A 54,165-nucleotide genomic window follows, 5' to 3' on the forward strand; every position below is an offset into this window, starting at 1 on the left:
TGAGCTGGGCCGTCGGCGTGTACTTGCCCACGCCGTCCCCCGCGGCCACGGCCTTGATGAGCAAGATGTTGTTTCGTCTCGTCCGCTCGAGGGACTCGATTTCCGGGGGAAGGTCTGGGTCCTCGAGATAGGCCTCGAGGTCCTCGAGCGGGAGTTCGAACGACGCGGAGAGTCGGAATACCTGACCAGTCATGTGTACCCGTTACCCCGAGGTCGGCGCTGGGCCTCAGAGCAATCACTACTACCTACGAGCCCGTTGCTTAAATGGGTCCGGTTCCAGTGGCATCAGGTAAGCCCCGCCTAAGCCCCGAGTTAGTCGCCGATTATCCCCGCCAATCGGTGCGTTCAACTGCCCGCCCCCCACACTCCGAGCGTATGGCACGCGGGGAGCGATGGGGAGAGCCGGAGTTGCGGGAAGCAAAGCGAGCGATCGGCCGTCGGTTGCTCGAGGCGGCCCGCCAGCGAGTGACCAGTACCGACATCCTCCTGCACCTGATGGTCCTGTTTGTCGTCCCGCTCCTCCTGGCCGGACTTACCTTCCTCTCGAATTCCATCTCCTTGCTTCCGTTCGTCATTTACCCACCGCTGGCCTCGGGCACCTACACGCTCTTTGCCAACCCGGAGAGCATCTATGCCGAACCCAGGCGCTTTGTCGGTGGGATGACACTGGGTGCGTTCTCCGGCTGGGTCGCGCTCAAGATCGCCACGACGCTCTGGTATACGGTGCCGCCGGGTGAGATGGAGGTCCACGCCGGCGCAACCGCCCTCGCCGTAGCGCTCACCACCCTCTCCACCTGGGCGCTGAAACTCGAAGTGCCGGTGGCCTTCTCCGCGGCGCTTCTGGCGCTGGTGGCCGGCACCAATCTGACCTACGTCATCGCGATCGGCCTGTCCAGTTCCCTCGTCGCCGGGGTCTACCTGGTCTGGCACGACCGGATCTACGAGCAGCGGGGCCAGTTTCTCTACCGCACGGTCACGAGCGACGACCGGGTGCTCATCCCTGTTCGTGACCGACCTGCAGACGCGGAGACCGGCCAGTTCGGAGCGCTCCTCGCCGCGGCACACGAGGCCGGAACGGTCGTCCTCTACCGCGCCTCGCCCAGACAGGAGCTTCCAGCCCCACAATTCGAAGTGGAACCGACACTGGTGCCAGTACCCGGTGCCGAGGGCGAAGACCCACGGACACCCACCCCGGATATCGCCGCGGTCAACCAGGTTCGCACCGCCATCGAGGACACCGTCGATGTCCCCTGTGAAGTGGCCATCGAGCCGGGTGAACCGGACGACCCGGAGGGCATCCGCGCCGCGGCCGCGGCCCTGGACTGTGATCTGATCGTCACCAGTCACGAGGGGGCCCTGGCCGATCCGACCGATTACCTCGTGGGGATCTTCAGCGGCGACATCGACGCGATCGCCTTCCACGCGGCCGAGGAGGCGACGAGCTGGAGTCGAATCCTCGTCCTCGTCAGAGGTCCCGGGAAGACCTCCCGAGCGATGATCGACTTTGCGACCCGTATCGCGACCGCCCCCGAACGGGTGAGTGTCGCCCACACCATCGAGGAACGCGAACGACGCCGGGAGGCCGAAACCATGCTCGCTGAACTGGTCGACTCCTTCGATTCGAGCATCGAGACCCGGGTCGCCCGGGGGCCAGTCGGACGATTTCTGGAGCACAACGCCAGGTACTACGACGTGGTCTTCGTGGGATCGAGCACGGACCGGTCGGTCGCCTCCCGGATCCTCTCGCCGCCGACCTTCCAGCACCTCACCGAAGTCGAGGCCGACATCGCGCTGGTTCATCGTGGGTGATCGGCACGCAGATGGGGCTCCCCGCTCAATCACGGCCCATGACAGAAGAGCGGACGATGATCGGCGTGCACGAAATCGATGCCGACGGGACCATCGAACTCGACGAGGCGGTCTTCGAGGCCTGTCAACTCGAACGGGACAGCCGTGTCCTGGTGGTCGCTTCACCCGAGGGCGGCATCACCGTTCGGCCAGTCACGACGGAGTTTTCGCCCAGAAAAAGCGGCCAGTAGCTCAGCGGCGATCATCCCGATCAGGTTCGTCCAGCCGGCCTTCAGCCGCCAGTTCCGCGTCGATCTCCGCCTGGGTGAAATCGAAGAAGTGCTCCTCGGGAAGTTCGATGTCGAGGACCTCCAGGGTGGTCTGCCGGCCCTCGTTGTCGAAGACCTTCCAGTCCCCCCAGCCGTAGGGCGCGCCGACGATGATGTGGACCTGCCCCTGTCCGAAGGTCGCCAGGTCGGCATCGCTCGGCTGGAGGACGCCGTTTGGGTGTGAGTGGACCGATCCGACCGATCGCATGTCGTTTGGCTTCATGTGTGAGCGGACCGAGGCGCTCACCGGACTGGACTCCGTACCGGGAATCACCAGCACGTCCGTGATGACCTGGCCGGTCCGGTCGAGGCCCAGTTTGCTGGCGTCCTCGGCCCGGAGAAAGCCCATGTACTCGTTGGGATGGGTCGCCTCACAGGCTTCGAGGGTAAACTCCATCGTCTCCCTCGCGATGCCGAGGAGCTCACTCGACCGGAACAGGCGCATAGGGAGTCCTAATCGAGGGACGCCTAAAGACCTCCGGGTCGTGTAGATCACGTCCTTTAACGTGCCGGCCGGCAACTATCCGAGCAACACAGTCGATTCGATGCACACTGCAGACCTCCGTCGTGGCGTCAGGGATGTCGCCCCGCTGTTGCTCGGTATCGCTCCCTTCGGCCTGGTTGTCGGAGTCGCCGCCTCGAACGCCGGCCTCGACCTCGAACTGGCCGTCGGGATGTCGGTCCTGGTCTTCGCGGGAGCCGCCCAGCTCGCCGCCCTCGAACTGCTGCGGACGGATGCGCCCCTCGTGGTCGTCATCTCGACGGCCGCGATCATCAACCTCCGGATGCTCATGTACTCCGCCTCGATCGCCCCGCACTTCCGGGACCTCGGGGCCCGTCTGAAGGGCGGGCTGGCCTACGTCCTCACCGACCAGGCCTACGCCCTCTCGATTGCCCGTTTCGAGAACGGGCCGAACGTCGACCGGGTGTCCTACTACGTCGGCGTCGCGGTGCCAATCTGGCTCGTCTGGCAGGTGATGACCGTCGCGGGGGCCCTCCTCGGGGCCGGGGTCCCTGAATCCTGGGGGCTCGATTTCACGGTCCCGCTGGTCTTTCTGGCACTGCTTGTTCCCGCCGTAGAGGACCAGGCGACCATGGCGGCTGCACTCGTCGGTGGAAGCGTCGCGGTGATTGGAGCGGGTTTGCCGCTCAACCTGGGGCTCCCTGTCGGGGCCACGGTCGGCGTCCTGGCCGGAGCGACGTTCGAAACGGTGAGACAATGACCACGGGCTATCCCGACCCCATCGTCTGGCTTGCCATCCTCGCCATCGGCGTGCTGACCTTCGCGATCAGGGTCTCCTTCATCGCGCTGTTCGGTCGGCTGGACGAGATCCCAGCCCGGGCGAAGCTCTTCCTCCGATACGTCCCCGCGGCCGTCCTCGCTGGCCTGGTCTTCCCGGCGTTTCTCACCTTCGAAGGAGGTGGCGGCCCCGCGATGGACAAGCTTCTGGCCGGCGGGATCGCGGCGGCGATCGCCTGGCGGACCGAGAACGTCCTCGCGACGCTGCTCGCGGGGATGGGCTCGCTGTGGATACTTCGGTTCCTGGGGCTGTAGCTGGGTTGTCGATTGCCCTCGAAAAATCACGAGTTCGGTCGGTTTCGGCGAAGAGAAAAGGAAGGCCAGAACGAGAGATTACTCGTTCTGTCTCACTTACCAGCCGCCAGCCCAGCCCGAGCCCTGGCCACCCATGCCGTAGCCGCCCATGCCGTGGCCACCCATTCCGTAGCCGCCCATGCCGTGGCCACCCATTCCGTAGCCGCCCTGATGGGGTGCCTGCGAACCGTATCCACCGGGTCCGGCGCTGGGCCCGTAGTTATCGGCCGGCCCGAACCAGCTCGGACCACTCCCGGACGGACCGTACTGGCTTCGTTCGGACGCGGTCCCGCCCCACGGGACCATGTGCTCGGCCATCCCCTGGGCCACGGCTTCGACCGTCGTGCCGGTCTCTTCCTCGAAGGCGGCAACACCATCAGGGCCCATCCGCTCTTCCATCCAGTAGGCGATGGACTCCGCGCGAGTGTCAGTCGTATTCTCGGCGTCCGCGTCCGGCGAGGCGTCCCCGTACGGGTTCGATGTTTGCGTGTCGGTTCCAGAGTGGGCAAGCGCGGTCGGGGCAAATGCCCCCACGGCGAGTGCCGTAATAATCGCCCCAGTGATCAGGACGAGTGTGGTTCGTCGCATTGCAAATGAACCTATAGACCGGGGAGGGTTTGTCTCCGTGGCCGTGAACGAACTCAGGAGAACGTTGTAAAACGTTTCTCGACAGAGCTGAGCGTTTTTGAGAACAGAGACCGTTCGTCGAGCCCGGTCACTCGGTTACGCCGGGCAATTGCTCGGCCGGGTAGACACGATAGGTCCGCCCCTGCTTTTCGCGATACACGAGCCCCCGCTTTTCCAGGTCCGAGATCGTCTGGCTCACCTTGCTCTTCGAGAAGTCCGATCGGTCCCTGACCTCGATCTGGGTGAGGCCGGGCGATTCCAGAACGGGTTCGAGAATCCGCCGCTCGTCTTCGGGCAGCAGGTCGAGCAGTGCGCGCTGTGATTCGAGCCCTGCCACCGATTCCACACTCGACGTGGCGTCCGTGGGGACGTCCGTGGACTCCTCGTCTGGTTCGTGGGCAGCGGATTCGATGTCGGACGTGCCCATTTGCGGTGCCGCCTGGGTTTCGGGTTCGGTCCACTCGTCTCGCAGGACGAGATAGCCGCCGCCCAGCACCCCCGCCACCACTAGCGTGCCGACGGCGATGACCAGGGGATCTGCACCCTGTGTCGTACCCATCCCGTCCATCATCGATCCCATCATGCCGTCCATCTGGCTGTCGAAGGCCTGCTGGGCCTGGTACCGGTCCCAGGTCCACAACCCGCCCAGCAGCAGGACCGCACCCACGACGATCGCCGCCAGGCGGTCCGCGCGTCGTCTGTTCATCTTATGAAGAGGAAGGCTTCGAAGACATGAAAGCCCTCCCCTCCCGGCTGGCGGCGGACCCGGCCAACCGTGATGGGGTCGATCTCGCCACCGATGAACGATCTCTCGAACGAAAAACGATTAGCAGGCAGTATAAAATCTCTAAGCTGATTTGCACACTGCATTTTCGGGCAGGTAGATAACCCCTGGGGAGATCTATGGGGCAATAGACGATGACCGATCTACCAACCGAACCGATACGCGTTCCAGTCCGACCGAGTCCCACCCATACGACCGCCGGTTCCGGAGGTGACCGATAACATGAACAGCCTGCACAAACGGATCGGGCTGGGCGTGTTGGCACTCGCGGGACTCATCCTCCTCGTGCCGACGTTCCTCTCGGGGGCCACCGGGGGCTATGGCATGATGGGTGGTGGGTACGGCGGCATGATGGGTGGTGGGTACGGCGGCGGAATGGGACTGCTGGGGCCGTTCACACAACTGCTCTTCCTGGCACTCCTCGTCGCGGGGGCGTACGTTCTCTTCCAGGCGGTCGCCGGAGACGGTGGTCCCCGACCCGGCCGTTCCGGGGATGCGGCCATCGAGGAACTGCGGAACGCCTACGCCCGCGGTGACATCTCGGAGGAGGAGTTCGAGCGACGCCGGGCGACGCTCCGTCTCGACGGCGAGCGATGACCGACCGACGGACATACCATCTAAAGAAATTCGAATGAGGCGGCTTTGGCCACTACTTGCGCTCGCGGGAGGGATCCTCGGTGTCGTGCTGGCACAGACGAGCCTCGGACTGGGCCAGTGGCCAATACTGGCCCTTGTTGTAGCTGCCGTTCTCGTCGCGTTCACAGCGAGCGGGTCGCTCTCGATCGGCGAGGACAGCACCAGTCAGTCCACCGGAAAGGCAACGAGCCTCGAAGCACTCAAACAACGGTACGTCGCCGGCGAGATTGACGACGTCGAGTTCGAGCGAAAGCTGGAGACGCTGTTCGAGAACGAGACGGTCTCGGACGTCGAGCGCTCGCTCCAGCGTGAAACCGATTCGACGGGCGACCCGGAATCGAGCCCGGAGACGGTCGAGCCAGAACCACGGGTCGAGGATACACACCCGGAACGGCGGAAATCCCGGCACGACAGACGTTGCGGCTCCCGACGACGGTCGTGCAGGTAGTGGGCCCTCCCAACAGCCCACAAACCTATGCCCGAGCCGCTCCGAGTTTGTGGTATGCCTGATGACAAACGAGGCCGGGAGAAGCAGGCCAGGAACGCGGACCGACGACAGCGAAAGCGAGCGATCGCGTCGGAGCTCGAACGGATGGACGAGCCTGAACCCGAAATCGACGAGGGGGAACTTGCCCTCTTCGAGACCGCCCTCGAAGAGCTCGAATTCCCCGTCACGGCGACCGAGGTCGTCTTCGAGATGGGGCATCAGGAACTCGAAGGGATCGAGCAGGCCTACAGTGTCGCCGAACTCCTGCCAGCGACCGAGTCGATCTCGTTCAACCGCCCGGAGGAGGTTCGCGTACAGGTCCAGCGGCCGTCGATCGCCACGGCACTCAAACGAATCGTCGAGGAGACCGATTCCATTCAGGGAGCCTCCCTCACGGGGTCACAGCTGGAAACCTACGAGAAGACGTTCCTCGAACTGAAGGCGATCGACGCGGTCGACGATGACGAGGGGATACCCGTCCTCCGGGACTGGATCCTCGAAAGCCTCCGGGAGAACGGGGAACTTCCCGGGTCGCGGGGCGTGCGTCGCCGGGCCGCGGACTACTGCCGCGAGAACGGCTACGAGGTCCGCAACGACGAGTGGCTCGGCATCTGAAAGTCCAGATTTTTCGCTGATGGGATTCGTTCGCGAACTGGCAACCCGCCTACGGCCGCCCAACTGGGGGCTCGGCGACCTGGATCGTGTTCACCACCAGGTTTCGGATGGCCCGGCGCAATCGCGCGGTCATTGCCTGATCCGAGACGTCGACCTCGGCGGCGAGGGCCTTCGTGGTGATCTGTCGCGGGATCTCGTGACTTCGGTCGGGAGGTCCGTTTCCCGACAATGGGTTCGAAAGTCGTTCCGTTCCTCGCGTGTGCGGGTGCCTGACCGGGAAGGACAGGTCACCGAACTGGAAAACCCAGTTGAAGGCCTTGCTCGTTTTGAAACCGGTCAACGAGTTATTGAATCACAAGGGATATCGCTACACCTGGCATACAAGGGACCGGTGTCTCTCCGGAGACACTGGGGAGTGTGGGATGACGTCGGTTCTCTCCCCCCCCTGATTCCCGGGCTTCCCCTGATACTACTTCAGTCGAGTCCAAACAGTGCAGATTTCCGTGGGCACACTCCGCTCGCACCTGAAATTTCAGGTACCGTGGTTGGAAGTTGGTAACAGTACGCGGACGAAGCGAGCGCTGCTTAATCGAGTGTCGCCCGGAACACTAACTCCCGACGTCATCCCTGGCGGCGTGCCGCGTCGGCCGGGTAACCCTCGTGCCGGGCGTGTCTGTCGCGTGCCGGGGTTCTCCACCGGTCATTGCGCCCTAATAGGCCTGCTCGGGCGGGGACTACGGCACGCAGGTGAGTATCCGCGGGCATCGCGGAAAAACCTGTCCGCCGACCGGGGCCGAAACTTTTCATGGGGCTCCCCCTACCGGAAACTGTGACAGTCGACATCGTCGTGCTCAGACAGCAGTTGCAGGGACTGGACGGCGAGTCCTACGCCGCGGCCCTCGAAGAACGGCTCCCCGAAGCCGAAATCAACGTCGCACGGACACCGAGCGAGGAGCGAGCGTTGCTACGGACCGCCCAGATCGCGGCCGGGACGAACATCGACCCGGAAGCCGTCGAGAGCGCCGAGAATCTCGAACTCTTCGCCGGGACCTACGCCGGGACCGAACATCTCCCACTCGACGTCCTCGAGGACCACGGCGTCGCCGTGACCAACGGTTCGGGCGTCCACGGGCCGAACATCGCCGAGTACGTCCTCGGGAGCATCCTGGCGTTCGCTCGGGGATTCCCGACCGCCTGGCGACAGAAGGAACGCCGGGAGTGGCAGGCCTTCGAGACCCACGAACTCCAGGGGAGTACCGTGACCGTCATCGGCCTCGGCGCGATCGGCCAGGCCGTCCTCAAGCGACTCAAGCCCTTCGGCGTGCACACGATCGGCCTGCGATACACCCCGGAGAAGGGCGGCCCGGCCGACGAAATTGCGGGGCTCGAAGCAAACCCACTCCACGACGCGCTCGCACGCAGCGACTACGTCGTCGTCGCGAGTCCGCTCACCGAAACCACTCGCGGATTGATCGACGAGACGGCCCTCGAAACGATGTCGCCTGAGAGTGTGCTCGTCAACATCGCCCGGGGCCCGATCGTCGAGACCGAGGCGCTGGTGCATGAACTCCAGCGAAACGGAATCCGCGGGGCCGCACTGGACGTGACCGACCCCGAGCCGCTGCCCGCCGATCACGAACTCTGGGGACTGGACAACGTCTTTCTGACACCCCATCACGCCGGCTTCACGCCGAACTACTGGGAGCGGCGGGCAGACATTTTGGCCGAAAACGTCGAAATCGCTGAAGAAACGGGCTCCTTCGACGGGTTATGCAACCAGATTCGGTAGTTACAGCCAGCCCTCGGCGGCCAGCAGTTCGCCGTTCAGCACGCTCGCGCCGGCCGCACCGCGGATCGTGTTGTGCGCGAGGACGTTGAACTTGATCCCCGACTCGGTCTCCTGAATGCCACCGACCGCGATACCCATGCCGTCCTCGACCATGCGATCCAGTCGCGGCTGTGGCCGCTCCGGATCCTCGAAGACGGTAATGAGCGGGTCCGGGGCCGTCGGCAGGTCGATGGTCTCGGCGTCCTCGAAGGCGGCTGTGACGGCCTCGATAGAGGGGTTCTCCGCAAACTCCACGAAGACGTTCTCCAGGTGGCCGTCGATCGTGGGGATCCGGTTGCAGGAAGCGGTGACCGCAGCATCGTGGTACTGAACCTCGCCGTCGCCGAGCTCGCCCAGCAGTTTCCGGGACTCCCCTTCCATCTTCTCCTCCTCGCCGCCGATGTGCGGGATCGCGTTGTCGATGATGTCCATCGAGGAGACCCCGGAGTAGCCGGCCCCCGAGACCGCCTGGAGGGTCGCGACGTGGACCCGCTCGATTCCGAACTGCTCCAGAGCTGCGAGGGCGGGAACCATCGTGATCGTCGAGCAGTTCGGGTTCTTGATGAGCGCGCCGTCCCAGCCACGATTTGCCCGCTGGACCTCGATCAGTTCGAGGTGTTCGGGGTTGACCTCCGGAATGACCAGGGGCACGTCCGCCGCCCGGCGCTCGTTCGAGGAGTTCGAGGAGACCACGTAACCCGCCTCCACGAAGTCGTGTTCGACTTCCGCAGCCACGTCGGAGGGCAGGGAGGAAAAGAGCAAGTCGACGTCGTCGGGAATCGCGTCGGGTTCCGTTCGTCGCACCGTCTGTTCCGCGACGCGCTCTGGGATGGGCGAGTCGACCCGCCACTTGGCGGCCGATCGGTAGGACTCACCGGCACTGGCGTCACTGGCAGTCAGAACCCGCAGTTCGAACTCCGGATGATCGGTGAGAAGCTGAATGAAACGCTGTCCGACGGCGCCGGTCGCACCGAGGATGCCAACCTGAATCATACCCGGCGTTTGGCAGCCCGGCCCTAAGCCCTTCTGATTGGGAGCGATTTGCCGCTCAGTTGAGCTTGCGCGTGACGTAGCCGGCGATCCGGTTGCGGACCCCCTTTGACTCGATGTTGGTCAGGGCGGTCACGCTCTCCTTGTTGTGCTCGAAGTCATCAGCCTGGAAGGCCTGGGGATACCGTTCGAGCAGGATCGTTCCGGTCTTTTTGACGTAGTCGGGCTTGATAGCCATATCGGCGCTTACCGGCCGGCCGGGTTAAAAACATTCGTTCCTAGCTCTGCTGGACGCCCCGAAGGACCCGATCCAGCACGCGCGGATCGTCACTGGGCCGGGCCACGCTGACGGCATCTGCACCCCGTTGCAGGTAGTTTCGAGCCGTCTCCCGGTCACGAACCCCGTTGTTCGCGATGAGGAAGGCGTCGACCCGGTCGGCGATCTCTCCAATCACCGGCTCCGAGTCCATCGCGTCGACGTGCAGGATATCCGCCCCAGCCGCGGCGAGAGACTCACTGAGCGCGGGGAGAGCAACCCCGTCGACCTCCGCACGAACTTTCACACTCACCGTCGCGCCGGCCGAACTCACGATCTCGACCTGCTCGCGGAGCCGTTCGGGTTCGCGGAGTAGGGCCTGCCCGCCACCCCGATCGGTCATCTCGGGTTGCCGGCAGTGGGCGTTGATTTCGAGGACCGCGTCGTGATCCACACAGAGGGACGCCGCCCGGCGTAGCGCAGTTGGCTCGACGGCCCGGACGTTGAATCCGGGCTCGATATTCAGATCCGCCAGCTGGCCGAGCTGAGCGTCCATGAACACAAAGGGGTCGTCGGGAAGGAACTCCGAGCGATCACGCTCGGCGACCAGTTCGCGAGCAGCGTCCCGAGTCGGGTCGTCGAGGGCCAGCCCACCGAGAAACGCCAGTCCGGCCCACGGCGAGGCCGCGATCGCCCACTGGGCGTCCGACTCGCCGCTCAAACTTGCGAGCGCGAGGCGGGGTTCGAACATCAGACGACCTCCAGGGCGTCTCTGGTCGCCCTGGCGACCCGCGTCGCGTCCGCTTTCGTCTCGATTCTCGTGTCGGTGCGGATCGTGGGCCGGTCCAGGTTCGTCCCGTCCGCGGTATCGAGCACGAAGGCGTCGACGAAGGGCAGCGCCGCAGCGACCCCGGCCGTCGATGCTTCGTAGCCCTCGGCGCGCATGAGTTTCGCGGCCGGGCCCGAGAAGACCTGGTCCTCGATGAACGGCGAGACGGCGACGACGATCGTCTCGGAGAGCGCCGCGGGAACCCCCGCAAGAGCGAGCATCGGACCGAGACTCGTAATGGGGTTGGCCGGCCCGATGACGACTGGCTCCGCGAGGGCGTCGAGCACGGCCTGGGTGGGTTCGGCCGCTTTAGCGCCGCGAAACTCGACGTCCGAGACGGTCGGCTCGCCGCCGCGAGCGACCCAGAACTCCTGGAAGTGCATCTCGCCGGCCGGAGTATGAACGATGGTCGCGACCGGATCGTCGCTCATCGGAAGCACCGACACCGAGAGCCCAAAGGCCGTTGCAAGCTGTCGGGTGGCTGCCGTAAGCGAGTGACCTTCATCAAGCAGCGAAGTCCGGAGGAGGTGGACGGCCCGGTCCCGATCGCCGATGTGGAGAAACTCCGGGGCCGCAGAGAAGCGACGAAAGCGGGCCAGGTCCCGGCCGGCCGTCTGTGCTGTGTCGGGAAGGTATCGAGGGTCGTCCCCCCGGTCGAGCGCTTCCGTGAGTGCAGCGAGTTCCGTGTTGGTGGTCGCCGTATCGTCCGCCTGGCCCCACCAGCGCTCGCGGTCGAGTCGATCGCTCCGGCCATAGAGGACCGAATCGATGTCGGGACAGACCAGCAACCCCCCGAGTTCCACGTCGTCACCGGTGTTGGCGATAACGGTGACCGCCTCCGGATCGAAAACCGGATCGGTCCCCCAGAGGAGCTTTGGGGTTCCGGTTCCGCCAGCGAGAACGGTCGGCATGCGCGGGTGAAGGCGGTCGGGGCGGTAAACCCTTGTGACCCATCCAGACGTTTTTGTGCGAACCCGACGAATCCGTCACATGATCACGATCAAGGACAGCGTCCACGACCACATCGAGGTCGAGGGCGTGGCGGCGGCCCTGTTGGACACGCCGCCGGTCCAGCGGCTCAGACGGGTGAGCCAACTGGGGACGGCCTCGCTCGTCTACCCCTCCGCGAATCACACCCGCTTCGAACACAGCCTCGGGGTCTATGCCCTGGCCACTCGGGTCCTCGATCACCTGGACATCCGGGGCGAGGACGCCAAGACGGTCAGAGCCGCCGCGCTCTTGCACGACATCGGCCATGCCCCCTATAGTCACACGCTCGAAGACCTCCTCTATCACCGGACCGGGCGGCAGCACGACGACGTCGAGGACCTGCTTACGGGAGACGTGGCCGACATCCTCCTGGCTCACGACATCGAACCCGACCGGGTCGTGGGGCTGATCGCCGGGGACGGGCGACTCGGCCAGCTAATCGCCGGGGAACTCGACGTGGATCGAATGGACTACCTGGTCCGGGACGCCCACCACACCGGCGTGCCCTACGGCACGATCGACATCGAGCGGCTCCTCCGGGCCCTTCGCTTCGTCGACGGGAATTTAGTCCTCGCGGAGGGCAACGTCCAGACCGCAGAGAGTCTGCTGGTGGCCCGGGCGCTGATGAACCCCACCGTGTACAACCACCACGTCACCAGAATCACCAAGCGAATGCTCCAGCGGGCGACCGAGCGCCTCCTCGAGTCGGGAGCGGTTTCGGCCGAGACCGTCGCCCGAATGGACGACCCGGCCCTGCAGGTCGCGCTCCGAGAGGCCAACGGTGCCGCCCCGCTCGCCAGGCGGCTGGCCGAGCGACGGCTCTACAAGCGGGCCATCTGGGCCGAGTACGGGGACGTCGGCCAGGACCGGGCCGGCGAACTCATCGAGGCCACCCCCGAAACTATCAGGGACACCGAAGCGACCATCGCCGAGCGCGCGGGGGTCGAGGTCGACCAGGTGCTCGTCGACGTCCAGGACCCACCATCGATGCAGGAGTCCACCACCCGGGTTATCGTGAACGGCGAGATCCGACGCCTGCCGGCCCAGTCGACGGTCGTCCGGGCACTCGAACAGGCCCAGCGAGAGCAGTGGCGACTGGGCGTTTACGCCCCGGAAGCCCGTACCGAGGCCGTCGGCCGGGCCGCAGAAGCCGTTCTCGGACTAAAGATCACGGGCTCGCGCATTACCGAGACCGACTCGCCGGGGCGCTATGCATCCTTGACCGACTTCGGGGGTGATTCGGCGTGAGACTCGAGGGGCAGATCGTCGTCGGTTCGGACTTCCACGTACTCGAGGGGCGGGTCGTCGTGGAGGCCGGAACGATCACGGCCATCGAGGAGACCCCCGTCGAGAGCGATGACATCATCCTCCCCGCGTTCGTGAACGCCCACACGCACGTCGGGGACTCGATCGCGAAAGAGGCCGGCCGCGGGCGCAGCCTGGAAGCGCTGGTCGCCCCACCGGACGGGCTGAAACATCAACTGTTGGCCGAGGCGAGTGTCGAAGAACAGGTACAGGCCATGCGCCGGACCCTCTCTTTCATGCAGCAAAGCGGCACCGGGACGTTCGTCGACTTTCGGGAGGAGGGCATCGAGGGCGTGAAGGCCCTGGACCGGGCCGCCGAGGGCCTGGCTATCGAAGCACTTCCCTTCGGACGCGGTGACCCCGAGGTTCTCTCGGTCGCGACCGGCTACGGTGCCAGCGGGACGAACGACGGGGACTTCCAGGCGGCCCGCGAAGCGGCCCGCGAGGCGGGCAAGCCCTTCGGAATCCACGCCGGCGAGCGGGACACCTCCGACATCGAGGCGGCCCTGGACCTGGAGCCGGACCACCTCGTCCACATGGTCCACGCCGAGGACGAGCACCTCGAACGGGTCGCTGACCTGGAGATCCCGATCGTCGTCTCCCCACGATCGAACCTGGTGACCGGCGTGGGACTCCCGCCGGTCTCGAAGCTTCGTGAGTACACCACTGTCGCGCTGGGCACGGACAACGTCATGCTCAACGGGCCGTCGATGTTCCGCGAGATGGAGTTTCTCGCGAAGTGCTGTGACCTCGCGGCGACGGAAGTCCTGGAGATGGCGACCCTGGCGGGGACGGCGATCGCCGACCGGCCCGGCGGCATCCTCGCCCCGGGCCGCCCGGCCAAGTTACTCGTGCTCGACGGGGACACGGACAACCTCGCCGGCTATCAGGACCCCATCAGAGCAATCGTCCGTCGGGCAGGGGTCGCGGATCTGAAACGGGTGCACCTCCCGGCGAACAGTTAAGAGGCGAGCGCCAACAATCAGCACGCATGGGCCTCTATGATCGGATCGTCGTCCCCACGGACGGCTCGGCGGCGAGTCGCCCCGCGATCGAACACGCCGTCGAACTCGCGGCGGTCCACGACGCGGAGATCCACGCCCTCTACGTGATCAACCTGGCGAGCCTCTCGGGTGTCCCGACGGAGGGTTCCATGGAAGGGATCTCCGAGGCGCTCGAACGCGAGGGAGAGACGGCCCTCGAGATGGTCACGGAGGCCGCCGCGATCCGGGACGTTCCCGTCGAGCAGGTTCGACTGGAGGGACGGCCCAGCCAACAGATCGTGGCCTACGCCACCGACCACGACGGCGACCTGATCGTCATGGGCACCCACGGCCGGGGTGGCCTCGACCGTCTGCTCCTGGGTAGCGTGGCCGAACGGGTGGTCCGCTCTGCGACGGTCCCGGTGCTGACCGTCCAGGATGCGGGAGCGGAAATCCCCGATTAGGCCTCGCCGAAGACGGGGACGGCCGCGCCGCTCGTGGCGACTGTTGCATCACTGCAGAGTGCAAGCATCGTCCGGGCGATGGCTTCGGGCGCGACCCAGGCGTCGAAGTCGCCGTTTGGGATCATCTCCCGGTTCGCCGGCGTGTCGATGACACTCGGCATGACGGCGTTGGCCCGAACCACCCCGGACTGCTCCTCGGCGATGGTCTCGGTGAGCAACCGCACGCCGGCTTTCGAGGCCCGGTACGGCCCGTCGCCCTGGCCCCCGGAGAGTGAGGCTTTTGCGCTCACGTTCACGATCGCTCCCTCGGTCGCCTGCAGGTGCGGGAGGGCGTGTTTCGAGGCGAGAAACATGGTCTTGAGGTTCACGTCGAAGACCATCTCGAAGGTCGAGAGGTCGGTCTCCTCGATGGGATCGCCGCCGGCCCAGGTCCCGGCGACGTTCAGCAGGTAATCGAGGCGGCCGTGGTCCTCGATGACCTCGGCGACCAGGGACTCGACGGCCGCCTCGTCCGTGAGGTCGGCCTCGTAGAAGGCGATTTGCTCAGTCCCGAGATCGCTCTCGGTCTCGCTCGGCGGGCGGCGGTCCGTTCCGGCCACGGTCGCCCCGGCCGACAGGAAGGCCTCGGCGACGGCACTGCCGAGACTCCCGGAGACGCCCGTGACCAATGTGACACGATCGGTGAAGTCGAAGCTAACGTCCATATGGTATGGTAGGGCGTCACGAGGAAATAGCTACGGTTCGACGACCAGTTTGCCGAGGAACTGATCGGAAAGAACGGCTCGCTGGGCCGTCGCTGCGTCCGAGAGGTCGTAGGTTCGGGCGATCCGTGGTCGGATATCACCTGCCTGCATGAGAGTCGCGAGTCGGTCGAGCACGCCGTCGAAGCGTGGCGTGTTGAACATGCTCATCAACACGAGTTCGAGGTCCTTCGCTCGTGCCGCGGCAACGTTCCCAAATCCAGCTTCCGGCGCAGTGTTGCCGATCCCAACCACCCGAGTCCCCACCCGGGCAACCTCGGCGTCGAACTGGAGGTACTCGTCGAGGCGATGATCGAGGATCACCGCCGGGCGGCCCGCGTCGATGACAGCCTGTGCCAGCTCTTCCCGGGCGTAATCCAGAGTGTGATCGGCCCCGAGCGCGGAGAGTTGGTCGTGGATCGCTGGCCGCCCGGTCGCGATGACCTCGGCCCCGGTCGCCGCCGCCAACTGGACGGCAACGTGGCCCACACCGCCCCCGCCACCGTGGATCAGACAGGTCTCAGCGGGTTCGAGCCCCGCGTGGTGGACCAGCGCCCGCCAGGCCGTGACCCCGACGAGGGCGATTGCGGCTCCCGAATCGAAGTCGATGTCGGGCGGCAGTTCGGCGAAATGTGTCTCCGGACCCACCGCGAACTCGGCGTAGGTTCCCTGTCGGTCCCGACCGAGACCGGTGCCGAAGACCCGATCGCCCGGTTCGAACTTGCTGACGTCCGGGCCCACCGCCGCGACGGTTCCGGCGACGTCGGCCCCGGGAATCATCGGAAGGCCGGCCGGGGTGTACGTGCCGGTCCGAAAGTAGGTGTCGACGGGATTGACGGCGGCCGCCGCGACCTCGATCAGTAGTTCGTCCCCGCGGGGCTCGGGCCGATCGACCGTCTCGACGGCCAGTACCGAGGGATCGCCGTATTCGTGATAGCGAACAGCTCGCATACCACGGCCCACGCCCGCGACCCGGTTAAGTCCCCGCCCGGGAAGGTTTATGTCCGACCCAACCCCCACATTTGGCATGCGCTTACACGAGTACCGGGCGAAGGAGGTCTTCGCCGCGGCCGGCATCGAGACGCCAGTTTCGAAGCCAGCCACGGATCAGTCGGCGGCACTCGCGGTCGCCCGGGAACTCGGCTACCCGGTCGCGATCAAGGCCCAGGTCCCCGTCGGGGGCCGTGGCAAACAGGGTGGCATCGAGATCGTCGCCACGGACGCCGAACTCCGGACGGCCGCCGAGTCGATCTTCGGCATGAAGATCGGTGGCTACCAGGTCGAGACGGTCCTGGTCGAGGAAGCCGTCGAGGCCGCCCAGGAGCTCTATCTCGGGGTCACGATGGATCGGGGCGAGAAACAGCCGGTCGTGATGGCCTCGGGGAGCGGCGGGGTCGACATCGAGACCGTCGCCCAGGAGACTCCCGAAGCCATCGGTCGGGAACACGTCGATCCGGCCTTCGGGTTGCATCCCTACCAGGCCAGGAACGCCGTGTACCGGGCTGGAATCGACCGCTCGGTCGCCGGCGACGTGGCGAGTGTCCTCGAAACCCTCTATGCGATCTGGGAGCGCCGGGACGCCACCGACGCCGAGATCAACCCACTGATGGTCACCGCCGACGGGGACGTCATCGCGGCCGACGCCGTCCTCAACCTGGACGACGACGCCCTGTTCAGACAGCCGGAACTCGCCGATTTCGACGCCGAACGAAGGGAGGGGACCCTCGAAACCCGGGCCACCGACGCCGGCCTGGAGTACGTGCGACTCGACGGCTCGGTCGGCGTCGTCGGGAACGGGGCCGGCCTGGTCATGACCACGCTGGATCTCATCGATCACTTCGGCGGGTCGCCCGCGAACTTCCTCGACATCGGCGGCGGGGCCGACGCCGATCGGGTCGCTGCGGCCCTCGATGTGGTCTTCGACGATCCGAACGTCTCGGTCGTGCTGCTCAACATCTTCGGCGGCATCACGCGGGGCGACGAGGTCGCGTCGGGGATCAACCAGGCGCTTGCGCAGTACGAGACACTCCCCGATCCAGTGGTGGTGCGACTCGCGGGGACCAAAGCGGAGGCGGGGCGAAACGCCCTGACCGACGCGGTCGAGACCGTCGAAACACTCGAAGGGGCCGTGAAACGGGCCGTCGAACTCTCCCAGGGAGGTGCCCAATGAGTATTCTCGTCGACGCGGACACGCGGGTCGTGGTACAGGGACTCACCGGTTCCCAGGGGCAATTCCACGCCGAGGCGATGCTGGAGTACGGGACGAACGTCGTCGCGGGGGCCGTCCCCGGCAAGGGCGGTCAGACCGTCGCCGGTGTCCCCGTTTACGACCGGGTCGAGACCGCTGTCGCGGAGACCGACGCCGACGCGTCGGTCGTCTTCGTCCCGCCGGCCTTCGCGGGTGACGCATTGTTCGAGGCCCTGGCCGCCGATCTCGATCTGGTCGTGGCTATCACCGAGGGCGTTCCGGTCCAGGACATGGCCCGGGTCTACCGACGCAGCCAGGACGTCGACACGACGCTGCTGGGGCCGAACTGCCCAGGTGTCATCTCCCCAGGGGCTGCCAAACTGGGCATTCTCCCGGGGAGTGTCTTCGAAGCCGGGTCTGTGGGCGTGGTCTCCCGATCCGGCACGCTGACCTACCAGATCGTCGAGAACCTCACGAGTGCCGGACTCGGCCAGTCCACCGCGGTCGGAATCGGTGGCGATCCAATCGTCGGGATGGACTTCCAGGACGCGCTGGGAGCCTTCGAACGGGACCCGGAGACCGAGGCCGTGGTGATGATCGGCGAGATCGGCGGCGAGGACGAGGAGGCGGCCGCAGCGTTCATCGAGCGGGAGATGGACACGCCGGTCGTGGGGTTCATCGCCGGGCGGACCGCCCCTGAGGGCACCCGGATGGGCCACGCCGGGGCGATCGTCTCGGGGTCGGGCGCTGGCACGGCCCAGCACAAGATCGAGGCCCTCGAAGCGGCGGGGGTCCCGGTCGGGGCCACGCCAGCCGAGGTTGCTGACCTGGTCGCCAGTCACTCCCCCGAGTAATAGACGATCTCGATCGGCCGGTCGAGCACCGGGTCGTACTGGGGGGATTCAGGTAGCCGAGTCAGGGCCTCGGGGCCCGCTGCAGCCGCAGCCGCGAGGGCCAGTGCATCGAGAATATCATCCGTCTTCGAAGCGCCGATCGTCGGCGCGTAGGACGGTTTCGTGAGCGTTTCGACGCCCCGCTCGTAGGCCCTCACGAGTGCGGGATCGTGTGATTCGAGCGCGGCCAGCCGCGCCTCGCGACCGGCCGCAGTTCCTTTCGAGGTAGCAATCGGTGTCCCGCCGTTCAGGCCGGCAAAACTGAGTTCCGGGTGAGCTTCCCGGACCGTCTCGGCCGGGATCTCGGGGAAGGCCTGGAGGAATCCGTCGAGTTCCCGAATCCGGGGGACGATCGCCCAGGCCTGGTTCTGTACGCTGAACTCGGCCGGGCGCTGGCGCTCCTTCGCGGTCTCGATGTTCGGCGCGTAGACCGCCTCCCGCGTGGGGGTGAGAAAGACACTTCCCTGCCTCCCGGCGAGTTCGCGTTTCGCGGCGAGGTCACACGCCCGCTTGCCGGTCTCGGTGAGGCCGATCGGGATGTCGATGAGAATCCGGTCGGCATCGCGGTGGGCCCGCCAGAGGTTGAGGACGGTCGGGTAGAACGCCACCTCCGGCGGTCCGGTCTCGGGGATCACCGCGGTGACCCAGCCGTTTCCGGCCCAGTCGACGCCGACTGCGCTTGCCATAGCTGAACACGGCGGTGAAGGCACTTAGTCGAACGGATGGCAGAAATTTGCCTGTGAAAAGGGGCTCAGTCAGCCATCGGGGCCGACGTCCCGGTGCTGACAGATTCAGTACTCGAGGGTTGGGTAGTGGAATCAACGGGGGCGTTGACGAACAGTGCGTGGCCGATCAGTCCCATCGCGAGGAGCCCGCCGACCGCGACGGCGATCTCGAATCGCAGACCGGCCAGTCGAAGACCGCCGCCGAAGCCGAACAAGACCAGCGGAATGAGACCGAGGACGAAGTCGTAGTAGGTAGTCATGATAATAACCCGTTTGAAAATAATGGAAAGAGGGTATATAATTCCTTTGGAGGGGTTAGGTAGTGCATCCACATAACTTAGAGATCTATTCCTCCGTCCCCTCCGGCCACCCCCGGTGAAGCTCCAGCGAGAGCGCCACTCCCAGAACGGTCAGTGCTCCCGAGGAAGCCACACCAGCGACTGGCTCGGGAAGGAGCACCCCCGATCCGATCGTCGCCGGAGCGACCGCCACGAGCACACCACCGAGCCGGGAGCGACCGCGCCGAAGGTACACTACGCCGAGGAGTACCAGCCCGACCACGAGGAGCAGGCCCCCGAACAGCCCAGGCAGAAGCCAGGCAATCGACGAAAACGGGTCGGGCGCACCGGTGTCCCCGCTGGCCACGGTCAACCCGAAGAGCGAAATCGTGAGCAGACTGGCACCCAGGACTGCAGCGGCCCCCGCACCCCGGAGCAACCCACTTCGCTCGCGATCCCGCCAGACCAGTGCCGCCAGCCCGACGAGGAGACCGAGGGCGGCCAGAACCGCGAGTGCCGGCAGTAGCTCGCGCTCGATCCAGAGCGGGCTGAAAGCCGGTGGATCGAACTGGTAGGACTGCTGCGGCCGGCTTCCGAACCAGGCGGGCGGAATCGCGGCCAGCAGCGCGAGCACCCCACCAAGGAGTGCAGCGAGCGCCGGCCCATCCCGACGAAGCCAGGTCATCGTTCCGTGCCCGACACGGCGACAATTCGACCGCCTCGGGTACTCACGATCAGCACCCCATCGAGTATAGCCGGCGGGTTGGTCCAGGTGTCCGATCGGCCGCCGCCCACCACGGCCCAGGGCACGGCACCGGAATCTGTCGTGAAGGCGACGATACCGCGTCCAGCCTCAGGGCCGGTACCAACCGAGGTACTCGTCAGGGCGTGCTCGGACGTCGCCGCTGCCATGGCCCCGTCACCGATCGCGGAACACCAGCGGGGCTTTAGTCCGTCAGCAGCCCGCGAAAGCGCAAACGCGGCTGCGCCAGCTTCGGGCGGCTGCTCCACGGCATAGATCGTCTCGGGCGTGACGACCGGGGACTGAAGTGCCAGGTAGTCCCCACGCGTGTAGCGAAACTGCTCGGTGCCCGAACGGGCAGCCAGTCCGACCAGCCCGTCTGTCGTGCCCACAATGCAGGTTCCGCCGTCGAGGACCGGGGCGGACTCGGGACGGATCGAACGGTGCCACAGACGCTCGCCGGTCTCCGGGTCCCGAGCTTCGATGCCATCCGCCAGCCGGAACAGGACGGCCCGCGAGGTTGCTGCCGGCTGGTACTGCTCCCCATCGGCCTCGACAGCACGGTTCCAGCGTGGGGTACCGTCCAACTCCAGCGCCCGGACCGACTCCGCACCCTGGACGTAAACCCCCGCCCCGGTGACCGCCGGTGGGGCGACAGCCTGCATCGCATCGTCTCGCCAGCGCACGGTGCCGTCCGTGGCGTCGAGCACGACGAGTCCGTCCTCGGTGCCGACGAACACCTGCCCGTCCGGGCCAAGTCGCGGGGCGATCGTCTTGGCCCGGTGTGAGTAACTGGGAATTTCAGTCACCGGGAGCGGCCCGAACTCCCATCGAGGCTCGCCGGTTCGCAACGACCGGGCATGAACTCGAGTGGAGTCCGCGACGTAGACCTGCTCGTCGTCCACGACCGGGGCGCTCGCGACGACCCCGACACCGTCCTCGGTCGGAATGTCGAGATCGGCCCGCCACCGGAGTTCGAGATGGGCCGATGGGAGCTGTCCGGTCGAGAATCCAGTGTTGGCACTATCTCCACGCACTGCCGGCCAGCGGCCCTCGGGAGGGTCGCTGAATGGACCGACTGGCTCGGCGTCGATCGAAACCTGTTCGGCCGGGTCCGGCGGGTCACTATCCGGACAGGAGGACGCACAGCCGGCCAGGGCCGTGAGCCCGACCGCCGAAGTCACGCCGGCAGCCGCTTTGAGAAACCCTCGACGCCCGAGTGCCATACCCACCCTCCACCCGCAGCGTGGAAGTAGATTTGGGAGCCTTCGACGGTCGCTTGACCGATTTCCACACCGTCGGGAAAATTTATTGGGATGCCGATAGATCTCGAAACATGAATCGACGACGACTCGCGATCGGCGTGCTCACGGGAGCGTTTCTCGGGCTCTTCTGCATCGTCGGGGTGGGGACCCGGATCGGTTTCGTGGGCAACGAACTGTTCCTCTTCGCGATGTGGTACAACCGGGTCGTGATGGGGCTCGTGATCGGGCTCGCCGGCGGACTCGTCCTCGTCGAGTCCCGATATAACGTCCTCCTCAGAGGCCTGCTACTGGGACTCGTGGTGACGGCGGCCATCGCGTTCACGAGCGAGTTCCGGGACTGGCCGAGTTTCTTCGCCGGCCTCGTCTACGGACCGATCATCGACTGGGTCGCGACCCGCTACGGCGAGTCGGCGGCCGCCGACTCGACGGCCCCCTGGTAATCAGCAACGCCCGCCCGCAGAAAGCCGATGTCAGTCCCGGCGACGAGGAAATCCATCCCCCAGTCATCGAACCGGCGATGGACCGACTCGGGACTGGTCGCGAGGGTGCCAACTGGCAGATCGGCCGCGTTCGCTTCCGAGACGATGCGATCGAGGGCCGCTCGGAAGGGTTCGGACTCGAAGTCGCCGAACACACCGAGTTGTGCGGAGAGATCCGCCGGCCCGACGAAAATGGCGTCGAGCCCGTCGAGGGCGACGATTTCCTCCAGATCTGACAGGGCCCCCGTCGTCTCGATCTGGAGGATGGTCGCGACAGTTCGATTGGCATCGTCGACGTAGGCCGCCAGGTCGGTCCCGTACCCTGCAGCCCGACCGCCGGCGACGCCCCGATTGCCCGCTGGGGGATACTGGGTCGCGCGGACGGCCGCGCTGGCCTCCGTGACAGATTCGATCTGCGGGATCACGATCCCGGCCGGGCCCAGATCGAGCAGGCGACGGATCGCCGCCCGATCGGAACTGGGGGCTCGAATCACCGGGGCCGTCTCGGACTCGACGGCGTCGACCGCCCGGGTCAGATCGGCGAGGTCACCGACCGTGTTCTCGGAGTGCTCCCCGTCTAGCACGAGAAAGTCGAGGCCCTCGTCTGCGAGCACTTCCGCGGCGACCGGCTCGCTCAACATCGACCAGGCCCCCACGAGTTTCTCGCCGGCACGCAATCGGTCCGCAAAGTCGGCGCTGTCCATACCTCCCACACCCCCGCGAGCCCGAAAAAGGTAGCCGAACGGTCACTCGACGGCGAGGACTTCGATCTCGAACTCCAATGTTTCACCCGCCAGCCGATGATTGAAGTCCACACGAACCACGTCCTCCTCGACCGAGCGGATCTCCGCGACCGACCCGTCCGGGGTCTGGATGTAGGCCCCGGCCTCGGGGAGCTGATCGCCGAGCTGGGCGCTGAGTTCGTCGATCTCGTACTCGCGGACCCGGCTCTCCTCCCACTCGCCGTAGGCTTCCGCTGGCGGGACCGTGACGGTAGCGGACTCGCCTGCATCCATGCCCAGCAGGGCTTCGTCCAATCCCTCGATGAACTGTCCCGTCCCGACCGCGGCCTCCAGCGGGTCGTACTCCCGGTCCTCCTCGACCAGGTCGTGTTCCTCGGCCACGGCCCGCCGGGACGTGTCGAAGACCGTTCCGTCCTCGAGGCGGCCGGTGTACTCGATTCTGACGGTGTCGCCGGATTCGATCGCCATACGTCAACCCGTCGGAGCAGGCCCAAAAGCCGTTTGCATCGAGTCCGAATCGAGCCGGACCGTTTTTCTCCCCAGGCGATGATGAACTCGGCGTAGCCGTGTCCTCGACAACCGCGTCCCCCGAGCGGGAAAACGACCGCTCCATCGCGGCCCTCACCATGCTCGGCCACGGCCTGTTTCACTACTTCGAGATGGCGATCCCGATTTTGCTGGTCGTCTGGATCGATACGTTTCCCACCGGCGTCGAGGTGGCTGGGCTGATCGTCGCAATCGGGTTCGCACCGATCGGTATCGCGGCCCTGCCCGGTGGCATGCTTTCGGATCGCTATGGGCCTGGCGTCGTTCTTCTGGGGAGTATCGCGGGCATGTCCATCGGATTTGGCGCGCTCGCTTTCGCACCGTCGATCTATGGGGTGGGCCTCGCGCTGGCAGTCTGGGGTCTGTTCGCCGGTGTCTATCATCCGGCAGGGATGTCCCTGATCAGCACCGGAGCCGCCAGCCGTGGCACTATCTTCGCCTACCACGGGATGGCCGGGAACCTCGGCACCGCTCTTGGCCCCTTCGTCGCCGCGACGCTCCTGCTCTTCTTCGAGTGGCGAGTGGTCGCCGGGCTGCTTGCGCTGCCGGGGATCGCCGCGTTCGTGTACGGGCTCTCGATCGATTTCGACCCGACTGCCGCCGTGGACGACCCCACCGAGGCCCCGGCTGAGGGGCGGGACGAAACACCCCTCATCGTGCGGGCCCGCGAACTGCTGCACTCGCTTTTCCCCATCGTGCTGGCGATCGTCGTCTTCGATGGCCTCTTCTACCGTGGTGTCACCGCCTATTTGCCACGAATCCTCCGGGACCTGTCGGCGATGCCAGCACTCACGATTACCGACGCCCTCGTCGGGGTCAACGTCGGGGACTACATCTTCGTGGGGCTGCTCGTGGTCGGCATCGCCGGCCAGTGGGTCGGCGGAACGCTCTCCGATCGGATCGCCGTCGAGACTGGGTTGACCGGGGGGTTCGCCCTCCTCGGCCTGTTCAGTCTGCTCTTCGTCCCGGTCGCCGGGGTCGGGTTCGCCCCGCTTTTGCTCGTGAGTGCGCTGCTCGGGTTCTTCCTCTTTTTCGTCCAGCCGATGTACCAGGTCGCGGTGGCCGTCCACACGCCCGCGGCGACCCGCGGGCTCTCGTATGGCGTTACGTACCTCGGTGAGTTCGGTGTGGGCGCACTCGGCATCGCACTCGGCGGGGTATTGCTCGGGTCGTATTCCACGACGACGTTTTTCGTCGTCCTCGCCGGGTTTGCGCTCATCGCCGCGTCGCTTGCCGTGCTGCTGGGCGTGAAATCGAGGGAGTCCTGAGCGATTTGGGCGTTTTCGCCCGGAAAATTGTGCGATCTGGGAGAAACGGAACAACCAGCCGAGTGTCCCCCCGATGACAACGGCGTGTCGGTGTGAGATTGTCACGTGGGTTTTCGGCACAAATGGCGGTTCGACCAGTGTTCAAAAATGCCTCCCAGGTACACCCACAAGAGTGACAGTCCATCGAATTTGCCCATTAGAAATCGAACTCTGGAACCTGTCAATCGCCACCAGATAGATACCAATCAGATTCTAAATAGTATAATTCATCGGTATAACCCGCTGACTGGGAGAGGTTATGGAGTTATTAAGCGATACTGATAACAATGGAGTGACTTTTCGTTGTCAGGCCCTTCGCTTCAAATACCGACCGTCGAACCAGCAACCAACCGAAAATACGCATGCCAGAGACAGCCGAGAACGCCGAACGGCCCGTGGAATGTGATCCACCGACGGCTCAGACACGGGATCGACGACAGCTCTTCGTCGAGTTAGAGGTATCGATGGGCGAGTCCTGTCCGGCCCGGGACCTTCCAGAATCGGTCACGGCAGTCAACGTGATTCGTGACCACCTGGGCCAGTGTCACTGTGACATCCGCGGGGAGGCAAACGAGGACCCGGTTCACGTAACAGAACAGGTCTCCCGTACGTGTGCGTGTTCGATCTTTGCGGCCCACGGCTGTGTGCCAAAGATCGAACCGGTGGCTGGCGACCGCTCGCGGATCACTACCTATCTCCCGAACCGGACGGTCCTCGGCGAGTTGATCGAGGACCTGCGCGAGAACGCCCGAAGCGTGAGTCTGCTTCGCATCGTGGACTGCTCGCAAGCGGACAGCGAAGACGGACTCACCTTCGACCTCACCGATCTGAGTGAAACCCAGCGGGACACACTCGAACTTGCGGTCACCGAAGGCTACTACGACGATCCACGGGGCATCTCGCTGGCCGAACTGGCCGAGAAACTCGGCGTGAGTAAATCCGGCGTGTCCCGACGCCTCTCCCGCATCGAGGCAACCATCCTGACGAACATCGTCTCGAAGACGTTGGGATAGGTTCTCAATCCGAGAAGGTGACCTGTAGTTGTAGCAATCCTTTATTCATTGCCCCGTATATAAACTCGCAACTATTGAGGAGAATCTGGTTGGACGCTAACCGAATAGAGTAACCTGGGTCATGAACTGTGAGCGGTCCACCAAATCTCGAGGACGCCCCGCTCCTCCCGGACGGAACGGACTGGGAGGACCGCATCAAAGCAATTCTGGACGGGGACGACCAGGAACCGGAAGTCGTGGCACTCGGCCAGGAGATGGCCCGGGATGCACTCCGGGTCTCGAAGGGCGAGCTCAGCGATGACGCGTTCAACGCGAAGTATCGGACGAAAGTCAGGCAGGTCTTCGGCAGCGACGCGGCCGAGTTCGGACCGAACGAGTCAGACGGGACGTGACGACCTATCGACCAAATATCAAATACTATGAATACACAAACCGATCCACCGGGAACCGATCCCACAGACGACACCGCGTTCGAGTTGAACCAGGACGAAGCGACGAAGATCCTCGAGGGGAGTGATTTCGACACGGAACTGGGCCGCGAACTGGCCCGGGACGCGATCGCAGTCGCGAACGGTGACCTGGACGAAGCGACCTTCCACGACCGCCATCACGAGGCCGTCCTCGACGAGTTCGGCGTCGACGAGCGACCGACAGGTGATGGGCAATGAGCGAGAATCCCGCCGAGACGAACGTCTCGCGGCGGACCGTCCTCCGTTCGACGGGGGCGGCTGCCGCGGCGCTCGGTATCGGCGGTGGCGGACTCGTCTCCCTGAGTGAGGCGGGCGACGACGAATCTGGTGTCTTCACCGATTACGTCGGCGAGGACGAGGTCATCCCGAACTCCTGTGCCCCGAACTGCCGGGGTCGCTGCCCGATCGAGGTCCACGTCAGGGACGGTCGCGTGCAGAAGACGGAGCCGGGGATTCCGGAGAACCGGGAGTACAAACGCGGGTGCACGCTCGGGCTCTCACATGCCCAGCGCATCTACAACCCGACCCGGCTCAAGTATCCGATGAAACGCACCGGCTGGTCCGCTGACGACCCGAACGTCGACGGGCGGGGTGAGGACGCCGAGTTCGAGCGTATCTCCTGGGACGAGGCACTCACCATTATGGCAGACCAGATGGAGGCTGCCAAAGCGGAGTACGGCTCCGAAAGTGTCTATTTCGAGTCCGGCTCCGGTGACTACGGGACCGCCAGTGACCACCAGGCCCGACTCGCCTCGCTTTTCGGTGGGACACGGATGGACTGGTCCATCGACATCAACGTCGGACAGGGCTTCCGACGGGTCGGCGGCGCTGGGTGGTTCAACGTGCCGACCAACCAGGCCTCCGATCTGAAGAACGCCAATACGATCATCGCCTGGGGTGGGGACATCTTCGCGAGTCGGCTCCAGCAGGACTCCTCGAAGATGCTGGACGCCATCGAGAACGGCGGCAAACTGGTCGTCGTCGACCCCGTCTACACCGGGACGGCCGCAAAAGCCGACCTGTGGCTCCCGGTCAAGCCGGGCAAAGACGTTCACCTGGCCCTCGGGATGATTCACCACATCTTCGAGAACGAGCTCTACGACGCGGCCTTCCTCCGCAAGCGCACGCTCGGACCCGCACTCGTGGGTCCCGACGGCACCCTGCTGAAAGCCGCCGACGTCGTCCCGGGCAGTGACGAGGACAAGCCAGTCGCCTACAACACGGAAACCGAGCGTGTCGAAATTCTGGAGCCCGAGACCGAGGGCGCCTATGCACTCACCGGCGAGTTCTCGGTCGGCGGGACGACCGGCCGAGTCGCGCTCGACGCACTCGAAGAAGAGGCGGCGAACTACGTCCCGGAGGACATCGAAGAGACGGTCGGCGTCGAGGCCGGAAACATCCGCAAAGCTGCCGAATGGCTCGCGACCCGCGGGCCTGGCGGGGTCGTTCCTGGTCTCGGCGTGGACCGATACAAGTACGGCCACATCTTCGGCCAGGCGTACGCGGTCCTCGTCGCGCTGACCGGGGACTACGGTCGCAGCGGCTCGTTCCAGGGCGGTTATTTCAACGGTGCCGCCGCGGACTTCGGCGATTACAGCGCACCGGAGGGCAGTCCCGGCTACGAGTTCATCCGCCAGACGAAGATCCTCACGGGGATGGAATCGGGTGATCCGTTCCAGATCAAGGTCATGTTCGCCCAGGAGTCGAACTTCGTCGCGAACCAGCTCCCGGACAGACAGCGGTGGCTCGAGGCCGTCAAGAATCTCGACCTCATCGCAGTTTCGGACATGCACCACACGCCGACGACCCAGCACGCGGACCTCATCCTGCCCGCGGCCCACTGGTTCGAGAAGGTGGGCGCGACGTCACCGAGCACGCATCCCCACGTCATGTACCGTGAGAAGGCTCACGACCCACTCTGGGAGGCGCGCTCTGACTTCTGGATCAACAGCCGGCTGGCGAGGAAACTCGGGTTCGGCGAGTACTTCCACGACACGAAGCCCGAGGAACTCGAATCGATGCTCGAAGCCGACGAACACGTCGATTACGAGACGCTCAAGTCCCAGGGCACGGTCGAAAAGCCGGTCCCCGTGGTGAAGTACACCGGCGAGTTCAACACGGACTCCGGCCGACTCGAGATCTACGACGAGGACGCCCCCAGTGAGGAAGGTATCTCCCTGGAGGTCCCCCGGCCCGTGGAGAGTCGGACGGCAGAAGACTGGGAGGGGGCGGACGAGTACCCGCTCACCTTCATGCAGAAACACTCGAAGTGGCGCATTCACTCCCAGTTCGAGTACCAGCCCTGGCTCCGGGAGCTCAACCCGGAACCCCAGCTGGACATCAACCCGAAAGACGCCGCCGAGCGCGGCATCGAACACGGGCAGTATGTCCGTGTTCACAACGAACGCGGCGAGATGGTCGTCCGGGCGAAGGTCAACGATGCCATCCAGCCAGGTCTGGTGAACACCGACCAGGGCTGGTACACCGACGACTTCGTTCGGGGCCACCACAACGACCTCACGCACACGGACGTGAGTCCCGTTACCGGGAACTTCGCGTTCTACGACGTCCGCGTCGAGGTCGAACCGGCACCGGATGACATCGAGACGAACATGTACACCGAGAATCCGACGGGAGTCCCCGAACGCACGGGTGATCGCCAATGACACGATACGGACTGGTCATCGACCAGGAGCGCTGCATCGGCTGCCAGGCCTGTGCAGTGACCTGCAAGCAAGAGAACAACGTCGGCCTCGGCCAGTTCTGGAACCGGGTTCTCACCGAAGGTGGGGACCACCTGGACACGCCGGAAGGGGGCTACCCGGAGCACGGTCAGGATGGCACCCTCAGCATGAATTACCAGCCGACGGCGTGCCAGCACTGTGAGAACGCCCCCTGTGTCAAGGTCTGTCCGGTCAACGCGACGTACACGCGTGAGGACGGAATCGTCGAGATCGACTACGACAAGTGTATCGGCTGTCGCTACTGCATGGCGGCCTGCCCGTACAACGCACGGGTCTTCAACTGGGACGAACCGGAACACGTCCCCAAAGAGGGGACCGGAGACGTCGAGCCCCGTCCGCAGGGAGTCGTCGAGAAGTGTACGTTCTGTTCCCACCGCGTCGAGGAAGGCCTCGATCCGGCCTGTGTCGTCAACTGTCCCTCCGACGCACGGATCTTCGGGGACCTGGAGGACCCCAACAGCACCGTCTCGAAGTACATCAAGAAGTACGACACCCACCGACTTCTGGAGGACCGGGAGACCGACCCAGGCACGTACTACATCAAAGGCGAGATGAGTCCGGGTCGCCCCCAGATCTCGGACAAGATGGAGTCGGAACTGAGCCCGGCCGAACGCGAAGAAGCCGGTCTCAGACCCACCCCGCACGTGCCGGAATCGGCCGCTGGAGGTGACGACTGATGGCCGCTGACACCAGCGCCGACCGGGGCGGCATCCTCGCCGTCGATAGCTTCGGCACGCTTGGCAAGGTCTGGCTCGGATTCCTCGGGCTGCTGATCCTCGGTGGCGCAGTGGCCTGGTTCCAGCAGATCCAGCTGGGCCTGGCAGCCACCGGCATGCGAAACGTGTTCTCCTGGGGGCTGTACATTATGCTGTTCGTGCTCTTTGTCGGCCTCTCTGCGGGCGGGTTGATCATCTCCAGCGCGCCGAAGTTCTTCCACTCCGATAAGTACGAGAGTCTGGCGCGGTTCGGCGTACTGTTGAGCCTGGGCTGTATCGCAGTGGCCGGATTGATGATCCTCCCCGACCTCGGTCGGCCGGGCCGGATCTACCAGTTCATCACGTCGCCGGACTTCCGGTCGCCGATGGTCTGGGACTTCGCGATCGTCCTCCTGTACGGCCTGTTCAACGTCGGGTACCTGTGGCTTTTGACCCGGCGTGACCTCGCAGCGCGGGGTTCATCGCTGGCACTGGGTGTCAAAGATACCATCGCCGGGCGCAAGCGCGATCGAAAGCTGGCGTTCTGGAGCGCGGCGTTCGCGTTGCCCCTTGCGGTGATGCTGCACTCGGTCACGGGCTGGATCTTCGCGACCCAGATGGGTCGTGGCGACTGGTTCAGTCCGCTCGTCGCGCCGACCTTCATCGCGAAAGCCCTCGTTTCCGGGCTCGGCCTGCTCCTCGTGGCTGCAATCGCTGCGGATCGGCTCACGAACTTCGAGTTCGACGCGGAGCTCCGAACCCGGCTGGGCAAGTTCCTCGGCGTGTTTCTCGCGATCCACGTCGTCTACCTGCTGGCGGCCGAGCGGCTCCCCCACGCGTGGGCCTCGAACTTCGAGTTCTGGGCCATCACGAGCGGGTTCCTGATCGGCAACACGTCCTACTTCTGGCTCTGGACAGTCGTCGGCGGCGCGATCCCCATCGCCCTGCTGGCGATCCCGTCACTGCGAAAGCAGGCCTGGGCCGTGTTCGTGGCTGGGGGCCTCGCCGTATTTGGCGTGGTCTTCGAAGGTGTCCGCTTGATCTTCGTGGGCTATGAGAGCGTGAACATCTCGCTCGCACCCGGTGTGTCCGTCGGTGACTACGGTGGCCTGGGCTCGACCATCTGGGCAGTTACTGGCGTGTACACGCCGACGCTGATCGAAATCGTCGTGTCAGTCGGGTTGATGGCACTCGGCGCGCTCATCGTGACACTTGGGCTCAGGATCGTTCCGGTCCAGTCAAAATCCGTGAGCGAGCCGACCATGACAGATGGCGGGGTCGAGAAGTGATGGCCGCCACGTCACCACCCTCGGACCCAACGTCGACGCCGGTCGACGAACAGTACGCCGTGCTCGCAGCCTGCTGGCGACATCCCGACGAGGGTGTCATGGATGCGATCGACGCAGGCCTGTTTGCGGACGAACTCCCCGAGCGGCCGACACAGCAGGCCCTCTCGGTCGAGTACTCTCGACTGTTCGATGGGCCGGGGGACCACCCATGTCCCCCCTACGAGAGTGTCCACCGGGACGCCGAACCGGATCAAGAGTTCGGCCTGGTGATGGGGGCCTCCACGGGTTCGGTCGAGGAGTACTACGCGGCGTACGGTCTGACCGCGGACGCCTACTCCGAGTTGCCTGACCACGTCGCAGTCGAACTGGAGTTCGCCGGACTCCTGAGCGCCCAGGACGAGGCAGCTTTCGAAGACTTCGCCGAGGAGCATCTACGGACCTGGCTGCCGTCGTTCACGGAACGCGTCGAGGAAGCGACCCGAGAGCCGTTTTACGCCGCGGTTGCGTCGGCGACTCGGGAGTTGATCAGGGCCGACTCCGACTGAAACCGGCCAATCCTCCGTTTGGTAACACCCATGATTCACTATACGTCCACAGAAACAATGCCGATGTTCACTCCCTTTCGAGTCGTCTGCCCCGGGTGTGGGCTGACGGTACTCGTGGATGCGAAAGTCCGAGGGGAGTTACTCGCAGACGGCTGTGTTCGCTGTCAGCGAGAACTGATCGCCGACGACTTTCACGCCAAGCCACGGGACGTGACCGCACGATCATCGGTGTAGCGACCGAGTCAGGGTGAACACCAGCAACGCGATCAGGAACGCGCCGATGAACCCCTCGATATCGGCCAGCAGCCGGATTGCCACGGGATTCACTTCTGCGCCCCCGAGGACCAGCGACGTGAACGATTCCAGGCTGAGCAACAGCGACCCGACGAACCCGCCATAGATCTCCGAGTAGCCGGGTTGCTGGGAACCCAACCACCAGTAGAGCCCGGCAAATCCCAGCACCGATCCGACAGCCGTGCCCAGTACTCGTCGCGGCCGTTCGCCATACCCCGAAATGAGATCGAAGGACGCGTTCCAGAACCAGTCCCCCAGGGCTTTGAGCCGACTCACCGGTGTACCGGCGTCGAGCAGGTGCTGTCGATGGCGCTTTCGCCGTGCTCGCAGTTCGTTGATGAAGAAGTTGGCCGCTGCAATGCTGTCGCCGACGTCGTCGGCCCCCTTCCGGGCCATGATGTAGGTCGTTTCGATCTGAGGGATGTCAGGCGTGATATCAGTCTGTGACCCGAGTTCGCCAGCGAGCGCAGCCGCCAATGCATCGATCGAGTCCGAAATCGTCGATGGCTCTCCAGTCCCCGTCGCGTTCGCGACCTGCTGCAGCTCCGTGTGGGCCGACGGGAGAAGCGATTCCAGCACGGTCTCGCGACCTTCGAGTTCACGTGCCAGGAGCGTGAGAACCCCGACACGGTATCGCTCGCGAGCGTACAGTGCCGGTCCCAGGAGGTCTGCCGACTCCGGCCCGTTCCTGGCGAGCCGCCGTATCTGGGCCTCGGTCAGTTCCGAGAGGACCAGCTCGGCGAACGCCTCACTCTCCGGAACGCCCGATTTTCCTGCCAGCCACTCCCGGGTACCCCGTTGCACTCGACAAATGGTCCCGATATCGATCGCCAGTTCGAGCGCCGTGGGATATTCACGGGCGACTGCGATCTGGGATCTCACGTGCTCGGGCACCCGATGCAGGGACCAGTCCTTCTGGGCGAAGTCCTCACGACTCTCGCTGAACTGGAACCGGTCGAAGGCCGTCCGATCGAACCAGAAGTAGTTCGCGACCGACTCGCCGTCTCCCGAAAGTGTCACCTCCCCAAGTGTCGCCTCCGCGAGGTCGTAATAGACGGGCCCCTCCGCCTGGGGTTGATCGAGTCGGCCCCGTTTGATCTCACTCCGGCCCAGATTGACGACCGGCGGTCCGGGACCGACGATCCGGGGGGCGATGTCGAGGCGGGCGAAGGTTCCCCCGGAGAAGTCGAGGAACTGCCTGACGACGGGATCGGTGCCGAACCGCTCTCGACCCGCGAATTTGAACGACCCACCGACAAAGGCATTCGAGAAGTCGAGGCCACCGTGGAACTGGGCTTCCTGGAGTTCGGTTCCGTCTTCGACGCCGAAGTAGACCCCCTCTTCGATGGTCGCGTCGCTGGCGTCGAACCGGCCGCCGATATCCATGTCGTACCCGATCAAATGCCCCTCACAAGTGGTATTTTGAATGCTTACAGCGTCGGTCGTCGTCAGTCCACGAAACTGCAATCCGGGATACTCGCTGTCGGGGTCAGCCCCGGTCACGTCGAGTTTGTCAGCTCGGACCTCGGACACGGTGGCTTCTTTGAGGGAAAATCGGCCGACAAAGCTGGTGTTTTCGGCCCGAATCGCTCCCTCGGAGCCCCCAAAGGCGAAGTCGAATCGGCCGTCGATGGTGGCCTGGTCGAGATCCACGGTACCCTGTATCTGGGACTGGCGGAGCGTTACGTGGCCCTCGACGGCGCTCTTCGAGAGGTCGATATCTCCATGCACCGTGCTGTTCGAACCGCCGATGCCACCATCAATTCGCAGTCGGGTCGCCGAAATCTCACCCACGGTAGCCGATTCGAGTCTGATCGGGACTGGCAACTCGGATTCGTCCAGGTACAAGCCGTCGATGTTCGAGCCCCGAAGATCAAGCGGGTATGTTCCATCAGCCGAGAGTCGGCGGCGGCGAAGATCGATTTGCCCCACATCGAGACCGAGACAGCGTGTAACTGCTTTTCGTGGTTCTTCGGGGTAGGCAGCACTGATTCGCTCGGTCGGGTCGACGGTCCCTTCGATGGCGCCGACGATTTCACGCCTAACCGCTTCGTCTGCGGCCGCCGGATCGTGGATCACACACCGTTCGGATTCCCGATCAGCCCGGACAATGCGTGGACAGCGCCAGACACCGTTCTCGTCGGTTGGGAGCGTGGAGGTCCCCGAATGGCCTTCGGCGGCCTCGGAAACCCGGTCCGAGAGAGCAAGCGAGAAGGAACATCGATTGGGCATGGACCACCGATTCTGGGGCCTGGTACTTCTATATTGTCGCCCATGCCCCGGGCATTACCCAACAATTGGTCACTGCACACCGTCTTCGGGAGTGCGAGTTAGTTTCAATCAGCCTATACTTATTACGGTATCTACCGTCTATAATTTATGACTGTTATCGAGCTCTCCGGACTCTCCAAAACGTTTGGCGATGTCCAGGCCCTGCGGGGCGTGGACCTCCACGTCGAGGACGGAGAGATATTCGGTTTTCTCGGACCGAACGGCGCTGGCAAGTCGACGACGATCGACATCCTCCTGGACTTCGTCCGGCCGTCCACCGGTTCTGCAACCGTCCTCGGGATGGACGCACAGTCAGACAGTTTCGCCGTCCGACAGCGCACCGGTGTGCTACCGGACGCCTACCACGTTTACGATAGATTGACCGGTCGCGAGCACGTTCAGTTCGCGATCGAATCGAAGGGCGCCGACGACGATCCGGAGGCGGTGCTCTCCCGAGTCGGCATCCTCGAGTCAGCCGATCGATCAGCCGGGGACTACTCGAAAGGGATGCGCCAGCGGCTGGTGCTCGCGATGGCGTTGGTCGGAAGTCCGGACCTCCTGGTTTTGGACGAGCCCACGACCGGCCTCGACCCGAAGGGTGCCCGCGAGATGCGAGAGATCATCCGCGCAGAACGCGCTCGCGGGGCGACCGTGTTCTTCTCGAGTCACATTTTGGAGCAGGTCGAGGCCGTGTGTGACCGCGTGGCCATTCTGGACGAGGGAAAGATCGTCACCGTCGACACCATCGCCGGACTTCGGCAGGCCCTCGGCAGCGACGGACAGCTCAACATCACCGTGGACACCGTCCCCGAGGACATCAGTTCGGCCCTTGAAACACTCGACGGGGTACGGGGGGTCGACATCGACGGGCGGACCATCATGGTGCGCTCGACGAACAGGAGCAAGGTCGCCATCATCGACGCCATCGAACGATCAGGGGCACAGATCATCGACTTTACCACCAGCGAGGCGTCACTCGAGGACCTCTTCATCGCCTATACCGGGGAGGGGCGCACTAAGGGGATGGATTCGGCGGACGCCCAGGCAGGGAAGCCGGGTGATAGTCGGAGCTCGGAGGTGACAGAATGAGTGTGATAGCAGTGGCCAAGAAGGACTTCGCGGATGCGCGGCGGTCAAAAGCCCTCCAGGGACTGGCCATTCTGTTTGTAGTGATGGGCGTGGGCGGGACCTACCTCTACACGTTGCTCCCGACGATGGACCCCGAATTGGGGCCGGTCTCGCCCGAGGGGCTCTATGTTTTCCTCGGCCAGATTAGTGCACTGTTCATCGCTATCTCCGCGGTCGTGTTGAGCTACAAGGCCATCGCTGGCGAGTCCGAAAGCGGCAGCGTGAAGCTCCTGCTGGGACTGCCCCATACCCGCAGGGACGTCTTCCTCGGCAAGGTCATCGGGCGTTCGAGCGTGATGTTTCTCGCGCTTTTGGTCGGGCTACTGGCGACCTTCGGCGTCGCCACCGCACTTCTCGAAGGAGCCTCCGCGGTCGGATTTGCCGGATTCCTCGTGGTGACGATGGTCTTTGGTCTGGTGTATGTCACGCTGATGGTATCGATATCTGCGTCGACGGCCTCGACGAGCCGGGCCGCGACCCTGGGAATCGGGCTGTTCGTGGTCCTGGAACTCATGTGGGATGTCGTGGTCTTCGGGGTCGCCTTCGTCGCGAACGGGTTCACCGTTCCAGCAGGGGGCCCAACGTCAACCTGGGTCTTGGCCCTGAGCGGGTTTGCGCCGACAGTGGCCTACGACAGTGCCGTCACCTGGGTGGTCGGATTCCTCGCCGGTCAACCCCCGACAGTACCGTTTTTCCGGGAACTCTGGTTCGCGCTACTCGTCTTTGCGTTCTGGGCGCTGCTTCCAGGACTGTTTGGGTACAGTCGGTATCGCAGGGCGGATTTGTAAACACAGGAATGGAATCGTACCGTGCCAACAGCAGTCCACCCACAAATACATGAATGGTAAATGGCAACGACTATTGATTGAGATAAACACCTTGATTTTATGGATAGAAAACGTCGAGCACTCCTCTCGGGCTTGGGGACGACGTCTCTACTACTGACTGCTGGTTGTTCTACCACTGAACAGAAGACATCAACTGGGCAGAAGACATCATCTGGGGACAACAATGAAACCACTAGTTTCAAAGAGGTGGTAGAAACACAACGAGAGATCGTGAACAAAGTGGACTGTGCAGATTATCAAACCGATGCCATATTCAGGCTTGAAACAACTGGCGTGCATGCGATAACCAAATCCGAGGAACTGGCCACCGAAATTAAATCACACATATCCGAATCTACTACCAACGACTCGATCACCATCCAGATTGAGGATTATGAAGGTGAATCCACGACATTTTTCGTTGTAGAAGCGCCCCAGAACGAGGTTTCCGCAAGAGATCTAGGTGAGGAGTTTCACGAATCAGCGGATTATGTTGCAGTACAAGGGGGTCAATCGATTAGATCAGTCACGGAGTACGTTTCACAAATCGAGGCATGGCTAGAGAGTCAAAACCGCCTCAATGAATCTACAACGAGAATTAGTTGGCCCGAGCCCCCAGGCGAAATCGAAGCAACTGCGACGATTGATGGAGTGAGCCAAATGGCGGATCTCTTCGAGGAGGACCTCATCCAAGCGCGTGTCCCAATGGAAAGGGGCGAGAGAACAGTGTTTTCGACCGCTGATTTGTCATCGATTACATCACCAACGAATTTGGATAGGAGTCCGTCGATTTTCTTTTCGTTTTCCACCAACGCCCAACAACGCGTCTATGAGAGGTTCCGAGAGACGAATGTCATAACAGATTCTGGAACGGGGGACAACGAGCTGCACTACTATATCTCCGGGGAGAATGTGGGCGCGCCAAAAATCCTCCCTGAAGCAGTCGAGGGCTGGAACGAGACTGGCAGAATTCAGGCGTTAGGGATCCCAATTGAGATGGCGGACGCCCGACGATTTTATGACCGATTTCCCAATTTAGATGTGATGGACTCGGATGGAACAGTTACTGCAAGATTCGAGATCGACTTATGTGAATGATTATAGGGACTGGATTTGGATGCATGATTGCGTTCTTTCAGGTTGTTTCAGTCATCAGTTGAATAGCCACACACCTCTTTACAGAATGCGTCGCCACTATTCATCGGCGTGGTTTTTCGGACCCGCCCCGTTACAATCAGTGATTGGCTGCTGATTAGAAGCCACATAATGACGTGGGAAGTCGGAGATGCCTGGAATGCAAAATGTATCTGACGCATGGAACGTTCGAAATACTCACAATTCATGCCGAAATAGACGAAATATCCCACTATGAAAGGAAACGTCACAACAGGTCAAACCTCAAAACCCCGCACCGTGATCGAAGTACTGGGATTAACTCTCGCCACGTTCATTGTTGCGATAATCGCGGGGATTGTGTTCATCGTCCCGATGGTGGCACTCGGATACGACATACAAACGACTTATGTGCTGGTCGGGGCAACAGCTGCCAGTCAAATCGCGATGTTCGGTCTCGGCTACGCCTACCTCCGCTATCGAGACCTTACGGTATCAATTATGACGCCGAACCGCTTTGAGGTTGGCTATGTCATTGGTGGTGTTCTTGCTGCACTCATCACAGCAGTGGCGCTGTCTGCCCTGTTAGTGACATTCGATCTCCTTCCTGGCTCGGTGATCAGTGAGACAGCAACGACGAATCCAACATACCTCCTTGGACTCGCTGCACTCTCAGTCCTCATCGTCGCCCCGGTTGAGGAATTCGTGTTTCGAGGTGTCATTCAACGACGGCTCCGAAACCAGTTCGGACCGGTACCAGCGATAATCGGTGCAAGTCTGTTGTTCGGGTCAATGCATCTAGTGAATTACACCGGGAACCCCGTGCCAATCATCGCAGGGGCGCTTCTAATTTCATCCATCGGTGCGATCTTCGGGGCTGTGTACGAACGCACGGGGAATCTTTTCGTTCCGGTGTTGGTCCACGCAATCTATAACGTCATTCTCTTAGTGACCAGTTACCTGGCAACGACAAGCCTCTGAGTATGGACGGATGAGGACCAGAATGTCCAATCAGCTATCTTGAGTGAGTTGCAGTGTCTTGATTCAACACTATTCGGTGAGCCGGTTATCTGGATTCGAGCGATTCAGCCCAGTTGATGACGTTGGCGAAGAAAACCATTACCACGACGAAGAACACGAGGAATACCCCACCATGGACGAAGTTGAATTGCCCTGAAAAGGCCAGTGAGACGAAGAGAAACCCAGTTAATGCAGCGATGGTCCCTGCCACATACAAACGTAATGTTGTTTCCATGTAACTAATGCTACTCCTGGTACAATAAATCCCGCTCGACGAAATGATCGGAATTGGGCAAAATAGACTCGCCCCGGCCCAAACCCCCTTGTTTCGTCCCTGGTAAAAATGACCTTCAATCGCTCGTCTCACCCATTCGAATCCGTCCGATCGCGCCACAGCCGGCGCTCGAAACGTGAGCGCCGGCAAAATATGGGTCGGGGCGGATTCGAACCGGAGGAAGACTCACTCGTTCCTCGCTCGTCTTCCAGGGCTCGAATCCGCTGACCCGTTTACGACCGCGATCTCATCGCAGCGACACAGCACGCTGGTCGCTGCGAAGTGAGAGTCGCTGAAAATGGGTCGGGGCGGATTCGAACCTCAGTCACTTCGCTTCGCTCGTTCCCTGATTCGAATCCGCTGCCCCTTCACAACCGCAATCACACGTCTCGGGACACAAGCGTCCCTCGCCGGTGTGAGTTGCGAAGAATGGGTCGGGGCGGATTCGAACCGCCGGCCTGCTCCGTGTGAAGGAGCCGTCATAGCCTGACTAGACCACCGACCCGCTGACTTGCTCTAGTGACAGGACGCTCTTAAGCGTTGTCGATTCGGGTTCAATACGTGGGGTGGACCTCGTCCACGCCGTCCCGCTTGTTCGCCTGCCGCGCCGTCACGAAGAGCAGATCCGAAAGTCGGTTGAGGTACACGAGCGGTGCCTGTTCGACGTCCTCGGCCTCGGTCAAAGCCATAACCTGCCGTTCAGCCCGTCGACAGACTGTCCTGGCGTGGTGCAACCGCGATCCGGCCGTTCCGCCCCCGGGGAGAATGAACTCCTGCTGGGGCTCGAGTTCCGCTTCGATGTCGTCGATCCACGACTCCAATGTCTGGACGTGCGAATCGTCGATCGCCGGTTCGCCTCCTGTTTCGGGGTTCGCGAGCACGGCCTGCAGAATGTGTAGCTGGTTCTGTACCGCTTCCAGCCGCTCGTCGATATCAGCGTAACCGGTTGGGCGAACCATCCCGACCAGGGCGTTGAGTTCGTCGACCGTCCCGTAGGCTTGCACCCGCAAATTGGTCTTTGCCACCCGTGACCCGTCGAAGAGATCGGTTTGCCCCTCATCACCCCGCCCGGTGTAGACCGTCATGCAAGCGTCGTCTCGACGTACTCGATGATCCGGTCCGTGTTGGCCATGACGACCGAGCGGTCGTCGTCCTCGAGTACAGGGACCCCGCGCTGCTCACTCACCGCCTTGACCTCGTCCCGTTCGGAGAACAGCGCGTCGACCCAGTGGATCTCGTACTCGATCTCGTTTGCGTCGAGGGTCTCCATGACCCGTTCACAGGCGGGACAGCCGTCGAGTGCGTATAGCGTGATCGTCATAGTCTCCAGAAGGCCCTACCCGGGTAAATGTGTTCGGCACCCGGTCCGGGTCGCGGGTTCGACCCGCAGGAAATCAGTATTTTCAATGTGGCGGGGCACACAGAGTCGGTACGATGGAGATCGAACACTACTGTCCGGAGTGTGGCGAAGAGCGGTCGTTCTCGCTCATGGCGAGCAACCAGATGCATCTCGGCAAGAAGACGAAGTGGTGGTGTGAGGAGTGTGGCTACGAGATGGTCCTGATCGGCGAGAACGTCGACACCGCGGCGGCCCAGGCCTGAAACTCCCCTCTCTTAAGTACGGGCCGGTCGTTGCTGTGGTATGAGCGAGCGCGGGATTCCCGTCGCGTGTGAGGGCGAGGACTGGTGTCCGATCCAGGCGACCGCCATCTTCTTCTGCAAGAAGTGGCACCCGGTCGTCGTCCATCGGCTGCTGGTCCACGGCCCGCTGGGGTTCAACGCACTCCAGGCCGAAGCCGGCGGGATCTCGAGCAAGGTACTCTCCGATACACTCGATGAACTAGAGACCTATGGCATCGTCGAGCGGAACGTCGTCTCGGAGAAACCCGTCCGGGTCGAGTACGCACCGACCGACCGCGGGGCGGCACTCGAACCGATGTTACAAGCGATGCGTGAGTGGGGCGAAGAACACCTTCTAGAGCCCGACGACGCGGACGACCCGGTGGAGCCCTAGTTCTCCTCGAGGGCCTGCCAGGAGAGCCGCGGGTTGCGTGCGGCATCAGCCTGGTCGATCCGGCGGGCCGTCGTCCGATGGGGCGCACTCGAGAGTGCCTCCTCGTCGGATGTCTTCGCCGCGTTGAACGCCTCCGCGAGGAGATCGAGTGTCTCTTTACTCTCGCCCTCGGTCGGTTCGGTCATCAGGGCCTGCGAGACGATCTCCGGCCACTTTGTCGTGGGCGGGTGGACACCGAAGTCCAGCATCCGCTTTGCCATGTCCGAGGCGTCCAGGTCGCCGGCACTGGCCACGAACTCGTGGTGGAACGGCTCGAAGGGAATGTCCAGATCGATCTGAGTCGCCAGGTAGTTGGCGTTGAGCACGGCGTTCGCGCTCGTCGCGCACAGCCCCTCGTCGCCCAGGCGGGCGATGTAGGCCATGGCCTTGATCAGGACCAGCCAGTTCCCCTGGTAATTGTGAACTTTGCCGATAGTCTGTGCCGGCTCGAACAGTTCGTACCCGTCACCGTCGTCCTGCTCGCGAACTTGTGGGGTCGGGAGGAACTCGGTGAGTTCGTCGACGACACCCACGGGGCCGGCCCCTGGACCGCCGCCACCGTGTGGCGTGGCGAAGGTCTTGTGCACGTTGTAGTGCATGATGTCATAGCCCATGTCGCCCGGTCGGGCCCGGCCGAGGAGCGCGTTGAGGTTCGCGCCGTCATAGTAGACCAGGCCGCCGGCCTCGTGGACGATTTCGGCGATGTCCTCGATGTCACGCTCGAACAGCCCCAGCGTGTTGGGGTTCGTGAGCATGAACAGCGCGGTGTCCTCACCGACCGCGGCTTCCAGCGCGTCGAGTTCGACCCGGCCGTCATCGCCGCTGGGAATCTCGACCACGTCGTAGCCGGCCATCGCCGCGCTCGCGGGGTTCGTCCCGTGGGCCGTGTCCGGAACGACGACTTCACTCCGGTGGCCCTCGCCGTTTGCCTCGTGGTAGGCGGCGGCGATCCGGTTGCCGGTGAACTCCCCAGCAGCCCCGGCGGGCGGCTGGAGGGTCACGGCATCCATGCCGCCGATCTCCGCGAGGTACTCCTGGAGGGTGTAGAGCAGTTCCAGGTTCCCCTGGATGGTCTCTCCCGGGCGATCGGGGTGGACCATCCCGTTGGGGTCCGCCGCCACGTCCTCGGTGAACGGCGGATTGAACTTCATCGTACAGGAGCCAAGCGGGTAGGGCCCCGTCTCGATGGCGTAGTTCTGCTGGGAGAGCCGAACATAGTGCCGGGAGAGTTCCGGCTCGGCTGGGGCCGGAAGTTCCAGTGAGTCCCGTGTCAGCTCGTCGGGCAACGGAGTGTCCTCGACGGCCTGCTCGGTTCCGAACTTCTCGGAGAGCAACGGTTCGTACTCCGGCCCCTCGTCGTCGTGGAAGCGGGCCTGATCGTAGTGTCGCATCAGGCGACCACCTCCTCGACGGCGGCGAGTAGATCATCGACTGCGTGTTCGTTGGTTTCGGTCACGGTAAACTGGAGTTCGTGATCGTCGACCGCCTGCACCGCGAAGCCTTCGTCCTCGAGGTCCGCGGCGATCTCCGAGGCGGGGGCCTCGGTCCGGGCGACGAACTCGCGGAAGTGATGGCGGTCGTGAACCGGGGCCTCGATTCCCGGCAGGGCATCGAGCTGTGCGGCCAGGTCGCGGGGCAACTCGACCATCTGCTCGGCCAGGTCCACGAGCCCGTCGGGCCCGAGTGAGGCCGCGTGGATGGCAGTTCGGAGCGCGACCCAGGCCTGGTTCGTACAGATGTTACTCGTTGCCCGCTCGCGACGGATGTGCTGTTCGCGGGTCTGGAGGGTGAGGGTGAACGCCCGCTTGCCGTCCTGGTCCTCGCCGATGCCGATCAGGCGACCGGGAACGTGTCGCAGGTAGTCGTCCCGGGTGGCAAAGATGCCCAGGCCCATGCCGTAGGCGTTTGGCATGCCCAGCACGGCGTCACCGACGACCACGTCAGCGCCGAGATCGCCCGGCGCCTCCAGGATGGACATGGCGACTGGATCGCTCGCTACGGCAAACATGGCGTCGTTCTCGTGGGCGATTTCGCCGATCTCGGCGAGGTGTTCCTCGATGGTTCCGCGGGTGGTCGGGGACTCCGCGTAGACCATCAGGGTGTCCTCGTCGACGGCCGCAGTAAGCGCATCGATGTCCAGGGTCCCGTCTGCGGTCCCGACTCGCTTCACGTTGATGTCGTGGCCGGCGACGTAGTTCTCCAGGACCGAAACCCGCTCCTCGCGGACGTACTCGGGGACCAGCACGTCGGTCCCGTCGGCGTCCCGAATACGGGAGGCCAGCAGGGCGGCCTCGGCCAGTCCACTCGCGGCGTCGTACATCGAGGCGTTCGCGACCGGGAGCCCAGTGAGTTCCACGAGGATCGACTGGTACTCGAAGAGCGCCTGCAGGAAGCCCTGGGTGACCTCCGGCTGGTACTGCGTGTAGGAGGTCAGGAACTCCGAGCGCAGGCTGAGGCGGTCGACGACCGAGGGCACGTAGTGATCGTAGTACCCACGACCGAGGAACTCGGTCAGGTCGTCGTTGTTCCCGAGCATGTCCGAGACCATGTTGAGGACCGCCGGCTCGGACCGGGATTCGATGTCGAAGTCGCCGTCGAACCGGACCGGCTCCGGGATGTCGAACAGCGCTTCGACGTCCGATACCCCGACTGCGTCCAGCATCTCCGACGTGTCCGTCTCGGTATTTGGCGCGTACGGACTTCCTGACATTACAGCTGGGACTCGTATTCTTCGGGTGTCAGAAGCGATTCGACCTCGTCTGTGGAGTCGAGATCGAGTTCGACGAGCCAGCCCTCACCGTACGGATCGTCGTTGAGGAGTTCTGGCTCCCCTTCGAGGGCCTCGTTGACGGCGGTTACCTCGCCGCTGACCGGCGAGTAGATGTCGGAGACGGCCTTGATACTCTCCACGACGCCGAGTTCGTCGTCGGTCTCGAGATGGTCGCCGACGCCGGGGAACTCGACGAAGACGATGTCGCCAAGTTCGTCCTGGGCGTAATCGGTGATCCCGATCTTGCCGGTCTCGGGGTCGACCCACTCGTGCGATTCGGTGTAGTACAGGTTCTCGGGTATTTCGAAGCTCATTGGTTTTCTCCTATGAACGGGGGTGTTCGAACGACTGCTCGCTTCCCTTCGTCCCGAATTGATATAAATACTGTCTCGCCGTCCTCGGCCCGACCTTCGTCAACGTATCCCAGCCCGATCGGCTCGCCCAGCGTGGGGCTCATCGTCCCACTGGTCACCGCACCGATCTCCGCACCGTCCTCGTCGGTGATCGAGTAGCCGTGCCGGGGCACGCCTCGTTCTTCCAGGACGAAGCCGGTAAACACCTGCTCGACACCGGACTCCTGCTGGGCCGCGAGTGCGTCGCGACCAACGAAGTCGGTGTCGAGGTCGACGGCGAAGCCGATCCCGGCCTCGAGGGGCGTCCGCGGGTTCTCCTCGGGGTTGAAGTCCTGCCCCGAGAGCAACAGTCCGTACTCGAGTCGGAGCGTGTCCCGGGCCCCGAGCCCACAGGGCTGACAGTCAAAGGCCGCCCAGACGGGTTCGATATCGTCCATCGGGACGACTATCTCGTAGCCGTCCTCACCGGTGTACCCGGTTCGGGCGACCCAGGCCGGCACGTCGGCGATTGTCATCGCTTCGGCGCTGAACCGACCGAGGTCCCGGGCCGCCTCGCCGGCAGCCGCGGCAACCAGATCTTCGGCGTCCGGTCCCTGGACGGCGACGATACCATACTCGTCGGTCAGGTTCGTTACCTCGGCGTCGAGCCCCCACTGTTCGCGATGGGCCGTCCATCGCTCGTGCATCTGGGCGTCGTGGCCGGCGTTCGGGATGAAGAGGTAATCGGCACCAGCCCCAGGGGTCCCCTCGGGAAGGGACGCCGGGAGACGGTAGACGACCGTGTCGTCGATGATGATGCCGTCCTCGTCGGTAATGGCCGCGTACTGGGCCTCGCCCGGTTCGAGGGCGGAAACGTCGTTGGTCGTCAGCCGATTCATCAACTCGGTCGCGTCTGGCCCCGTGACCGTGATCTCACCCATATGCGAGACGTCGAAGATCCCGGCAGCCGTCCTGACGGCCTCGTGTTCCTCGTTGATCGAATCGAACTCGACCGGCATCTCCCAGCCGCCGAAATCGGTGAACGACGCGCCTCGGGTTTCGTGAACCGCGTGAAGCGGTGGCGTCCGCAGGGCCATGAGGTAAACTCACAGGCGCCGGCAATTAATGCCTTCCTATATACTGGAAGGTTGCTGGAAGATGGAGCCAGTGAGCGGGCGATCAGAGCCCCTATATTCGTGTCCCGCCCACGAGCGGATATGGGATGGCTCTCCAGCCGACTCGGCTCGACCCCCCGGGTCGGGCTGTTCGTCGACGGTCCGAACGTCCTCCGTGAGGAGTTCGACGTGGACCTCGACGAACTCCGTGAGACAGCCGGCGAGCACGGCGCATTGGGGATCACACGGCTCTACCTCGACCAGAAGGCCCCATCCGGCCTGATTCAGGCCGGCGAGGCCCACGGGTTCGACGTGCGCATCACCAGCGGCGACGTCGACGTGAAACTGGCCGTCGAGGCCACGGCAGCAGTTCACGACGCTGATCTGGACGTGCTCGCGATCGCCTCCCGGGATACCGACTTCAAGCCCGTGATCGAGCTGGCCAACCGCGCCGGCATCTCCACGCTCGCGATCGCACCCGGCACCCACGGGCGATCCGACGCGCTCGTCGCGGCCGCGACCGAGGCCGTCGTCCTCGACTGACCAGCACGATTTTCCCGTCCCGTACCCAGGAGTCGATATGCGCGATCTGGGGACCCCAGTGCTCGACGATCACCTCCATCTCGACCGGGCGGGAAAGGGCATCGAAGCCGTGAAAGATTTCGCCCGGAGCGGCGGGACCCATCTCCTCGTCTGTAACAAGCCGTCCTGGCACCTCGACATCGAGCCGGAGACTGGAACTGACTTCCGACCAGTCTTCGAGACGACGCGTTCGCTGGTCGCCGAGGCAAGCGAGGTGCTGCCGGGGCGCGCCTGGCCAGTGCTTGGTGTGCATCCCGCCCTCATCTCCCGGCTGACCGACGATCGCGGGCTGGCCGTCTCGGAGGCTCGTGACCTCATGATGGCCGGGATCGACGTGGCCGGTGAGCTGGCTGCCTCGGGGGACGCCGTCGCGATCAAGTCGGGCCGACCACACTACGACGTCGAGCCGGCGGTCTGGGATGCTTCGAATACGGTGCTCAAACACGCCCTGGAGGTCGCCGCCGACGCTGACGTGGCCGTCCAGCTCCACACCGAAGAGACCGAAGACCTCACGGCGGTCGCCGACTGGGCCACCGATCGGGGGCTCGAACCGAAACGGGTCGTCAAACACTACAGCAGCGGCCGGCTCACGGGCGTGACACCGAGCGTGATGAGCCAGCAATCCTACCTGGAAAAAGCCGTGGCGGCCGGCGAGCCGTTCCTCATGGAGACAGACTACGTTGATGACCCCGATCGACCGGGGATGGTCATGGGACCGAAGACCGTCCCGCGCCGGGTGAACTGGCTGCTCGAACAGGGCCACGAGGAGGCTGTCGAACGCGCCCACGTCGAGACGCCGCGATCAGTCTACGAAATCGACACGCGGGCGACCCTCGATCGAGACTAATCCACGCGCTGGCCGATCGGATAGATCGCGAGCGGCCGCTCGTCCTCGAACTCCATGACCTCGGCGACCGCCGTGTCCTCGAAGCCGCCCACCGAGACGGTGGCGAGTCCGAGGGATTCGACCTGCAGGTGGATGTTCTCCCCGACGTGACCGGCTTCCATCGGGACGTAGAGTTCGCCCGCTCGCGCCCCGTACTCCTGGGCCGTTCGCTCCTCGATGCCCGCGATGAGGAGTGCCACCGGGGCCGCTTCGACCACTTCTTGATCGTACGAGGCCGCCCGAAGCTCGGCCTGAACCGGTTCGACCGCGACCGGGACGAGGCTGTGTGACGCCGGCCGATACTGGTAGACACCAGCGTCGAGGCCGGGCACACCATCCGCCCCGACACTACAGAACACTTCGAGCGGGTAGGTCGCACCAGCACTCGGAGCTGCGCGGTGCCCCTCCGCGTCGGTTTCGCCCTGCGCGGCCCAGAGCAGCTGAGAAACGTCGGCGAGCTCAACTGGCCCGGGCTGGAACTCCCGGCGGGACCGACGGGCGGCGATTGCGGACTCGACTGACTGGGAGCTCTCGGTTCGCGGCTCGGGGAGCTCGATTTCCTCGCCCGCAGAGGGCGCTGTCTCGGTCATACGGCCGCGTTCGGCGGCCACCACATAAGCCTCGGCGTTCGAGCACAGGTCGGTGGCGAAGGAAAGGCCTTAATCCGGGGCGCCCTCCAGTCCGGGTATGAGTGCCCCCGACGCGGAGTTCTACTCCGAGGAACGCTGGGAGAACTGGCTGGATCGCCTTCGCGAAGAGGACATCGACCCGGAGGACGAGGAGTCCGCACGGCTCCTTCTGAACCTCCAGGATGACGTGGCGATCGCGGTCGCGAAGATCCTGACGGCCTACACCGACGGCGAGCTCGACGACGAGCAGACGTTGAGCGAACTCGCGGAGATCCGCGATGTCGTCCTCTCGGACCCGGAAATCGAGAACGAGGACACCCTCATGCTCGTCGACGGCGTCCAGACCAGTCTGGTCGCGGTCTTCTACAGCGCCGAGCGCTTCGTCGCCGATGGGCCGGTCGCGGACGGAACGGTCGAGGAGCACATCCGCCACGCCGCCGCGGCGGAGGGCGAGGAGGACCTGGACGCCGCGCTGGGCCATGCCTCCGCGGCCGGCACCCAGTTGATCGACGGCGACTCGCTGGACATCGGTGTCACCGAGGAGATCGAGTACGGCCTCGTGACCGAGTGGGTCAACGGGCTGGATTCGCTCCGCGAGGCCCTGGCCGATCCGGAAGTCATCGAACCGGACGAGGAGTAGGCCGGCGGCGGGGCACGGTACGCGCTGTTTCGACGTACATCTAAATACGCGGGGGCCATCTGGTAATCCAACCAATGCGCGATGGGCTCGATCTCGGCGACGACCGGGGTGTTTCGGCAGTCATCGGGTTCATCTTCATCTTCGCGATTTTGATGATTCTGCTGTCGGTCAACCAGGCCCAGGTCGTGCCGGCGGAGAACGAGCAAATCGAGTACCAGCACTTCGAGGACGTTCGAAACGACCTGGTGGACCTTCGGAGCGCGATCTCGACGGCGGGCCAGAACGACGTCTCACAGTTCCCGACGGTGAAACTCGGGACCGCGTATCCGCCACGCGTACTCGCGGTAAACCCACCACCGGCCTCGGGCACGCTGCGGACCAGTGAGGCCTACAACATCACGATCACGGATGAGACGGGGACGACCGTGGAGATACCCACCCGCTTCCTGGAGTACCAGCCGGGGTATCACGAGTTCCAGTCGGGACCGACCTGGTACGAGAACTCGGTGTTGTACCTCGATGAGAGCCAGCGGGGTGGAATCGTCATTATCGAAGAGCAGAACCTCGTCACCGACGACAACACCGTCCGGATCACGGCCCTCCAGAACGACTTCCGCCGAAGCGGAACTGGTCGCGTGACCGTCGAACTGTATCCGACTCAGGCGGGCGATCTCTCGGAGTTGACTGGTGAACTGGAGATCGCGATTCCCACACAACTCTCGGGGGACACGTACTGGGATGAGGCCTTCGATGATGACGTGACTGTCAACCCAACGGTGACGCCCGATTGGTACGAATCAGGCGTTCACGCGCTGAATCTGACTGTCGAGACGGATAATTTGGAGATCAACACCGTGGGTATTGAATCAGAGCCCGACGCCGGAAATGGTGCAAAGCAGAACGTGGGAGTCCCAGACAGTGGAAATAATGGCCAACCAGATGAGGACCTCCCCATTGCAAGTTTCGCGTACACACGGAAAGGTTCGTCAGACCAGGTAGATCTTGACGGGTCCGCCTCTCAAGGAGATATTGACACTTACGAGTGGGATATTGGTGATGACGGAGATGTTGACGCCACTGGGCAAACCGTAAATAAAGCCGACATCCCACCAGAGACAGATGTGCGGTTAATCGTGACGGACTCATCCGGCAAATCGGACAGTACTGTCAGGAACATACCGTGAGTAGAGATTGACGGATCACTAATCTTCGACAGTTTCAACGATCGTCGAACTCCCTATCGACAGTACCATAAGCCGTCCCGAAGTATCGCCGCCAACCCATGACTGCAGTCGGCATCGACGGCATCGAGATCTGGTCGGGGAAACTCAGTCTGGACCTCCCCGAGGAGTTTGCACCCGTGATGGACGACGACCCGGAGAAGTACACCAAGGGGCTGGGCCTCTTCCAGAGTTCCTTCCCGGATGCCTACGAGGACATCGTCACCATGGCCGCGAACGCGGCCTATCGACTGATCGAACGCAAGGACATCGATCCCGCCGACGTCGGCCGGATCGACGTCGCCACCGAGAGCGCCTTCGACAAGTCAAAGCCGGTCTCGACCTACGTCGCCGGCGCGCTGGAGCAGGTCCTCGACGGCGAGTTCCGCCACGCGAACAAGGGCGAGCGGAAGTTCGCCTGCATCTCCGGCACACAGGCGCTCAACGACGCGATGAACTGGATCGCCGCCGGGCGGAATCGGGGCCGCGGGGCCATCGTCATCGCCACCGACACCGCACTCTACGAACGGGGCGACCCCGGCGAGGCCACCCAGGGGGCCGGCGCGGTCGCGATGTACGTCTCCGAAGACCCGTCGATCGTCGAACTCTCGATGGAGCAGGGCTTTGGCTCGGTCGACGAGACTGACTTCCTCAAGCCCAACCAGCAGTTCCCCAGTGTGGACGGCAAGCGCTCCATGCAGGTTTACCTCGCCCGCATGCGCGAGGCCCTGGAGGACTTCGAGTCCGTCACCGGGAAGAGCCACCCCGATGACTACCGATTCATCCCCTTCCACACGCCGTTCCCGAACATGGTCCGGAAGGCCGCGGTGCTTGGCTACCGGCACATGATCCGGGATACCGACATCGAAGACGAACTGGCCGCGGAGATCGGTCGCCAGCCACGGCCCGAGGAGTACGAGGACGATGACGCCTTCTCCGAGGACATCCAGGCCTACATGGACGCCCTCTCGGAGACCGAGGCCTACCGCGAGTGGTACGAGCGAACCATCGAACCCACGCTGGACATCTCCAGCCGAGTCGGGAACTGGTATACGAGTTCGGTGCACCTCGCCCGTCTGAGCGCGTTGATCTACGCGAAGCGGGAAGGCATCGACCTCGCGGGGGAAACCCTGCTCGTCGGGTCCTACGGCAGCGGGGCTCAGGCCGAGATCCACGAGGAGCGAGTCGTCGAGGGCTGGGAATCCGAGATCGACGGCGACAGCGTCGACGAACTGCTCGCCGCCCGCCACCCGATCACCTTCGAGGAGTACGAGCGGGTCCACGACCAGCACAACCACGCGAAGGAGAAAACGCTCGAACCCTTCACGGCCCCCGAGGGCGAGTTTGTCTTCGACGGCTGGGGCCCGATGAACGAGCGCCAGTACACGTTCATCGAGTAATCAGGGAAACTCGCGAAGTCGGGCCCGGAGTGCCTCGGGTTCGAGAGGCGTGACAGCGAGTGAGACGCCATCCCGGCGGGCCAGATCGGGGGCGTGTTCCCAGAGGTCCGATTCTTCAATCCCACACAGGAGCACCGCGTTCGGTTTCGGGTTGACCACGCGCAGTGCCACCAACGGCGATTCGCCCCTGGTGACGTTCGTAAAGCCCAGTACCCGGTTCGTCGACTGGCCGTAGAGCCGGTAGAACTCCTCGGAAGGGAGCTCGGCGATCGCCCTGATGCTGTCGATGACGGTGTGGCCGCTGATCGCGGAGCGATCGCCCGCAACGACCTCCGTGGCCCCGATGTGCTCGTAGAACTGGGCGAGCGGGACCGACCGCGAGTACTCACGCAGATCCAGCACCACGTCGCTGTCGAACCCGGCCGAGAGCACCCGAGCGAACTGGCGGGCGTGCTCGCCCCCTCGACGCTCGTCGATAGCCAAGAGCGCCCGAACGAACCTGGCCACCAGCTCTGACCCGGGACTGGCCCGGCGCCCGCTCTCGTAATCGGAGACGACGGAGGGAGAGACCTCGAGCTCCCGAGCCAGATCGGTCTGGGAGATCTCGAAATCGGTTCGCCACTTGCGAAGGGTCTCACCCGGTTCGTCGCTGAGTGTCACCTCGCCCGCGATCCGCTCTGCGAGGCGCGCACGCGGGTCGTCCATAGACGCTGGTTGCGAGCCGTTGCCGAAAAGGGTATCGACAGGTGCCGAACTCCGAGCGAAGCGTTACCCTCACCTGGGTGGCCGGCCGAGTGCGGCCATGGCGAGAGCGTACCGACCGGACGACGCCGACGCCCTCTGGGAGCTCAAGCGCGGCTTCGAACTCGGGCTCGGCTCGGGAACGGGCGACGGGTCGAAAGCCGAGCGGTATCAGGCGAAACTCGATGCCGAGTACCGGCGAAACTATCTCGACTGGGTCGACCGCTGTATGAACGAGGAATCCCGGGCCGTCCAGGTGACCGAGCGAGAGGGGGACGTGGTGGGCTATGTCTTCGTCTTGCCCGAGACGATGGCACACATCTGGGACGGGGCGGTGCTGAACGAGATCTACGTCGAACCAGCCCATCGCGGGACCGACGTTGCTGACGAGTTGATGGCCGCGGCCATCGAGGTCGCCCAGTCACAGGCCCTCCCCCTCGATCGATTCCTGCTCGATGTCGACCAGTCGAACGAGCGGGCCCAATCACTCTACGAGAATTACGGGTTCGAACACTGGGGCGAAATGATGGCACGGGAGCTGTCTCCGGAAAGCCGGGAGGCCGAGGAAGCGGGCACGCACCGACCCGGCGAGCAATCGACCCGGAACCGATAAACGCGGGACCCAGCAATAGTGGGTAATGGCGGATTGGACCGAACGGTATCGGCCCACGACACTCGGCGAGGTCCGCGGGAACGACTCGGCCCGCGACGAGTTCGAGGAGTGGGCCGACACCTGGCCGGACCACCGCGAGGCGGTCATCCTGCATGGCTCACCAGGTATCGGCAAGACCTCCGCAGCCCACGCGCTGGCCGCGGACAAGGGCTGGGACGCCGTCGAACTCAACGCGAGCGACCAGCGAACCGGGGACATCATCGACCACGTGGCCGGGGAAGCCGCCCGCACCGGCACGCTCGGCGGCGGCACGGGTGGTCGCAAACTCATCATTCTCGACGAGGCCGACAACCTCCACGGGACCGTCGACCGGGGCGGAACGGGAGCGATCACGCGGCTGGTCAAAGACGCGACCCAGCCGGTCGTGCTCATCGCAAACGAGTTCTACGACATGTCCAGAGGCCTGCGAAACGCCTGCCGGGACATCGAGTTTCGGGACGTCTCGAAGCGCTCGATTCTGCCCGTGCTCCGTGACATCTGCCGTCGCGAGGACGTGACCTACGAGGACACAGCCCTGGAGGCCATCGCGGAAAAGAACGATGGAGACCTGCGCTCGGCCATCAACGACCTGCAGGCCCTGGCCGAGGAGCACCAGACCCTCACGGCCGAAGACGTGGTCACGGGCGATCGGGACTCGACGGCGGATATCTTCCCGTTCCTGGATGTCGTTCTCAAGGAAGGGGACGCCGAAACGGCGCTCAAGACCGGGTACGACGTGGACGAGACCCCCGACGATCTGATCCACTGGATCGAGGACAACATGCCCAAGGATTACGAGGGGGCAGAACTGGCCCGGGCCTACGACGCGCTCGCGACCGGCGACCGGTGGCTCGGTCGGGTTCGGGCGACCCAGGACTACAGCTACTGGCGATACGTGAGCGACAACGCCGTCGCGGGAGTGGCCGCAGCGCGTGAGGGGAAGAAAGGCGGCTGGACACGCTACGGTCCGCCAAGTTACTGGTCGAAGCTCGGCCGCTCGCGAGGCACGCGGGAGACCCGCGACTACGTGGCCCGGAAAATCGCGGAAGTCGGTGGCATGAGCATGGGGACGGCCCGGCGAGCAGTCCTCCCCTATCTCGCGGCGATGACCCATCACTGCAAGAACCGAGAGTTGACCGTCACCATGGCCGCAGCCTACGAGCTCGACGAGTCACACGTGGCCTTCGTCACGGGCAGCGGCGAGGACACGAACAAGGTCCAGTCGATCGTCGAGGACGCTCGCTCGCTCCGGGAGGAAGCCGCCGTCGAGCACTCCGGAGGGGCCTTTGCGGGGAGCCATGGGTCCCAGTCCGAAGGGGTCGAGACGGAGCCAGCAGAACAGGCCGAGGACACCGAAGAGCCGCCCGAATCCGGGCCGGCTGCGGAAGACGAAGAGGAGGAGGACGACTCTCAGTCCGGCCTGGACGACTTCTTTTGATCGGGGTCGTCCGCTGCTGAGCGGGTAGACTTTTGCTGCCGGGGCCGGGTTGGGAGCACATGGGACTCGACGAGGACGCGCTGGAGTATCACGCCCGGGACCCGCCGGGAAAAATCTCGATAGCGACGACGAAGCCGACGAACACCCAGCGAGATCTGAGTCTGGCTTACTCGCCCGGGGTCGCCGCCCCCTGTGAGGAGATCGCGGCCGACCCGACCGACGCCTACACCTACACCGCCAAGAGCAACCTGGTGGGGGTCATCTCGAACGGCAGTGCCGTGCTCGGACTGGGGGACATCGGCGCCGACGCGGCCAAACCGGTCATGGAGGGGAAAGGAGTGCTCTTCAAGCGCTTTGCGGACATCGACGTCTTCGACGTGGAACTCGATCTCGACGACCCGGACACCCTGGTCCAGGCGATCCTCGCGATGGAGCCGACGTTCGGCGGCATCAACCTGGAGGACATCAAGGCCCCGGACTGCTTCGAGATCGAGGAACGGCTCCGTGAGCAGATGGACATCCCGGTGTTTCACGACGACCAGCACGGGACGGCGATCATCACCGGCGCGGGCCTCCTGAACGGGGCCGAAATTCTGGACAAAGAACTGGAGTCCCTCGAAGTGGTGATCTCCGGAGCGGGGGCGAGTGCCATCGCGACCGCCCGCTTCTACACGGCTCTGGGGGTCCCACGCGAGAACGTCACCATGTGTGACTCGACGGGCATCATCACCCAGGATCGCGTCGACGCCGGGGACGTAAACGAGTATAAGGCCGCGTTTGCGCAGGACCGGCCCGCGGGCGACCTCGCCGACGCCATGGCGGGAGCTGATGTCTTCGTCGGGCTCTCCGTCGGCGGGATCGTCTCCCCGGAGATGGTCCGGTCGATGGCCCCGAACCCGATGGTCTTCGCCATGGCGAACCCCGACCCCGAGATCGGCTACGAGGACGCCAAGACGGCCCGCGAGGATACGGTGATCGCGGCCACCGGGCGGTCTGACTTCCCGAACCAGATCAACAACGTCCTCGGGTTCCCCTTCATCTTCCGGGGAGCACTCGACGTGCGCGCGACCCAGATCAACGAGGCGATGAAAGTGGCTGCCGCCGAGGCACTGGCGACCCTCGCCCGGGAGGACGTCCCCGACGAGGTCGTTCAGGCCTACGGCGACCAGCCCCTCCAGTTCGGCCCCGAATACGTGATTCCGAAACCCCTGGACCCACGAGTGCTCCTCCGGGTCGCACCCGCCGTGGCCGAGGCGGCCATGGAGACCGGGGTGGCCCGTCGGGAGATCACTGATCTCGACGCGTATCGCGAGTCACTCGAAGCCCGGCTGGGCAAGTCCCGCGAGATGATGCGGATCATCTACAACAAGGCCATGGCCGACCCGAAGCGGATCGCCCTCGCGGAGGGCGGGGACGAGAAGACGATCAGAGCGGCCAACCAGATGGCCGATGCGGGCATCGCCGAGCCAGTGCTCATCGGGGAGACGACGGCGATCGACCGCCAGATCGACGAGCTAGGCATCGAGTACGAACCCGAGATTCTGGACCCCCAGCAGGCGGACCTCTCCGAACAGGCACGGTTCCTCTACGAGCACCGACAGCGCAAGGGGATG

At 64.1% G+C, this 54,165-nt stretch carries 64 protein-coding genes and 1 tRNA gene (2 of these 65 cut by a window edge); 37 read left to right on the plus strand and 28 right to left on the minus strand.

Features of this window, described 5'->3' with window-relative positions:
• Positions 1–193, minus strand: the 5' end (the start) of a protein-coding gene (locus RH831_RS00320; RefSeq protein WP_310552305.1) for a hypothetical protein. Its footprint begins 377 nt before the window's first position; only the first 193 of its 570 coding nucleotides appear in the window; the start codon lies at positions 191–193; its stop codon lies beyond the left edge, outside the window.
• A 182-nt stretch (positions 194–375) separates the two neighbouring features.
• On the opposite strand from RH831_RS00320, the gene RH831_RS00325 reads away from it, so the two are divergent.
• Positions 376–1,809, plus strand: a complete 1,434-nt coding sequence (locus RH831_RS00325) for an HPP family protein (protein WP_310552306.1) — start codon at positions 376–378, stop codon at positions 1,807–1,809.
• Positions 1,810–1,847: 38 nt separating this feature from the next.
• Positions 1,848–2,039: a hypothetical protein gene (locus tag RH831_RS00330; protein ID WP_310552307.1), complete on the plus strand. Its 192-nt coding sequence runs from the start codon at positions 1,848–1,850 to the stop codon at positions 2,037–2,039.
• A gap of 1 nt (position 2,040) precedes the next feature.
• On the opposite strand, the gene RH831_RS00335 is transcribed toward RH831_RS00330, so the two are convergent.
• A complete protein-coding gene (locus RH831_RS00335; RefSeq protein ID WP_310552308.1) occupies positions 2,041–2,562 on the minus strand; it encodes a Mov34/MPN/PAD-1 family protein in 522 nt (173 codons plus the stop codon).
• 100 nt (positions 2,563–2,662) lie between these two features.
• Here RH831_RS00335 and RH831_RS00340 point away from each other — a divergent pair, with 100 nt between their 5' ends.
• Both RH831_RS00340 and RH831_RS00345 read left to right on the plus strand, forming a co-directional pair.
• The gene (locus RH831_RS00340; protein ID WP_310552309.1) at positions 2,663–3,340 is read left to right on the plus strand and encodes an AzlC family ABC transporter permease; all 678 of its coding nucleotides are present in this window, start codon (positions 2,663–2,665) and stop codon (positions 3,338–3,340) included.
• The gene (locus RH831_RS00345) at positions 3,337–3,672 is read left to right on the plus strand and encodes an AzlD domain-containing protein (RefSeq protein WP_310552310.1); all 336 of its coding nucleotides are present in this window, start codon (positions 3,337–3,339) and stop codon (positions 3,670–3,672) included. The genes RH831_RS00340 and RH831_RS00345 overlap by 4 nt, the downstream gene beginning before the upstream one ends.
• A gap of 96 nt (positions 3,673–3,768) precedes the next feature.
• Here RH831_RS00345 and RH831_RS00350 read toward each other — a convergent pair whose 3' ends face one another.
• Positions 3,769–4,299 (minus strand): hypothetical protein, encoded by a 531-nt coding sequence (locus RH831_RS00350; RefSeq protein ID WP_310552311.1) that lies wholly within the window; start codon positions 4,297–4,299, stop codon positions 3,769–3,771.
• A gap of 127 nt (positions 4,300–4,426) precedes the next feature.
• Complete coding sequence (locus RH831_RS00355) at positions 4,427–5,044, minus strand: MarR family transcriptional regulator (protein WP_310552312.1); 618 nt, start codon at positions 5,042–5,044, stop codon at positions 4,427–4,429.
• Between the two features lie 300 nt (positions 5,045–5,344).
• On the opposite strand from RH831_RS00355, the gene RH831_RS00360 reads away from it, so the two are divergent.
• The 3 genes from RH831_RS00360 (at position 5,345) to RH831_RS00370 (ending at position 6,860) form a co-directional block, all read left to right on the plus strand.
• Entirely contained in the window at positions 5,345–5,719 is a 375-nt protein-coding gene (locus RH831_RS00360) for an SHOCT domain-containing protein (RefSeq protein WP_310552313.1), read from the plus strand.
• An 85-nt stretch (positions 5,720–5,804) separates the two neighbouring features.
• Positions 5,805–6,206, plus strand: coding sequence for an SHOCT domain-containing protein (locus RH831_RS00365; RefSeq protein ID WP_310552314.1), 402 nt, complete (start codon positions 5,805–5,807; stop codon positions 6,204–6,206).
• A gap of 54 nt (positions 6,207–6,260) precedes the next feature.
• Positions 6,261–6,860 (plus strand): hypothetical protein, encoded by a 600-nt coding sequence (locus tag RH831_RS00370; RefSeq protein ID WP_310552315.1) that lies wholly within the window; start codon positions 6,261–6,263, stop codon positions 6,858–6,860.
• A gap of 49 nt (positions 6,861–6,909) precedes the next feature.
• Here the strand turns inward: RH831_RS00370 and RH831_RS00375 are convergent, their stop codons facing one another.
• Positions 6,910–7,089 (minus strand): helix-turn-helix domain-containing protein, encoded by a 180-nt coding sequence (locus RH831_RS00375; RefSeq protein WP_310552316.1) that lies wholly within the window; start codon positions 7,087–7,089, stop codon positions 6,910–6,912.
• Between the two features lie 576 nt (positions 7,090–7,665).
• Between RH831_RS00375 and RH831_RS00380 the strand changes: the two genes are divergently transcribed.
• Entirely contained in the window at positions 7,666–8,649 is a 984-nt protein-coding gene (locus tag RH831_RS00380; RefSeq protein WP_310552317.1) for a D-2-hydroxyacid dehydrogenase, read from the plus strand.
• On the opposite strand, the gene asd is transcribed toward RH831_RS00380, so the two are convergent.
• From asd to cofD, 4 genes are read right to left on the minus strand one after another with little or no spacing between them, the layout of a single operon-like run.
• Complete coding sequence (gene asd, locus RH831_RS00385; RefSeq protein ID WP_310552318.1) at positions 8,650–9,681, minus strand: aspartate-semialdehyde dehydrogenase; 1,032 nt, start codon at positions 9,679–9,681, stop codon at positions 8,650–8,652. It lies immediately after the preceding gene.
• Between the two features lie 55 nt (positions 9,682–9,736).
• Positions 9,737–9,916 (minus strand): 30S ribosomal protein S17e, encoded by a 180-nt coding sequence (locus RH831_RS00390; RefSeq protein ID WP_070364481.1) that lies wholly within the window; start codon positions 9,914–9,916, stop codon positions 9,737–9,739.
• A gap of 40 nt (positions 9,917–9,956) precedes the next feature.
• Positions 9,957–10,685, minus strand: a complete 729-nt coding sequence (locus RH831_RS00395) for a tRNA-dihydrouridine synthase (RefSeq protein ID WP_310552319.1) — start codon at positions 10,683–10,685, stop codon at positions 9,957–9,959.
• Positions 10,685–11,674 (minus strand): 2-phospho-L-lactate transferase, encoded by a 990-nt coding sequence (cofD, locus tag RH831_RS00400; protein ID WP_310552320.1) that lies wholly within the window; start codon positions 11,672–11,674, stop codon positions 10,685–10,687. The genes RH831_RS00395 and cofD overlap by 1 nt, the downstream gene beginning before the upstream one ends.
• 79 nt (positions 11,675–11,753) lie before the next feature.
• Here cofD and RH831_RS00405 point away from each other — a divergent pair, with 79 nt between their 5' ends.
• Genes RH831_RS00405 through RH831_RS00415 form a run of 3 tightly spaced genes read left to right on the plus strand, consistent with a single transcriptional unit; the run spans position 11,754 to position 14,505 of the window.
• On the plus strand, positions 11,754–13,001 hold the full coding sequence (locus RH831_RS00405) for an HD domain-containing protein (protein ID WP_310552321.1): 1,248 nt from the start codon (positions 11,754–11,756) through the stop codon (positions 12,999–13,001).
• On the plus strand, positions 12,998–14,023 hold the full coding sequence (locus RH831_RS00410) for an amidohydrolase family protein (protein ID WP_310552322.1): 1,026 nt from the start codon (positions 12,998–13,000) through the stop codon (positions 14,021–14,023). The genes RH831_RS00405 and RH831_RS00410 overlap by 4 nt, the downstream gene beginning before the upstream one ends.
• 26 nt (positions 14,024–14,049) lie before the next feature.
• A complete protein-coding gene (locus RH831_RS00415) occupies positions 14,050–14,505 on the plus strand; it encodes a universal stress protein (protein ID WP_310552323.1) in 456 nt (151 codons plus the stop codon).
• On the opposite strand, the gene RH831_RS00420 is transcribed toward RH831_RS00415, so the two are convergent.
• A complete protein-coding gene (locus tag RH831_RS00420; protein ID WP_310552324.1) occupies positions 14,502–15,209 on the minus strand; it encodes an SDR family NAD(P)-dependent oxidoreductase in 708 nt (235 codons plus the stop codon). The genes RH831_RS00415 and RH831_RS00420 overlap by 4 nt on opposite strands.
• 30 nt (positions 15,210–15,239) lie before the next feature.
• Positions 15,240–16,196, minus strand: a complete 957-nt coding sequence (locus RH831_RS00425; RefSeq protein WP_310552325.1) for an NADPH:quinone reductase — start codon at positions 16,194–16,196, stop codon at positions 15,240–15,242.
• A 76-nt stretch (positions 16,197–16,272) separates the two neighbouring features.
• Here RH831_RS00425 and sucC point away from each other — a divergent pair, with 76 nt between their 5' ends.
• Together sucC and sucD are read left to right on the plus strand one after the other, a co-directional pair.
• Positions 16,273–17,415: an ADP-forming succinate--CoA ligase subunit beta gene (gene sucC, locus RH831_RS00430; protein WP_310552326.1), complete on the plus strand. Its 1,143-nt coding sequence runs from the start codon at positions 16,273–16,275 to the stop codon at positions 17,413–17,415.
• Positions 17,412–18,287 (plus strand): succinate--CoA ligase subunit alpha, encoded by an 876-nt coding sequence (gene sucD, locus RH831_RS00435; protein WP_310552327.1) that lies wholly within the window; start codon positions 17,412–17,414, stop codon positions 18,285–18,287. Before sucC ends, sucD begins: the two co-directional genes overlap by 4 nt.
• Here the strand turns inward: sucD and RH831_RS00440 are convergent.
• From RH831_RS00440 to RH831_RS00455, 4 genes are all read right to left on the minus strand, one after another.
• Positions 18,272–19,012, minus strand: coding sequence for a DUF429 domain-containing protein (locus tag RH831_RS00440; RefSeq protein ID WP_310552328.1), 741 nt, complete (start codon positions 19,010–19,012; stop codon positions 18,272–18,274). The genes sucD and RH831_RS00440 overlap by 16 nt on opposite strands.
• 65 nt (positions 19,013–19,077) lie before the next feature.
• On the minus strand, positions 19,078–19,311 hold the full coding sequence (locus RH831_RS00445; protein WP_310552329.1) for a hypothetical protein: 234 nt from the start codon (positions 19,309–19,311) through the stop codon (positions 19,078–19,080).
• An 85-nt stretch (positions 19,312–19,396) separates the two neighbouring features.
• On the minus strand, positions 19,397–20,014 hold the full coding sequence (locus RH831_RS00450; protein WP_310552330.1) for a hypothetical protein: 618 nt from the start codon (positions 20,012–20,014) through the stop codon (positions 19,397–19,399).
• Entirely contained in the window at positions 20,011–21,297 is a 1,287-nt protein-coding gene (locus RH831_RS00455; RefSeq protein WP_310552331.1) for a PQQ-binding-like beta-propeller repeat protein, read from the minus strand. The genes RH831_RS00450 and RH831_RS00455 overlap by 4 nt, the downstream gene beginning before the upstream one ends.
• A gap of 110 nt (positions 21,298–21,407) precedes the next feature.
• On the opposite strand from RH831_RS00455, the gene RH831_RS00460 reads away from it, so the two are divergent.
• Entirely contained in the window at positions 21,408–21,776 is a 369-nt protein-coding gene (locus RH831_RS00460; protein WP_310552332.1) for a hypothetical protein, read from the plus strand.
• Here RH831_RS00460 and RH831_RS00465 read toward each other — a convergent pair.
• The gene (locus tag RH831_RS00465; RefSeq protein WP_310552333.1) at positions 21,734–22,519 is read right to left on the minus strand and encodes an aldolase/citrate lyase family protein; all 786 of its coding nucleotides are present in this window, start codon (positions 22,517–22,519) and stop codon (positions 21,734–21,736) included. The genes RH831_RS00460 and RH831_RS00465 overlap by 43 nt on opposite strands.
• Before the next feature lie 42 nt (positions 22,520–22,561).
• Complete coding sequence (locus RH831_RS00470) at positions 22,562–23,026, minus strand: peptidylprolyl isomerase (RefSeq protein WP_310552334.1); 465 nt, start codon at positions 23,024–23,026, stop codon at positions 22,562–22,564.
• Between the two features lie 98 nt (positions 23,027–23,124).
• On the opposite strand from RH831_RS00470, the gene RH831_RS00475 reads away from it, so the two are divergent.
• The 9 genes from RH831_RS00475 (at position 23,125) to RH831_RS00515 (ending at position 31,401) form a co-directional block, all read left to right on the plus strand.
• A complete protein-coding gene (locus tag RH831_RS00475; protein ID WP_310552335.1) occupies positions 23,125–24,372 on the plus strand; it encodes an MFS transporter in 1,248 nt (415 codons plus the stop codon).
• Positions 24,373–24,773: 401 nt separating this feature from the next.
• A complete protein-coding gene (locus RH831_RS00480; protein WP_310552336.1) occupies positions 24,774–25,424 on the plus strand; it encodes a helix-turn-helix domain-containing protein in 651 nt (216 codons plus the stop codon).
• A gap of 128 nt (positions 25,425–25,552) precedes the next feature.
• On the plus strand, positions 25,553–25,816 hold the full coding sequence (locus RH831_RS00485) for a 4Fe-4S ferredoxin N-terminal domain-containing protein (RefSeq protein WP_310552337.1): 264 nt from the start codon (positions 25,553–25,555) through the stop codon (positions 25,814–25,816).
• A 27-nt stretch (positions 25,817–25,843) separates the two neighbouring features.
• Positions 25,844–26,092, plus strand: coding sequence for a 4Fe-4S ferredoxin N-terminal domain-containing protein (locus RH831_RS00490; RefSeq protein ID WP_310552338.1), 249 nt, complete (start codon positions 25,844–25,846; stop codon positions 26,090–26,092).
• Positions 26,089–28,560: a molybdopterin-dependent oxidoreductase gene (locus tag RH831_RS00495; RefSeq protein WP_310552339.1), complete on the plus strand. Its 2,472-nt coding sequence runs from the start codon at positions 26,089–26,091 to the stop codon at positions 28,558–28,560. The genes RH831_RS00490 and RH831_RS00495 overlap by 4 nt, the downstream gene beginning before the upstream one ends.
• The gene (gene dsrO / locus RH831_RS00500) at positions 28,557–29,315 is read left to right on the plus strand and encodes a sulfate reduction electron transfer complex DsrMKJOP subunit DsrO (protein WP_310552340.1); all 759 of its coding nucleotides are present in this window, start codon (positions 28,557–28,559) and stop codon (positions 29,313–29,315) included. Before RH831_RS00495 ends, dsrO begins: the two co-directional genes overlap by 4 nt.
• On the plus strand, positions 29,315–30,622 hold the full coding sequence (gene nrfD / locus RH831_RS00505) for an NrfD/PsrC family molybdoenzyme membrane anchor subunit (RefSeq protein ID WP_310552341.1): 1,308 nt from the start codon (positions 29,315–29,317) through the stop codon (positions 30,620–30,622). The genes dsrO and nrfD overlap by 1 nt, the downstream gene beginning before the upstream one ends.
• Entirely contained in the window at positions 30,622–31,167 is a 546-nt protein-coding gene (locus tag RH831_RS00510; protein WP_310552342.1) for a molecular chaperone TorD family protein, read from the plus strand. The genes nrfD and RH831_RS00510 overlap by 1 nt, the downstream gene beginning before the upstream one ends.
• A gap of 57 nt (positions 31,168–31,224) precedes the next feature.
• Entirely contained in the window at positions 31,225–31,401 is a 177-nt protein-coding gene (locus tag RH831_RS00515) for a hypothetical protein (protein WP_310552343.1), read from the plus strand.
• Here RH831_RS00515 and RH831_RS00520 read toward each other — a convergent pair.
• Complete coding sequence (locus tag RH831_RS00520; protein WP_310552344.1) at positions 31,390–33,693, minus strand: hypothetical protein; 2,304 nt, start codon at positions 33,691–33,693, stop codon at positions 31,390–31,392. The genes RH831_RS00515 and RH831_RS00520 overlap by 12 nt on opposite strands.
• Before the next feature lie 147 nt (positions 33,694–33,840).
• Here RH831_RS00520 and RH831_RS00525 point away from each other — a divergent pair, with 147 nt between their 5' ends.
• The 4 genes from RH831_RS00525 (at position 33,841) to RH831_RS00540 (ending at position 37,781) form a co-directional block, all read left to right on the plus strand.
• Positions 33,841–34,821: an ABC transporter ATP-binding protein gene (locus tag RH831_RS00525; RefSeq protein WP_310552345.1), complete on the plus strand. Its 981-nt coding sequence runs from the start codon at positions 33,841–33,843 to the stop codon at positions 34,819–34,821.
• Positions 34,818–35,648, plus strand: a complete 831-nt coding sequence (locus tag RH831_RS00530) for an ABC transporter permease subunit (RefSeq protein ID WP_310552346.1) — start codon at positions 34,818–34,820, stop codon at positions 35,646–35,648. The genes RH831_RS00525 and RH831_RS00530 overlap by 4 nt, the downstream gene beginning before the upstream one ends.
• Positions 35,649–35,747: 99 nt before the next feature.
• Positions 35,748–36,785 carry a hypothetical protein gene (locus tag RH831_RS00535; RefSeq protein WP_310552347.1) on the plus strand — a complete coding sequence of 346 codons (1,038 nt, stop codon included), beginning with the start codon at positions 35,748–35,750 and terminating at the stop codon, positions 36,783–36,785.
• A gap of 270 nt (positions 36,786–37,055) precedes the next feature.
• Positions 37,056–37,781: a type II CAAX endopeptidase family protein gene (locus RH831_RS00540; RefSeq protein WP_310552348.1), complete on the plus strand. Its 726-nt coding sequence runs from the start codon at positions 37,056–37,058 to the stop codon at positions 37,779–37,781.
• An 85-nt stretch (positions 37,782–37,866) separates the two neighbouring features.
• On the opposite strand, the gene RH831_RS00545 is transcribed toward RH831_RS00540, so the two are convergent.
• The 4 genes from RH831_RS00545 to RH831_RS00560 form a co-directional block, all read right to left on the minus strand.
• Positions 37,867–38,031 carry a hypothetical protein gene (locus RH831_RS00545; RefSeq protein ID WP_310552349.1) on the minus strand — a complete coding sequence of 55 codons (165 nt, stop codon included), beginning with the start codon at positions 38,029–38,031 and terminating at the stop codon, positions 37,867–37,869.
• Between the two features lie 493 nt (positions 38,032–38,524).
• Positions 38,525–38,599: transfer RNA gene (locus RH831_RS00550), tRNA-Val, on the minus strand.
• A gap of 49 nt (positions 38,600–38,648) precedes the next feature.
• Entirely contained in the window at positions 38,649–39,179 is a 531-nt protein-coding gene (locus tag RH831_RS00555) for a cob(I)yrinic acid a,c-diamide adenosyltransferase (protein ID WP_310552350.1), read from the minus strand.
• A complete protein-coding gene (locus RH831_RS00560; RefSeq protein ID WP_310552351.1) occupies positions 39,176–39,415 on the minus strand; it encodes a glutaredoxin family protein in 240 nt (79 codons plus the stop codon). The genes RH831_RS00555 and RH831_RS00560 overlap by 4 nt, the downstream gene beginning before the upstream one ends.
• 113 nt (positions 39,416–39,528) lie before the next feature.
• On the opposite strand from RH831_RS00560, the gene RH831_RS00565 reads away from it, so the two are divergent.
• Together RH831_RS00565 and RH831_RS00570 are read left to right on the plus strand one after the other, a co-directional pair.
• Complete coding sequence (locus RH831_RS00565; protein ID WP_310552352.1) at positions 39,529–39,696, plus strand: hypothetical protein; 168 nt, start codon at positions 39,529–39,531, stop codon at positions 39,694–39,696.
• Positions 39,697–39,736: 40 nt separating this feature from the next.
• Positions 39,737–40,108: a helix-turn-helix domain-containing protein gene (locus RH831_RS00570; RefSeq protein WP_310552353.1), complete on the plus strand. Its 372-nt coding sequence runs from the start codon at positions 39,737–39,739 to the stop codon at positions 40,106–40,108.
• On the opposite strand, the gene gcvPB is transcribed toward RH831_RS00570, so the two are convergent.
• From gcvPB to gcvT, 4 genes are read right to left on the minus strand one after another with little or no spacing between them, the layout of a single operon-like run.
• Positions 40,105–41,538, minus strand: coding sequence for an aminomethyl-transferring glycine dehydrogenase subunit GcvPB (gene gcvPB / locus RH831_RS00575; protein WP_310552354.1), 1,434 nt, complete (start codon positions 41,536–41,538; stop codon positions 40,105–40,107). The two genes, RH831_RS00570 and gcvPB, sit on opposite strands and share 4 nt — an antisense overlap.
• Positions 41,538–42,857, minus strand: a complete 1,320-nt coding sequence (gene gcvPA / locus RH831_RS00580; protein ID WP_310552355.1) for an aminomethyl-transferring glycine dehydrogenase subunit GcvPA — start codon at positions 42,855–42,857, stop codon at positions 41,538–41,540. The genes gcvPB and gcvPA overlap by 1 nt, the downstream gene beginning before the upstream one ends.
• A complete protein-coding gene (gene gcvH, locus RH831_RS00585) occupies positions 42,857–43,231 on the minus strand; it encodes a glycine cleavage system protein GcvH (protein ID WP_310552356.1) in 375 nt (124 codons plus the stop codon). Before gcvH ends, gcvPA begins: the two co-directional genes overlap by 1 nt.
• A complete protein-coding gene (gcvT, locus tag RH831_RS00590) occupies positions 43,228–44,346 on the minus strand; it encodes a glycine cleavage system aminomethyltransferase GcvT (RefSeq protein WP_310552357.1) in 1,119 nt (372 codons plus the stop codon). The genes gcvH and gcvT overlap by 4 nt, the downstream gene beginning before the upstream one ends.
• Before the next feature lie 120 nt (positions 44,347–44,466).
• Here gcvT and RH831_RS00595 point away from each other — a divergent pair, with 120 nt between their 5' ends.
• Positions 44,467–44,907: an NYN domain-containing protein gene (locus RH831_RS00595; protein ID WP_310552358.1), complete on the plus strand. Its 441-nt coding sequence runs from the start codon at positions 44,467–44,469 to the stop codon at positions 44,905–44,907.
• 37 nt (positions 44,908–44,944) lie between these two features.
• On the plus strand, positions 44,945–45,793 hold the full coding sequence (locus RH831_RS00600) for a TatD family hydrolase (RefSeq protein WP_310552359.1): 849 nt from the start codon (positions 44,945–44,947) through the stop codon (positions 45,791–45,793).
• Here RH831_RS00600 and RH831_RS00605 read toward each other — a convergent pair.
• Positions 45,790–46,422, minus strand: a complete 633-nt coding sequence (locus RH831_RS00605) for a SagB/ThcOx family dehydrogenase (RefSeq protein WP_310552360.1) — start codon at positions 46,420–46,422, stop codon at positions 45,790–45,792. The two genes, RH831_RS00600 and RH831_RS00605, sit on opposite strands and share 4 nt — an antisense overlap.
• Positions 46,423–46,519: 97 nt before the next feature.
• Between RH831_RS00605 and RH831_RS00610 the strand changes: the two genes are divergently transcribed.
• From RH831_RS00610 to hmgB, 3 genes are all read left to right on the plus strand, one after another.
• Complete coding sequence (locus RH831_RS00610; RefSeq protein WP_310552361.1) at positions 46,520–47,101, plus strand: DUF2150 family protein; 582 nt, start codon at positions 46,520–46,522, stop codon at positions 47,099–47,101.
• Positions 47,102–47,175: 74 nt separating this feature from the next.
• Positions 47,176–48,285: a hypothetical protein gene (locus RH831_RS00615; RefSeq protein ID WP_310552362.1), complete on the plus strand. Its 1,110-nt coding sequence runs from the start codon at positions 47,176–47,178 to the stop codon at positions 48,283–48,285.
• Positions 48,286–48,383: 98 nt separating this feature from the next.
• Positions 48,384–49,721 (plus strand): hydroxymethylglutaryl-CoA synthase, encoded by a 1,338-nt coding sequence (hmgB, locus tag RH831_RS00620; protein WP_310552363.1) that lies wholly within the window; start codon positions 48,384–48,386, stop codon positions 49,719–49,721.
• On the opposite strand, the gene RH831_RS00625 is transcribed toward hmgB, so the two are convergent.
• Positions 49,722–50,426 (minus strand): helix-turn-helix domain-containing protein, encoded by a 705-nt coding sequence (locus RH831_RS00625; RefSeq protein ID WP_310552364.1) that lies wholly within the window; start codon positions 50,424–50,426, stop codon positions 49,722–49,724. It lies immediately after the preceding gene.
• Positions 50,427–50,523: 97 nt separating this feature from the next.
• On the opposite strand from RH831_RS00625, the gene RH831_RS00630 reads away from it, so the two are divergent.
• The 3 genes in view from RH831_RS00630 to RH831_RS00640 are tightly spaced (at most 59 nt apart) and all read left to right on the plus strand, a layout consistent with a single transcriptional unit that may run on beyond the window.
• Positions 50,524–51,075, plus strand: coding sequence for a GNAT family N-acetyltransferase (locus RH831_RS00630; RefSeq protein WP_310552365.1), 552 nt, complete (start codon positions 50,524–50,526; stop codon positions 51,073–51,075).
• Between the two features lie 25 nt (positions 51,076–51,100).
• Positions 51,101–52,552 (plus strand): replication factor C large subunit, encoded by a 1,452-nt coding sequence (locus tag RH831_RS00635; RefSeq protein ID WP_310552366.1) that lies wholly within the window; start codon positions 51,101–51,103, stop codon positions 52,550–52,552.
• A gap of 59 nt (positions 52,553–52,611) precedes the next feature.
• On the plus strand, positions 52,612–54,165 hold the 5' portion of the coding sequence (locus RH831_RS00640; RefSeq protein WP_310552367.1) for an NADP-dependent malic enzyme. The gene runs 723 nt beyond the window's last position; only the first 1,554 of its 2,277 coding nucleotides appear in the window; its start codon is at positions 52,612–52,614; its stop codon lies off the right edge, out of view.

It is taken from the genome of Halodesulfurarchaeum sp. HSR-GB (assembly GCF_031432215.1).
In the GTDB taxonomy this organism is placed as follows: domain Archaea; phylum Halobacteriota; class Halobacteria; order Halobacteriales; family Halobacteriaceae; genus Halodesulfurarchaeum.

Coding starts and splice junctions, on each gene's coding strand:
- RH831_RS00350 (WP_310552311.1), bottom strand. CDS start 4,299: ATGCGACGAACCACACTCGTCCTGATCACTGGGGCGATTATTACGGCA.
- RH831_RS00470 (WP_310552334.1), bottom strand. CDS start 23,026: ATGGCGATCGAATCCGGCGACACCGTCAGAATCGAGTACACCGGCCGC.
- RH831_RS00530 (WP_310552346.1), top strand. CDS start 34,818: ATGAGTGTGATAGCAGTGGCCAAGAAGGACTTCGCGGATGCGCGGCGG.
- RH831_RS00395 (WP_310552319.1), bottom strand. CDS start 10,685: ATGTTCGAACCCCGCCTCGCGCTCGCAAGTTTGAGCGGCGAGTCGGAC.
- gcvPB (WP_310552354.1), bottom strand. CDS start 41,538: ATGCGACACTACGATCAGGCCCGCTTCCACGACGACGAGGGGCCGGAG.
- RH831_RS00445 (WP_310552329.1), bottom strand. CDS start 19,311: ATGACTACCTACTACGACTTCGTCCTCGGTCTCATTCCGCTGGTCTTG.
- RH831_RS00510 (WP_310552342.1), top strand. CDS start 30,622: ATGGCCGCCACGTCACCACCCTCGGACCCAACGTCGACGCCGGTCGAC.
- RH831_RS00415 (WP_310552323.1), top strand. CDS start 14,050: ATGGGCCTCTATGATCGGATCGTCGTCCCCACGGACGGCTCGGCGGCG.
- sucC (WP_310552326.1), top strand. CDS start 16,273: ATGCGCTTACACGAGTACCGGGCGAAGGAGGTCTTCGCCGCGGCCGGC.
- asd (WP_310552318.1), bottom strand. CDS start 9,681: ATGATTCAGGTTGGCATCCTCGGTGCGACCGGCGCCGTCGGACAGCGT.
- RH831_RS00440 (WP_310552328.1), bottom strand. CDS start 19,012: ATGGCAAGCGCAGTCGGCGTCGACTGGGCCGGAAACGGCTGGGTCACC.
- RH831_RS00480 (WP_310552336.1), top strand. CDS start 24,774: ATGCCAGAGACAGCCGAGAACGCCGAACGGCCCGTGGAATGTGATCCA.
- hmgB (WP_310552363.1), top strand. CDS start 48,384: ATGACTGCAGTCGGCATCGACGGCATCGAGATCTGGTCGGGGAAACTC.
- RH831_RS00455 (WP_310552331.1), bottom strand. CDS start 21,297: ATGGCACTCGGGCGTCGAGGGTTTCTCAAAGCGGCTGCCGGCGTGACT.
- RH831_RS00555 (WP_310552350.1), bottom strand. CDS start 39,179: ATGACGGTCTACACCGGGCGGGGTGATGAGGGGCAAACCGATCTCTTC.
- RH831_RS00570 (WP_310552353.1), top strand. CDS start 39,737: ATGAGCGAGCGCGGGATTCCCGTCGCGTGTGAGGGCGAGGACTGGTGT.
- dsrO (WP_310552340.1), top strand. CDS start 28,557: ATGACACGATACGGACTGGTCATCGACCAGGAGCGCTGCATCGGCTGC.
- RH831_RS00335 (WP_310552308.1), bottom strand. CDS start 2,562: ATGCGCCTGTTCCGGTCGAGTGAGCTCCTCGGCATCGCGAGGGAGACG.
- nrfD (WP_310552341.1), top strand. CDS start 29,315: ATGGCCGCTGACACCAGCGCCGACCGGGGCGGCATCCTCGCCGTCGAT.
- RH831_RS00610 (WP_310552361.1), top strand. CDS start 46,520: ATGAGTGCCCCCGACGCGGAGTTCTACTCCGAGGAACGCTGGGAGAAC.
- RH831_RS00490 (WP_310552338.1), top strand. CDS start 25,844: ATGAATACACAAACCGATCCACCGGGAACCGATCCCACAGACGACACC.
- RH831_RS00340 (WP_310552309.1), top strand. CDS start 2,663: ATGCACACTGCAGACCTCCGTCGTGGCGTCAGGGATGTCGCCCCGCTG.
- RH831_RS00465 (WP_310552333.1), bottom strand. CDS start 22,519: ATGGACAGCGCCGACTTTGCGGACCGATTGCGTGCCGGCGAGAAACTC.
- RH831_RS00360 (WP_310552313.1), top strand. CDS start 5,345: ATGAACAGCCTGCACAAACGGATCGGGCTGGGCGTGTTGGCACTCGCG.
- RH831_RS00535 (WP_310552347.1), top strand. CDS start 35,748: ATGGATAGAAAACGTCGAGCACTCCTCTCGGGCTTGGGGACGACGTCT.
- sucD (WP_310552327.1), top strand. CDS start 17,412: ATGAGTATTCTCGTCGACGCGGACACGCGGGTCGTGGTACAGGGACTC.
- gcvH (WP_310552356.1), bottom strand. CDS start 43,231: ATGAGCTTCGAAATACCCGAGAACCTGTACTACACCGAATCGCACGAG.
- RH831_RS00325 (WP_310552306.1), top strand. CDS start 376: ATGGCACGCGGGGAGCGATGGGGAGAGCCGGAGTTGCGGGAAGCAAAG.
- RH831_RS00565 (WP_310552352.1), top strand. CDS start 39,529: ATGGAGATCGAACACTACTGTCCGGAGTGTGGCGAAGAGCGGTCGTTC.
- RH831_RS00540 (WP_310552348.1), top strand. CDS start 37,056: ATGAAAGGAAACGTCACAACAGGTCAAACCTCAAAACCCCGCACCGTG.
- RH831_RS00345 (WP_310552310.1), top strand. CDS start 3,337: ATGACCACGGGCTATCCCGACCCCATCGTCTGGCTTGCCATCCTCGCC.
- RH831_RS00605 (WP_310552360.1), bottom strand. CDS start 46,422: ATGACCGAGACAGCGCCCTCTGCGGGCGAGGAAATCGAGCTCCCCGAG.
- RH831_RS00495 (WP_310552339.1), top strand. CDS start 26,089: ATGAGCGAGAATCCCGCCGAGACGAACGTCTCGCGGCGGACCGTCCTC.
- RH831_RS00370 (WP_310552315.1), top strand. CDS start 6,261: ATGCCTGATGACAAACGAGGCCGGGAGAAGCAGGCCAGGAACGCGGAC.
- RH831_RS00425 (WP_310552325.1), bottom strand. CDS start 16,196: ATGCGAGCTGTTCGCTATCACGAATACGGCGATCCCTCGGTACTGGCC.
- RH831_RS00515 (WP_310552343.1), top strand. CDS start 31,225: ATGCCGATGTTCACTCCCTTTCGAGTCGTCTGCCCCGGGTGTGGGCTG.
- RH831_RS00405 (WP_310552321.1), top strand. CDS start 11,754: ATGATCACGATCAAGGACAGCGTCCACGACCACATCGAGGTCGAGGGC.
- RH831_RS00390 (WP_070364481.1), bottom strand. CDS start 9,916: ATGGCTATCAAGCCCGACTACGTCAAAAAGACCGGAACGATCCTGCTC.
- RH831_RS00330 (WP_310552307.1), top strand. CDS start 1,848: ATGACAGAAGAGCGGACGATGATCGGCGTGCACGAAATCGATGCCGAC.
- gcvT (WP_310552357.1), bottom strand. CDS start 44,346: ATGGCCCTGCGGACGCCACCGCTTCACGCGGTTCACGAAACCCGAGGC.
- RH831_RS00355 (WP_310552312.1), bottom strand. CDS start 5,044: ATGAACAGACGACGCGCGGACCGCCTGGCGGCGATCGTCGTGGGTGCG.
- RH831_RS00460 (WP_310552332.1), top strand. CDS start 21,408: ATGAATCGACGACGACTCGCGATCGGCGTGCTCACGGGAGCGTTTCTC.
- RH831_RS00625 (WP_310552364.1), bottom strand. CDS start 50,426: ATGGACGACCCGCGTGCGCGCCTCGCAGAGCGGATCGCGGGCGAGGTG.
- RH831_RS00630 (WP_310552365.1), top strand. CDS start 50,524: ATGGCGAGAGCGTACCGACCGGACGACGCCGACGCCCTCTGGGAGCTC.
- RH831_RS00520 (WP_310552344.1), bottom strand. CDS start 33,693: ATGCCCAATCGATGTTCCTTCTCGCTTGCTCTCTCGGACCGGGTTTCC.
- RH831_RS00615 (WP_310552362.1), top strand. CDS start 47,176: ATGCGCGATGGGCTCGATCTCGGCGACGACCGGGGTGTTTCGGCAGTC.
- RH831_RS00450 (WP_310552330.1), bottom strand. CDS start 20,014: ATGACCTGGCTTCGTCGGGATGGGCCGGCGCTCGCTGCACTCCTTGGT.
- RH831_RS00635 (WP_310552366.1), top strand. CDS start 51,101: ATGGCGGATTGGACCGAACGGTATCGGCCCACGACACTCGGCGAGGTC.
- RH831_RS00595 (WP_310552358.1), top strand. CDS start 44,467: ATGGGATGGCTCTCCAGCCGACTCGGCTCGACCCCCCGGGTCGGGCTG.
- cofD (WP_310552320.1), bottom strand. CDS start 11,674: ATGCCGACCGTTCTCGCTGGCGGAACCGGAACCCCAAAGCTCCTCTGG.
- RH831_RS00380 (WP_310552317.1), top strand. CDS start 7,666: ATGGGGCTCCCCCTACCGGAAACTGTGACAGTCGACATCGTCGTGCTC.
- RH831_RS00420 (WP_310552324.1), bottom strand. CDS start 15,209: ATGGACGTTAGCTTCGACTTCACCGATCGTGTCACATTGGTCACGGGC.
- RH831_RS00560 (WP_310552351.1), bottom strand. CDS start 39,415: ATGACGATCACGCTATACGCACTCGACGGCTGTCCCGCCTGTGAACGG.
- RH831_RS00525 (WP_310552345.1), top strand. CDS start 33,841: ATGACTGTTATCGAGCTCTCCGGACTCTCCAAAACGTTTGGCGATGTC.
- gcvPA (WP_310552355.1), bottom strand. CDS start 42,857: ATGTCAGGAAGTCCGTACGCGCCAAATACCGAGACGGACACGTCGGAG.
- RH831_RS00600 (WP_310552359.1), top strand. CDS start 44,945: ATGCGCGATCTGGGGACCCCAGTGCTCGACGATCACCTCCATCTCGAC.